Here is a 57,671-nt window from a genome sequence, read left to right as displayed (position 1 = left end):
ACAATCGATCGTTGACGTCCCAAGATCGACCAGGTCTGGCCCAAAGTCCCTGGCCGCGCCGTGGCCGCGGGAGATGATCGAACCAGCGGACTACACCCTTAGGGGTCTAGCCGATAGGTCCGGTCGTCGTCGCTGCGAGGTTGATCAGACCGAGGCTTCGCCTCGGTTTAGCCATGCCGTGCTCATGGATCGGCTCGCCTAATTCCGGCGGAGTTCAGCCTCAGTGCGCGGTGGCGTCGGCCTTCTTGGCCATGGGGAGGCGCTCGACGACCACAGTGAGGAGCACACCCACTGCGATGCCGATCAGGGCCGACGCCAACGTGTTGGCCAGCCACGAGATCACCCCGCCGATCGCACCCTCGTGGGGCAGGGCATGGGCCAGGTCGTGCACGAGGTCGTAGGGCGTGTGCCATCCCAGTTCGGCGGCACCGGCGAGGAGGATGTGACCACCCACCCACAACATGGCCGCGATACCCACCGTCGACAGGGTGGCCAGGAGTTTGGGCATCCCTGCGACCATGGCTCGACCGATGCGCTGGGCTGACTCGGAGTCCTTGCGGGCCAGGGTAAGTCCGACGTCATCCATCTTCACGATGAGGGCTACCAGTCCGTAGACGGCGATGGTGATCAGCACCGCCACTACGGCCAGGATGATGGCGCGCGACACCACCGGTTCGTCGATCACGTCCTTGAGGGCGATGACCATGATCTCGGCCGACAAGATGAAGTCGGTCCGGATGGCGCTGTTGATGGTGGCTTCCTCGGCCTCTGGCCCCTGCACCACCACCGGGACATCATGGTCGTGGTCGTCCTTCTTCAGGGCATGGATGGCTTTGTGGGCACCCTCGTAACAGAGGTAGGCGCCACCGCACATCAAGATGACCTCGACCAGCTTGGGCGCCACCGAACTCAGAGCGATGGCGGCCGGCAGGATGAACACCAACTTGTTGCGCAGCGATCCCATGGCGATCCGACGCACGATGGGGATCTCCCGATCGGCAGCCAGGCCCTGCACGTATCCGGGGGTGACCGCGGTGTCGTCGACCACCACTCCGGCGGCCTTCACGCTGGCCTTGCCCGCGGCGGCGCCGACATCGTCGATGGACGCGGCCGCCAGCTTGGCCAGTGCCGCCACGTCATCCAACAACCCGACCAGACCGCCGGCCATATCTCTCCTCCAACCCTCAGCGAGCGTCCGAGAGTAGTGCCCTGCCGATGAGGACAGGCGGCTCGGGTCCTTACCGCGGGTAGGCCACGATCTCGGTGGCCTTGACGGCGACCCAGATCTCGTCGCCTTCACGGAGGTCGAGTTCGGCGCGGGCCGCGGTGGTTATCTCAGCCGTCAGGGGCACCGGATCGCCGAGGCCGACCCTCACCCGATCACCCACAAGGTCGAGGTGACGCACCGTGGTCGACCAGCGGTTGCGGGGGCTGCCTTCGGGCGGGCTCCGATGCAGCGCCACCGCGGCCGGTGCCAACGTCACCGCCACCTCACCGTGGTGAGTTTCGGCCAGGGTGAGCGTGGCTCCCTGGTCTGTGGTCAGCGTTGTTCCGGATGCGGTGCCGTGCAGGAGGTTGGTGCCGATCAGGTCGGCCACATATCGCGAACGGGGTCGGGCCATAACCTCGGCCAGGGTGCCGACCTGGGTTATCTGCCCGTTCTCCATGACCGCCACCCGATCGGCCAGGGCCATCGCATCGACGGCGTCGTGGGTGATGAGCACGGTGGGCCCAGCAAAGCCGACCAGGTGGCGCCTCAGCTCGCGGCGCACCTCGACCCTGGTGGCGGCGTCGAGCGCCGCCAACGGCTCGTCGAGTAGGAGCGCGGCGGGATCAAGGGCCAGGGCCCGGGCCAGGGCCACCCGCTGGGCCTGCCCCCCCGACAACGAACGGGGCTTCTGTCGGGCCTGTTCGCCGACCCCCACCGACTCCAACAGTGCAAGTGCGGAGCGTCGGGCCATCGCCTTGGATTGGCCCAGACAGAGCGGTCCGAACGCCACGTTTTCCAGGGCGGTGAGATGGGGGAAGAGCAGGTGATCTTGGTGCACCACCCCGAGTTGACGATCCTCGGGCGGAACGAAGAGCCCCGGTGGCTCATCGAACACCTTTCCGGCCAGCACGATCGACCCGCGGTCGAGCCCGATGGTTCCAGCCACCGCCCGCAGGAGCGTCGTCTTGCCGGCCCCGTTGGGCCCGAGGAGCGCGGTTACGGCACCCGCTTCGGCCACCAAGTCGACCTCGAGCTCCACACCCCCAACCTGTTGCCCGGCGAGTTCACCCCGGCCGAGTTCACCCCTCCCGCTTTCACCCCGGAGGCGTTCGACGCGACCACGGCCCCACCTACCGTGACCGACCCGGTCATGACCCAGCCGTAGCTGTCCGTGAACTTCGAGGCTCATATCCGGGTGAACCACCGGTCTCGAAGCGCCACCAGCACCACCAACGACACGCCGAGCAGCACCAGGCTGAGGGCCACCGCGGCCTGGGGGTTGGACTCCAGTTCCAGATACACGGCCAGCGGCAACGTTCGGGTCCGTCCGGCGATATTGCCGGCAAAGGTGATGGTGGCACCGAACTCACCCAGGGCCCGGGCCCAGGCCAGCACCGCACCCGCCATCATCGACGGACCGATCATCGGCACCGTCACCCGCGCGAACACGGTGGCCCGGTTGGCTCCGAGGGTGGCGGCGGCCTCTTCGAAGCGCTGGTCCATGCCCCGTAGCGCCCCTTCCACCGTGATCACGAAGAACGGCATGGCCACGAACGTCTCGGCCATGACCACCCCGGCCGGCGAGAAGGTGAGCTGTATGCCGGCGATGTCGTGTAGCCACCCGCCGATCGGGCTGCGAAGGCTGAACGCCGACAGCAACGCCACGCCACCGACGACGGGCGGCAAGACCATCGGGAGCAGGACCAAGGCTCGCAGCACCGACCGGCCCGGCATGTCGGTTCGGGCCAGGACCCACGCCAGCGGGGTCCCGAGCAGGATCGACACCACGGTGGCTATCAGCGAACACACCAGCGAGAGCCGGAGGGCTTCGACCGAACGAGCCGAGCTCAGGTCTCGGGGAAGGTTCGCCCAGTCAGCCCGGTTCAGCACCCCCACGAAGGGCAGGGCGAAGAACAGTCCCGCCACCACGGCCAGCCCCAGCACTCCGACCGGGGCGCGACGCCGGTTCGCAGTGCTGGGGCCGGTCCGCATCACTGCGGAGGCAAGAAGCCGTAGGTCTCGAGGATCTTCTGGCCGGCCTCGCTGAGCACAGCTTCGACGAAGGCGTTGGCCAGCTCAGCCTGCTCGGATCCGCTCACTGCGGCGATCGGGTATGAAGCGATCACATTGTGCTCGGCGGGGATCTTGATGGTGGTCACCGTATCGCCAGCGGCGAGGGCGTCGGTGGCGTAGACGATGGCGGCCACGGCATCGCCTTCGGTGAGGGCGGTGAGGGTGGCGGTCACGTTCTGGCCGCGGGTGACCGAAGTCTCGGGGATGGTCACACCCGCCGCGGTCAGGGCCTCGGCGGCGTAGCGGCCACAGGGCACGTCCTCACCGCACAGCGAGATGACCCCGTCCTGGGCAGCAGTGGCCAGGTCGGCGAGCGACTCGATCCCTGCGGGGTTCCCGGGCTTGGTGACTATCACCAGTTCATTGCGAGCGAAGATCGTGGACTCACCGTCCACCTTGTCGGCCTCGGCGAGCTTGGTCATGTTCTTCTCGTCGGCCGACGCGAATACGTCAGCGGGTGCGCCTTCGATGATCTGGGTGGCGAGCGTGGACGAGGAGTCGAAGTTGAACTCGATCTCGAGGTCGGGGTTGGTCTCGTTCACATCGGCGGCGATGGCGGTGAAGGCGTCTCGCAACGAGGCAGCCGCCGACACGGTGATCTTGCCTTCGAGGCTGGGCGTTGTGGTGGTGGATTCAGCCGCGGTCGTGGTGGTGGCTTCGACGGCGGTGGTGGTCGTCGCGCTGTCGTCGGAATCGCTTCCGCAGCCCGTCAGCACCGCCACGACCAGCACCAGGAGTGCCAGCCACCTGCTCCAGGTCTTGCTCATGTCTGTCTGTGCTCCTTTGTGGGGGACTCCGGGCCCTGCGCCCGGCGAACTGGTCCGATGGCGTCAGGTTCGGGGGACCTCGACGACCACAGTGGTGGACTTGACGGCGGCGACGGCCATATCTCCCGGCTCGAGAGCCAGGTCGTCGGCGGCTTCGCTGGTCATCAACGACACGATCCGGTGCGGACCGGCTTGGATCTCGACCACGGCGGTCAAACCGTCTCGTTCCACTCTGGTGACTATCCCGGTGAATCGGTTCCGAGCCGACTGGGGAGACAGCGAGTCGGGTTCATAGGCAGGTGGACGTTCGCTGAGCATCCGGGCCAGGTCCGGACCCGACACCAGGCGGTGGCCGCCCTCGCTGCGCGTGGTCCCCAGCACCCCCTCGTCGCACCACCGCCGCACGGTGTCGACGCTCACCCCCAACAACTCCGCCACCCGACCCGGTTTTGCAGCTGGCCGCCATACCCGATCGTGACACCAACCAACGCACTCCAGATTTCGGTCACTCTCCTTGGTCCAGATATCTGTCTGCCAGACTTTCCTTGCAACCCCCGGCCCCCCCCCCCGGCGGGCGCCCCGGCCGGCCCTGGAGAAGGCTTACCGGTGTTGTCAAGCGACATTCGCAAACCCTCAAAGCCTGGTGGATCCCATCGTCGCATCAAATCGCAGGTGGTGACGACGACGGGTACACCACCCTGGCGATGATCGCCGAGAACCGTGTCGGGGGAGTCTGGTGGGCCGAGGTGACGTCGACCGGTGTTGGTCGTAACCCGTTCAGAGGCAATACCGGTGTTGAACAGGATTCTCGTGGCTCCGGTAACCCGGACGATCCGGGAATACCGGCCGACTGCTGAGACCGAAGGGCCGCCGTTCGACAACCTCCACCCATGGTTCCCAGCTCGGAGGTCTCTGATCATCTGCCGCAGCGCCCTCAAGGCCGTCACCCCGCCCCAACCCAGGTTTCAACGCCAGACGGTGGCGGTCACCCAACGCTCTGGATGCCGGCTCGGCAGACGGCCGACCCGGTAGCTGGCTCCAAGCCCCGCCTCGGTCAACAGAGCTTCCAGCTCGCCAGCGGTGTAGGCACGCCGCACCGACACCGCCGTGTCGTGGAGAGCGAAACCCTGCCCTCCCATCGGGGCCACCGCCACCGCCAGCGGCGGCAGTCCCAGCAGGGATACCAGGCTACGTCGAAGGTCGTGGATCACCATCCCGCCGGCCGAGACCCGGTGGAGCTCGCGTATCGACGCGGTGATGATCTCCGCCGGCAGATGGTGGAGACACATCGACATGACCGCCACATGAACCTCCCCGTCGCCCATCTCCGACAGGTTCGATACATCGGCCTGACGGACCGTGGCCCGAACCCCGTCCATCTCGAAGCGCTCCCGCATCGAGTCGACAAGATCGACGTTGATGTCCGTGGCGGTCAGGTCGACCTCTAGGCCCCGCCGAACTGCCCGGCCGGCCAGGTTGGCGGTCAGCCATCCGTTCCCGGCGGCCACCTCGAGCACCCGGACGGGGCGGCGAGCACCGGCCCGACTCACGGCCAGATCCAAGATGGCATCGGCAACCGCGGTGTGACCGAAGCTCACCCTCTCCATGCGCTCGATGGTGTCCACGATCATCTGCTGTGCACCCGCCAAGGGCACCGAAGTACCCCGGATCCGGTACCGCTCGAAGGCAGCGACGTTGCCATCGAGGATCTCAGACAGCTCACGATCACGGGTCCACATCATCGGCGGTTCACTCCGGCTTCTTCACTGTCGCTAGAACCAGAGCCAACCACGCCCGGTGGCACAACTCAACCGCTCCGCTGTGCCTTGGCGCTTCGAGCGAAGCTCTCCGTCGTGATGGTGATGGCGGCTCAAATCATGGTTTGTGATCCGAGCCAAGTCGGCAAGGGACGCTCGGTTGGAGTCGCCCAGACTTCTGCGAACGCGGGATGTGGCAGATCACGACGCTCGAAGGGAACAGCTCGACACGAGGAAATCACTTCTCGCTAGACGAGGGGATCTATGGACCGAACCCCGCGTCCGAGACTTGGTCGGTCCACGAGTGGCCATTCCACCATCGGACATCGTGGCGTCCGGTTGGGTCCGGCAGCCACGCTTCGGGTACCGCATCCGCTGACGTCGGCGGCAGCGGCCGCTTCGTCCCGAGCGAGACCGCAGCTTCGTCCAAGCACTCGTCGAGAATCGCCTGAACACTGGCGTCTGAGAGCACGTCGATGCCGACGACCGCCTGCTTCCGCAGGAAGCGCTTGGCGACGTCCCGCATCACATCCGACCGGGCGACGCCGACACCATCGCCGCGCTCGACTCGGCAGACGGCCGACCCGGTAGCTGGCACCAAGCCCCGCCTCGGTCAACAGAGCTTCCAGCTCGCCAGCGGTGTAGGCACGCCGCACCGATACCGCCGTGTCGTGGAGAGCGAAACCCTGCCCTCCCATCAGTGCCACCGCCACCGCCAGCGGCAGCAGTACCGCGAGGCCGGGCCTTGGCGCTTCGAGCGAATCTCTCCGTCCTGATGGTGATGGCGGCTCGAATGATGGGTTCGTGATCCGAGCCGAGTCGGCAGGGGATCTCAGGTGATCCTGACGTTGTGTGGGCCGGTGGCAGGTCGGCCGGTGGGTGGGCGGGGTCAGGTGCCGCAGAAGGTTTGGTAGTGGCCGAACGACTCGGGGGCGGGTTCGGCGTAGCGGGCCAGGCCCGGTCGGGCATCGAAGGGTTGGGACACCACCTCGACCAACCGGTCGAACAGCGTGAGATCACCTTCGGTAGCCGCGGCCAGGGCTTCTTCGACCAGGTGGTTGCGGGGGATATAGATCGGGTTGACCCGATCCATGGCCGCACCCACCGCTACCCGATCAGGCCCAAGCCGTGACGACCACCGCCCCAACCAGGCATCGACTGCCGTTGGTTGGGCGAACAACCCGGTAAAGGGAGCGACGTCACCTCGAGCCGCCGCACCCAAGGCCCGAAACGCCATGGTGTGGTCGACCCGGTGTTCGCGCATCAGCGCCAACAAGTCGGCGGCCAGGTCTGGGTCCCCGTCTTGTTCACGATCGGGGTCCAGGCCGAGTTTGGCCCGCATGGCCGGCTCGTGAGTCCGGGCCAGATGCTCGGGGAATCGGCTCAACACCTCGGTAGCCGCGGTGACAGCGGAGTCCTGGTCGTCATCGATGACAACCAGCAACGCCTCGGCCAGTCGGGCCAGGTTCCAAGCCATGATCGCCGGCTGGTTCCCAAACGCATACCGGCCCTGGTGATCGATGGAGCTGAACACCGTGGCCGGGTCGTACGCGTCCATGAACGCGCACGGGCCATAGTCGATCGTCTCACCCGAGATGGTGGTGTTGTCGGTGTTCATCACGCCATGGATGAACCCGACCAACATCCAACGCGCCACCAACGAGGCCTGAGCCTCTACCACCGACTCCAGCAGGGCAAGCGCTGGGCGGTCGGACCCGACAGCCTGAGGGTGATGGCGGGTGATGGCATGGTCGACCAGCCTGGCCAGCAACGCCTGGTCACCCGTGGCTGCCGCGTACTGGAACGTGCCCACCCGCAGATGGCTGGCCGCCACCCGGGCCAGCACCGCCCCCGGCAAGACGACCTCTCGCATCACCGGTTCCCCGGTGGCCACCACCGCCAACGCCCGGGTGGTGGGGATTCCCAACCCGAACATGGCCTCCCCCATCACGTACTCCCGCAGCATCGGTCCCACCGCGGCCTTGCCGTCGCCCCCACGAGCAAACGGGGTTCGACCCGAACCCTTGAGGTGGAGGTCTCGGCGTTGCCCGTGGCGATCGATGAGTTCGCCCACCAGCAACGCCCGACCGTCTCCCAAGCGCGGCGAATACCCGCCGAACTGGTGACCGGCATAGGCCTGGGCCACCGGTACCACCCCCGGCGGTACGGAATTGCCGGCCAACACCGCCAGACCTTCGGGACTGGCCAACACCTCGGGGTCGATCCCCAACTCCTTTGCCAGATCCGTGTTGAGAGCCAGCATCGTCGGCTCGGGCACCGACGCCGCCGACCACTCGACGTAAAGCCCCTCGAGCTGATCCACAAAGGTCTGGTCGGTCGCCAACGGCCAGGTGATCGTCATCTCCACCGCGTCAGGCTACGGCCGTCCGACGCTGACAAGGCCGACGCGGGGGCAGCGAAACATTGGCGACGATGTGGTTGCCGAAGGCTTGAGCAGCGGTCCCAGCCAGGGCGGCGAGATCTCCGAAGGTGGTCCATCGCCCGTCGGGGATGGCGGCGAGAGCGGCGTGCATACGCGTCCAGTCGAAGCCGATGGCTTCCTCGACGACTCCGAGAACAGGTGCGGGCCAGAAGGTGATAGCTCTCGCTCGGCGAGCTCGGCCGCTCGCCCGTGAGGCCGCTCCACCACCACGTAACAGTGGCCTGCGGATCGGCCTCCAGAGATACCCGTCACTCACAAGCACTGCCTCCCAGGGTTGTCTGCCAGTAAGCGTTGGTGTACGTTGGCTGCACAAGCTGGCGCACACCGGCTGCACAAGGAGTCGTATCATGCCTCAGCAGTCCGTCAGTGAGCGGAACCAGCGGGATTCTCGTTTGAACATCCGCACGTCGACTCAACAGCAGCAGCTCATTCGCAGCGCGGCAGCGGCACTGGACAAGAGTGTGACTGATTTCGTGCTGGAAAGCGCCACGACTAACGCCGAGCGCGTGCTAGCCGACCGTCGCTGGTTCATCCTCTCGCCAGATGCCTGGGATGAGTTCGAGGCGCTTCTCGACGCGCCAGTGGCCGAGACCCCCAAGCTTGCTGCGCTGCTCACCGAACCAACGGTGTTCGATTCGCAAGCCTGACACTCGTACCGTGCCGGAGTCACCGCTGGTTGCCCCGGCGCCGCTCGACAAATCTCATGAGACCGCCAGCTTCAGGAGCGGCGCCGACGAGCTGGACGATTGGCTGCGTCGGTATGCCTGGGTCAACCACCAGTCCGGGAACGCTCGGGTGTTCGTGGCAACGAGGGACACTCGCGTTGTTGGCTACTACGCGCTCGCAACGGCGGGGGTCGAGAAGGCCGAGGCCCCGGACAGCCTCACCAAAGGCGGCGTCCCAGCGCAGATGCCATGTCTTCTCCTAGCTCGTCTCGCTGTCGACGAGTCCGAAAAGAACCGAGGACTCGGCCGCGGACTCCTCGTCGACGCGATTCGTCGAGCTGTCAGGGTTTCCGACGACGTTGGTGTTCGGGCCCTGCTTATTCATGCGCGGGACGACGATGCTCGGTCCTTCTACGAACACCACGGCGAGTTCGTGGCGTCCCCCACCGATCCGCTCCACCTGTTCATGCATCTCAAGCACGCACGTCGGCTTCTCGCATCCGACTAGAGCCAGCCGAGCACGAACCGCAGGTAGTCGTAGAGGTTGACGTCCTCCATCAGCACCTGTTGATCGCCATCAAATCCCCACAACTAGGCGATACCGGCCGCCTGCCCTCCGTCTCCGAGCAGGGCCAGTCCCGCTCGTGCATGCTCATGGGCTCCCTGCACGTCGCCCAGCACTCTGCAAGTGGCAGCAAGGTTCGCCCGAACGAGAGGAGGAGAGAAATCTGCTGAAAGGAGACGGGTGGGGGCGACGTCTCCTAGGAGCAACTGTGCCCTTGAATGCGGCGGGTCCCGCGGCCAGGCAATAGCGGTCCTGACCGCTAGGCGGTGTAGGCGGCCAAGTGTTTTCCGGTGAGTGTTGTTGCGGCCGCTACCAGGTCGGCGGGGGTTCCTTCGAACACGATTTGGCCGCCGTCGTGGCCGGCGCCGGGGCCGAGGTCGATGATCCAGTCGGCGTGGGCCATCACCGCCTGGTGGTGTTCGATCACGATCACCGACCGGCCACCGTCCACCAACTTGTCCAACATCTCGAGCAGGTGCTCGACGTTGGCCAGATGCAGACCGGTGGTGGGTTCGTCGAGCACGATCACCTCTCCGGGGCCACCGAGGTGAGTCGCCAGCTTGAGACGCTGACGTTCACCGCCCGACAAGGTGGTGAGGGCCTGACCGAGGCGCAGATAGCCGAGCCCGACATCGTTCAGGCGTTCCGCGATCTTGTGGGCTGCCGGGATCCGGGCCTCGCCCTCGGCGAAGAAGCCCACCGCGTCGCTCACCGCCAGGTCCAGCACCTCGGCGATGTTGAGCCCGCCCAGGCGGTAGTCGAGTACCTCGGCCTGGAACCGGCGACCTTCGCAGTCCTCACACGGCGTCGACACCCCGGCCAGCATGGCCAGATCGGTGTAGATGACCCCGGCCCCGTTGCAGGTGGCGCACGCCCCCTCCGAGTTGGCGCTGAACAAGGCCGGCTTGACGCCGTTGGCCTTGGCGAAGGCCTTGCGCACCGGTTCCAATAGGCCGGTGTAGGTGGCGGGGTTGGAGCGCCGAGACCCCTTGATCGGTGACTGGTCCACAGCCACCACGCCGTCGCGGTTCGACACCGAACCGTGGATCAACGACGACTTGCCCGACCCGGCCACCCCGGTCACCACCACCAGCACCCCGAGAGGAATGTCCACATCCACTCCGGTCAGGTTGTTGGTGGTCGCTCCCCGCACCTCCAAGACCCCGGTTCGGTCCCGGGTGGTGGCCTTGACCGCCGCCTTGTCCCCGAGGTGGCGGCCGGTGACCGTGTCGCTGGCCGCCAGCCCGGCAACCGGCCCCTGGTAGGTGACCTGGCCACCCTCGCTACCAGCCCCGGGTCCCAGATCGACGACGTGGTCGGCGATCTCGATCACCTCGGGCTTGTGCTCGACCACCAAGACGGTGTTGCCCTTGTCGCGCAGTTGCAACAACAGGTCGTTCATCCGGGCGATGTCATGGGGATGCATGCCGATGGTGGGTTCGTCGAACACGTAGGTGACATCGGTGAGCGACGATCCCAGGTGGCGGATCATCTTGGTTCGCTGGGACTCACCGCCCGACAACGAACCCGACGACCGGTCCAGGCTCAGGTATCCCAGTCCGATCTGCACGAAGGAATCCAAGGTGTGCTGCAGGCCGCTCAGCAGCGGAGCCACCGACGGGTCTTCGATGCCACGGAGCCATTCGGCCAGGTCGCTGATCTGCATTGCACAGGCATCGGCGATGTTCACACCGTCGATGCGCGACGACCGGGCCCGTTCGTTGAGCCGGGTACCGTCACAATCAGGACAGGCGGTGAAGGTGATAACCCGTTCCACGAAAGCCCGGACGTGAGGCTGCATGGCCTCGACGTCTTTGGACAGGAACGACTTCTGGATCTGGGGGATCAGACCCTGGTAGGTGAGGTTGATCCCTTCGACCTTGATCTTGGTGGCATCGCGGTGGAGCAGGTCGTCGAGCTCGCGCTTGGTGAACTTGGCGATGGGCTTGTCGGGGTCGAAGTAGCCGCAGCCTCGAAAAATCCTGCCGTACCAGCCGTCCATGCTGTAGCCGGGGATGCGCAGGGCACCGTCGTTGAGCGACAACGAGGCGTCGTACAACTCGTTCAGGTCGAAGTCGGTGACGTTGCCGGTGCCCTCGCAACGGGTGCACATGCCCCCGGCCCGCTCGAAGGTCCGCTTCTCGACCTTCTTGCCTCCCGCCTTCTCCACGGTGATCGCACCGGCGCCCCGCACCGAGGCCACGTTGAACGAGAAGGCATTGGGCGGCCCGATGTGAGGTTGGCCGAGCCGGCTGAACAGGATGCGCAACAGGGCATTGGTGTCGGTGACGGTCCCAACCGTCGAGCGGACGTTGGCCCCCATTCGTTCCTGGTCGACCAGGATGGCGGTGGTCAGACCGTCGAGGCGATCCACGTCGGGCCGGGCCATCGACGGCATGAACCCCTGGACGAACGAGCTGTAGGTCTCGTTGATGAGGCGCTGGGATTCCGCCGCGATCGTGCCGAAGACGAGCGACGTCTTGCCCGATCCCGAAACCCCGGTGAACACAGTGAGCCGCCGTTTGGGGATGTCGACGGTCACGTCTTGGAGGTTGTTCACCCTGGCGCCCTCGACCCGGATCAGGTCGTGGCGGTCAGCGGGATGAACACCGGCTCCACCGCTGGGCCGGGGCGTTGCTGGGGAGTCCTTCTTGGTGGCCAACTGTCGGGACCTTTCGGCAGGGTGGGTCCGGCACGCTAGCGCCGCTGGCCCCACGCTCCACGCGGTACCAGCGCTCAAGCCAGCACCGTTTGCGCGGTTGCGAGCAACTGCGCAAACCGGCGGCCGCCGCAACGAAGTGAGGACCGGGCTCGACGGAACCAGAAATCGACCGCCGAAGGCGGGCCACACGAACCGGACAACGAGCAGCGTTCATGACTCCCAGGCCCTGCAAGGAGGCCGGCCATGCCGGCCCCGGCTGTGGTGAACTGCGGGGATGACCGAACGCATCGAGATCTCCCGAGACATCGCCGCATCGCCCGAGACCGTGTACGCGGCCATCTCCGACGTGACCCGCATGGGCGAGTGGTCCGAGGAGTGCCACACCTGTGAATGGCACGAAGGCTTCTCAGGCCCCGAACTGGGGGCCACCTTCGATGGCCACAACCGCAACGGTGATCACGAGTGGACCAGCCAGGGCAAGGTGATCGAGGCCGATCCGGGCCGGGCGTTCGCCTTCGAGTGCTCCATGTTCGACTTCCACTTCTCCACGTGGGGCTACCGGATCGAGCCCACCGAGTCCGGCAGCCGGGTCACCGAGTGGACTGAGGACCTGCGTCCCGAGTCGGTGCTGGAGATGAGCAGCCAGATGTCGGGGGTCACCGACCGCCCCGCCCGCAACCGCACCACCATGAGCGGCACCCTCGAGCGACTGGCCGCCGCCGTCGAGGACTAGACGGAGGAAGTGCTTCTAAACCATCGCCGACGCGGTCCCAGCGCGGTGCTACCACCGTCCTACCAGCGGTAGCATCTGGGTATGAAGCTGAGCGTGAGCCTGTCGGAGGAGGACGTTGAGTTCCTCGACTCCTATGCCCGGTCCAACCAGATCGCGTCGAGGTCCGCCGCAATCCACAAGGCGGTACGACTACTGAGGGCGTCAGAGCTCGGGTCGGCATACGAGGACGCCTGGCAGGAGTGGGCCGAGTCGGGCTCAGCTGAGGAGTGGGACGCCACGTCCGGGGACGGGTTGACCCATGCGCCGAGGTGAGATCTGCCTAGTCGACCTCGACCCAGTCCGGGGCTCGGAGGCGAACAAGCAGAGGCCAGCCGTCATCGTGAGCAACGACGGCGCCAACCAGACCGCGGAACGGCTGGGCCGTGGCGTGGTGACCGTCGTCCCGGTGACCTCCAACGTCACCCGCCTGTTCCCGTTTCAGGTTCTACTGGCAGCCACCGAGACCGGGCTTCGGGTCGACTCGAAGGCCCAAGCCGAACAGGTTCGCTCCGTGGCAGTGGAGCGCATCGGAGCACGGGTGGGCCTGGTTCCACCGCCGGCGATGACCCTGCTCGACGACGCCTTACGCCTACACCTCGCCCTATAGCTGGGGCCCGAAGCTGAACGGGGGCCGGGGGCCCGAAGCTGACGTTGAGCCGAGGGTCTGAAGCTGGCCGGAGCTTCGCCGGCCGAACCTCAGGAAGGCCGGGCGGTGGTCCCGTCGATGTAGCGGCGTATCGAGGCCCGGTATTCCGCTTCGGTGAAGGTCCAATGCTGGTGGTCGGGATCGGCCCAGCCGGTGGCCAAAGCCGGAGTTGCCCGCCCGATGGCCGCGGTCATGGCCCGGGTCATGGCCAGGGGGCCAGGTGGGGCCGACAGCAACTGATCGATGCACGTCGCCACCGCCCCGTCCAGATCGGACCGGGGTACCAGGCGGGTCACGTACCCGGTGTGCAACAGCTCATCGGCCTCGACACTCCGGCTCGACATCACCCAGTCCCGAGCCGCCGGGAGGCCAACTTCGCGAACCAGCAGCGGGACGCCGGCCCAGGTGAGAGGCATGCCGATTGCCAGCTCGGGGATGCGCAGCACGGTGTCATCGGCAGCGATGCGGATGTCGAAGGCTGCGGCCAGCAACGCTCCCCCGCCGATGACGTGACCGTGCAACGCCGCCACCGTGGCCTGGGGGATCCGACCCAAATGGTCCAACAGACGCTGCCAGCTTCCGGTCCGGTGCCGCCGCTGAACCCACTCGCCCTCTGCAACCGGAGGATACGCAGTGGCCTTGAGGTCAGCTCCGGCGCAAAACGACCGTCCTGCGCCTTCCAACACCAGAACCGAAACCTCGGGCCGTTCCTCCAGATCATCGAGTGCGGCCCGCAGAACGAGGCGTACTTCGTCGTTGAGGGCGTTGAGCTTCTCAGGTCGGTTCAACACCAACCGAGCAACCCGCCCGTCGACCTCATATCGGACGGGACCGGTGCCTGGATTATCCATGGCCGAATGGTGCCACTCGGACCGGCGTCATCGGCGCGCACAACCGGTCAAAGGTCAATGACTTCGCTGGTGACCTCTGCCACCACTGTTGGTGACAGAGGTCCTCTGCCCAGTTTCGAGAACGAGGCGTACCGTCCGCGAGACAACCACTCAAGGGGGCTTCGATGGCCGATTTCCTGTCCCAGTACTCGATCCAGCGATGGCTGGAGATGTGTCCGCAGGGATACCTAGAGGACACGGTCTACGGCCACGGCCCCGAGGAGACCGAGCCCGACGAGCTGCTCGAGAACGAGGAGATGCGGGTGGCATCCATCGCTCTGACGGTGCAGCTCATCGCCGGTGAACGCGCCGCCCTGGCCGCCTCGTCAGGTCTCGTCAATGCCGCGCCCGACGACGCATCCAAGATGTTCCTGGCCACCCAGACCCTCGATGAGGCTCGCCATGTCGAGATCTTCACCCGTCGCCTCATGGACCTGGGAGTCAAGAAGGAGGACGTGAACTCCACCGTCGCCGACCTCACCAACCCCAACCTCGTCAAGTTCGCCGAGGTATTGCTGGAGAAGGTGTCCAACGGGGACTTCATCGCCGGGGTGGTCGGTCAGAACATCGTGCTAGAGGGGATGGCGTTCTCGGTGTTCGAGCTGCTCCAGGCCATCTCGACGGAGCTGAACCCCAAGTTCGCCCACACCCTGGCTGGGACCATCGCCGATGAGCGTCGCCATGTCGGGTTCGGCGAGAACCGAATCGGTTCGTTGATCCGCCAACATCCGGAACGCAAAGAAGACGTGGAGCGCATGCAGCAGGAGATGGCGTACCACATGCTCGCCACGTTTGCCGATGTGTTCAGTGGTGCCGGATCGACCATGGAGAAGGAACGGGAGCGCATGGCGGCCCGGGGTCGGAGCCTGGGCTCCAACACCGATTGGCACGGCACCGACATGGCCACCGCCTCCCCCGCAGCCATGGAGGCCACCCTGGCCGGGACGGTGCTGGACGAGTTCAAGATCAGGTTGGGACGGATCGGGCTGGAGTACCGCTCCCCCAAGGTTCCCGCCTGATGGGCGATCCCCAGGCGGGGTTCGAGCCGCACCTCCTGGAGGAGGAGGAATTCCTCCGGGAGGTGCACTCGTTCTCGTTCTGGTTCGAAGCCGTCGAGGGCTATCTGGAGGACCGGCCCTACGGATTCGACCCCGCGGTGGCCGACATCCCCATGGACCCCACCGACCGGGACAGCCTCATCACAACGCTGTGCAACTACTGCGTAGGCGAGGCGGCGGCGCTTGAGGCCTCCAGCGGGTTGATCCGCTTGGCCCCCAACCTCCACAGCCGCATCTTCCTGGCCACGCAGGTCGCCGACGAGGCCCGTCACCTCGAGGTGTTCCTGCACCGGATCGGCGAGCTGGGAGTGGTCGATCCCGAGGCCGAAGTGAAGGTCCGGGCCAACCCCAACCTGGGCGCGTTCAAGGACAAGCTGCTGAGCTTGGTCGACCGGGGTGATTGGGAAGCTGCGGTGTTCGCCCAGAATGTTCTGCTGGAGTCCATGGAGGACACCGTCTTCCGCTTCCACGAGCAGGTGGCCGATCCCGTCACCCAGCAGGTGCTCGAAGGCGTGGTGGCCGACGAACGCCGCCACCTCGGTTTCGGTGAGAACGACCTGGGCCGCCGACTGGCTTCTGACCCAGAAGGGCGGGTCCGCCTCGCCATCATCCGAAACGAACTGGACCCGCTGGTGCTCGCCGCTTTCGACGGCGTCTACCAGGACCTTGGCCTGAGCCGACAGGACCAACCCGATCTGGGCCGCGACTACCTGTCGGCGGTTGAGCGCCTCGGGCTGACCACATGAGTGCCGCCTTCGATTCCGTCGACGCAACGCCCGACACCGTCTCACCCGACGCTGTCTCACCCGACACCGTCCAGCCCGACACCGGCGACGAAGCCCCCCGCCGCACCTACGTGCTGGAGGACACCGGGTTCAAAGAGGTCCCCAAACGGTGGCGGAAGTTCTACCGGATCTGGCAGGGCGAGGGGGATGTCCTGGCGCCGAACGAGGTGATCTGCCCGGTGTGCAAGGTGGTGATCCGCTCCCACCGCGAGCTTCGACCCGGTGACCGTGTCTATTGCATGCCCTGCATGTCCCGCTTGGTGGTGGTGCGCCTCGACGATGGCAGCCTGATCGCCGAGGTCTCCTACTGACGTTGGGTCAGGCCCCCGGGGTGAGGTCCCGAGCCTCGGGCCAATAGTGGCTGTCGGGAAGATGGCGGGGACCGAAGATGGCCTGTCCCACCCGGACACAGGTCGATCCTTCCTCGATGGCTAGCTCGAAATCACCCGACATTCCCATGGACAACTCACCCGGGCCGATCAGGGCCGGGTCGTGGTCTCGGGCCTGATCCCTCAGGGTTCGCAGCAGGGCGAAGCAGCGCCGGGTCCGTTCCGGGTCGGGGTCGAGGGCGGCCAGCGTCATCAGGCCTCGTACCTCCAGGGTCTCGAAACGGGTCAACTCCGACAGGAAGCCGACTAGATCGTCGGGAGGCAGTCCGAACTTGGACGGTTCACCCGAGGTGTTGACCTGCACGTAAACGGCCAGGCTGCGCCCGGCAACATCCAGACGACGGTCCAGGGCCTCTGCCAGGCGAACGCTGTCCAGGGCGTGAAAGTCATCGGCGCACGCAGCCGCGTCGCGGGCCTTGTTGGTCTGTAGGTGCCCGATCAAGGACCACGAGACGTCGAGGTCGGCCAGGTTGGCGTGTTTGCGGGCCAGCTCCTGGACCTTGTTCTCGCCCAGCTCACGGCAGCCGGCCTCAACCGCCAGACGGATCCGGTCCTCGGGAACGGTCTTGCTGACCGCCAACAGCCGGATCGCTGAGGCATCACGGCCGGCCCGATCGGCGGCCGCGGCGATCCGAGCCCTGACCCCGGCAAGATTTGCGGCCAGGACCGCGACGTCGTTGCCCGGTTGAGGGTAAGCGCCAGTGCGGGGTTGGGGATTCACGGCGTGAGGATCAGAAGAAGGCACCGTGTCGCACTCTAGGGACCGGAGGGGATTGGTCCGTCGTCGTCGCGGCGAGGGTTATCAGACCGGAAAAGAGTCGACCGACTCTGGATACCGCGCACCAACTTCTGATGTCCGAGCGATACTGAGGTGGCGATCCCGGACTACCGAGGCAGAACCCATGTCGACCATGCGCCCCGACATTCCCGAGCACTGGACGCTCACCGACACCGGACTACACCGAAGCTTCGAGTTCGCGGACTTCTCCGGAGCCTTCGCCTTCATGACGCGGGTCGCGTTGGTGGCTGAAAGCCAAGATCACCATCCCGACTGGTCGAACTCCTGGAATCGGGTGTCCATCACCCTCATCTCCCACGATGCCGGAGCGGTGACGGCCAGGGATCTCGACCTCGCCCGATCGATCAACCGGGTTGCGGACGGCGCCCGCTAGCCACTCCTTCCCGCTGACGTGGCCAACGTCGCGGCTGATCAGACGAGTACTTGACGGAGATCGTCGTCCTCCTCAATACTTAGGTATATGCCTAAGCGTTTGAACCGGGTGGACGAGGTCTTCAAAGCCCTCGCCGACCCGACACGGCGCCAGGTGATCGAACGGCTCGTGTCGGGCACGGCGACCACGTCGGACCTGGCCGAACCTTTCGATATGGCGTTGCCCTCGTTCACCCAACACCTCGGGGTGCTGGAACGGGCGGGCCTGGTGACGTCGACCAAGCAGGGACGCACTCGCATCTACCGGTTATCGCCGGCCGGACTCGATGCGGCACAGGGTTGGCTCGCCGACCAGCGCCGCATCTGGGAGGCCCGCCTCGACCGACTCGACCAGTTCCTCATCGCACAACAGGAGAACAACCGATGACCTACACCCCCCACACCGTCAACCCCGACCTGGACCTCGAGTTGGTCCGGGAGGTTCCCGTGTCGGCCGAAGCCGTCTACGCCGCCTGGACCAACCCCGAATCCCTCAAGCAGTGGTTCGCCCCCCCGCCCCTACTCGGTTCCCCTGGTCGAGATCGATCTGCGGCCCGGGGGCGGGTTCCGCACCGTCATGAACGACCCCGAGGGCAACCAGATGATGGACGAGACTGGGTGCTACCTGGAGGTAGTGCCCAACGAACGTCTGGTCTGGACCACGGCCTTGACCGCCGGATACCGACCCCAGCACGGGCCGATGCACTTCACCGCCTTCTTGGAGTTGACCCCCAACGACGCCGGCGGCTGCACCTATCGGGCCATCGCCGTCCACCTCGACCCTGCTGGCGCCAAGCAGCACGCCGAGATGGGCTTCCACGACGGCTGGGGCACCGTGATCGACCAGATGGTCGAACACATCCAGGCCGCAGGCTGACCCGAGGCTGCAGGTCAGCCACCAACCAACGAACGAACGAACGAACGAACGAACGAACGACCAGATCGAGGCGCCCGGGACCCGTCCTGAGGCGCCTCGATCGCGTTCGGCCACATCGGACGCGGGACCGACCGGGGACCATTAGTTTGACGCCGTCACGACCGAGGCTGCGATGCAGCGACCCAGGAGCAAGCGATGATTCACGGCGATTTAGCTCAGTACAACGAGGACCAGACCGGCGATCCGTTCCACCTCGAGAACAAGAAGCTTCTCAAGGTGAGCCTCCAGTACGGGCCGGTCATGGCCAAGGCCGGCTCCATGGTCGCCTACCAGGGCGAGGCCGCCTTCAAGAACCTGGGGTCGGGCGGCCTGTCCAAGATGATCAAGAAGGCCGTCACCGCCGAGGGTGTGGTGGCCATGGAGGTCACCGGCAACGGGCAGGTGTTCCTGGCCAACCAGGGCATGGACATCCAGGTGATGTACCTGGAGAACGACCAGGTGCTCTGCAACGGTGCCTCGGTGCTGGCCTACAGCGCCTCCATCGAGATGGACATCGAGAGGGTCGGTAGCGGCGGCGGTGGAATGCGGATGATGGCTGGCGCCATGGCTGGTGGCTTCTACCAGGTGAGCCTGCGCGGCACCGGCTACGTGGCCGTCACCTCCGACGGTCCACCCGTCATCCTCAACGTGGCCGAGGCTCGCACCGTCGCTGATGCTGACGCGGTGGTGCTGTGGACCAACGGCGTCTCCATGCAGCCTCGCATCGACGCCGGCGGCCTCAAGTCCATGTTGCGGGGCGGCACCGGCGAGATGCTCCAGCTCGAGTTCGGTGGCCAGGGCTGGGTGATGGTCCAACCGTCTGAGGGCGTGGTCCAAGGCGCGGCCGCCGCTCCCGCCAGCGGTGGCGGAGGCCTCGGCGGTCTGCTCGGCGGCTGACCCAAGCCCAGCTCGGGCCCCACCGCCAACGAAGTCGGAATTTCGACCACGCTGGGCTCAGAGCCAGGCGGCCTCGAGCTCCTCGCGGCGGGCTTCCCAGTCTTCTGCGGTGATGCCATAGCGGACGTGGTCTTCCCATACGCCGTTGATCTCCAGGTAGCGAAGGGCGGTGCCCTCCTCGCGGAGGCCGAGCTTTTCGACCACCCGTCGGCTCGATGCGTTGCGGGGGATGATCGAGATCTGGATGCGGTGCAGGTGCAGTTCCTCGAAGGCGAAGCGGATGACCACCAGCACCGACTCGGGCATGATCCCCTGCCCCGCCACCTTCTCGTCCACCCAGTACCCGACGTAGGCGTTCTGGAACGGGCCACGCTGGATCGAGGAGATGTTGATCTCACCGCAGAACGACCCGTCGACGAAGATCCCGAAACCGAAGCCCGTTCCCAACTGGCGTTCCCGCTGACGGGCGCTGCACCGCACGGCGAAGGCGTCGCGGTCGGTGGAAGGGTCGGGCTGGTTGGGCAACCTCTGAGGCTCCCAGCGGGTCAACCAGTCACCGCATCGCACCCGCACCTCGTTCCAGGCCTCGAAGTCCGACAGCACCAGACCGCGCAACATCACCCGCCGCCCGAACAGTGACTCCATCCGCTCCTTGGCCCGTCCGGGTTCACGGTTCCTCAGCACGGCTGACCACCTCGGGGCTTGGGCCGGAGATCGCTCGACGAGATGGTCACCGGGCATCCTTCACCGCCGCCAGCGCCCCGGGATCCTCCAGCGAGGACAAATCGCCCGGGTCCCGCCCGATCGCAGCCGCCCGGATGGCCCGGCGCAGCACCTTGGCCGAGCGGGTCTTGGGTAGGGCGGTACAGAACCGGACCTCGCTCGGTTTGAACGACTTGCCCAGAGCTTCGGTGACGACGGCGACCAGTTCGGCCCGCAGCCCATCGGACGGTTCGTACCCCTCGGCCAACACGACGTAGCACCACAGGGCCTCGCCCTTGAGTTCGTGAGGCACCCCGACCGCCGCGGCCTCGGCTACTGCTGGGTGCCCGACCAGTGCCGACTCGACTTCGGCGGGGCCGAGCCGTTTGCCGGCGATCTTTATCGTGTCGTCGCTGCGGCCCCGTAGATACCAACGGCCGTCCTCGTCGATCAGCGCCCAGTCCCCGTGTACCCAGATCCCCGGCCACCGCGACCAGTAGGCGTCGATGTATCGCTCGGGAGACTTCCACAGGCCCCGGGTCATGCCCGGCCACGGCCGGGTGCAGACCAGCTCTCCAACCTCGCCTCGGACGGGCCGGGCCTCGTCGTCGAACACGTCGACGGCCATGCCCAGGGCTGGGCCCCCCAGGGTCATGGGGGTTAGCGCCTCGACCGGGTGGGGCGACAGGAAGCAGGCCCCCACCTCGGTTCCGCCCGAGATGTTGATGACCGGACACCGACCTCCACCCACCACCCGATGGAACCAGAGGTAGGGATCTTCGTTCCAGGGCTCTCCGGTCGAGCCCAGAATCCGCAGGGCCGACAGGTCGTGGCGCAGCACCGGTTCGTCTCCGTGGGCCATCATCGACCGCACCAGGGTCGGGCTGATGCCCAGGATCGTGACCCGGTGGGCGGCCAGGTAGGCCCAGAGCCGGTCGACGTCGGGGAAATCGGGCGCCCCTTCGTACAGGCACAAGGTGGCTCCGTTGGCCAGGGTGCCGACCACCTCCCACGGACCCATGATCCAGCCGAAGTCGGCGAACCAGAACAAGCGGTCGCCCGGACCACAGTCGAACTGGAAGGCCACCTCCTCGGCGATCTTGACGGTGAACCCGCCATGGACATGGACGGACCCCTTCGGTTTGCCGGTGGTGCCCGACGTGTAGGCGATGAACAGTGGCGTCTCGGCCGGCAAGGCCACGGTGGCGACCTGTTCGGGCGCGCCCTCCGGCGTGGGTTCGGGCCAGGCCACTTCCTCGGCCCGGCCGGTAGTGGACAGGGGCGTACCCAGCCGCGGCACCACCACCATCGTGGTGACCGACGGAACCGACGCCGCCGCGGCCCGGGCCGTCTCCAACATGGGGACCGGCTTTCCCCGCCGGAGGAAGCCGTCGGCGGTCAACAGGGCCCGGGCATCCGCGTCTTCGAGGCGGACCGCGATGGCATCCGCGCCATAACCGGAGAACACGGGCAGGAAGATCGCCCCCACCTTGGCCACCGCCAACGCCGCTACCACCGTCTCAACCAGCATCGGCAGGAAGATGCCCACCGAGTCACCCCGGCCGATCCCCCGTTCGCGGAGGAGGGCGGCGAGTCCGTCGACGTGGCGGGCCAGATCGGCGTAGGTGAGCACCCGCACCTCGCCGTCCTCGCCTTCCCACCGGACGGCCTCGGCGTCGGGCGTGTCGGCCGCCCACCGGTCGAGGCAGATGGTGGTGAGGTTGGTCTCTCCGCCGCTGAACCACCGGGCCCACTCGATGCCGTCGGATTCGTCAAGCACCGAGGTGTAGGGCGTGGAGAACGGGAGCCCGAGGAGATGCACCACCGCATCCCAGAACCAGGCCACGTCCTCGATCGAGCGCCGACGCAGCTCCTCGAAGTCAGCGATCCCGTGTTGAGCCATGAACCGCCCCACGTTGGTGTTGGCGGCAATCCCCGGGTCCGGTTCCCAGATCGTCTCGGTCATCGACCCGCACCCTACGCGCCCAACCCCGATCGGTTCTCGGGCAAGATCTGGCGGCGTAGCCGCCGATCCTTGCCCCAGAACTGGCGGCGTTACGGCGGCGTTTCGGTTCTGGGCAAGATCTGGCGGCGTAGCCGCCGATCCTTGCCCGAGAACCGAATCGGACGCTGGGTCAGAGGAGGGAGCTGGCTAGGCCATCGAGGATGTCGGACTCGCTCACCAGGATCTCGTCACGGCCGAGGCGGCGCAGGATGGCGACCAGGGCGCAGCAGCCTCCGACGATCACGTCGACCCGGGCTTCCTCCAGGCCTGGGTTGTGGAGGCGGTCGGAGCGGCGCTCGGTGGCCAGGGTGCGGAACACGTCCTCGGCCGCGGCCTTGGTGAGACGGAAGTGGTGGATCTGGTCACGGTCATAGGCAGGGAGGCCGATCTCCACCGCAGCCACGGTGGACACCGTCCCGGCCAGGCCTACCACGGTGACCGCGGTATCCAGGTCGGGGATGGCGATCATCACGTCGTCGATCCACGTGTCGACGTAGCTGATGGCAGCACTCAGGTCTTCGGCCGCTGGCGGGTCGGTGGTGATGAACCGTTCGGTGAGGCGCACGCAGCCGAAGTCGGTGGAGCGGGCACCGAGGATCTCGCCCTCGGGGCCTGACGTTCCCAGCACGAACTCGGTGGATCCACCACCTAGATCGAACACCAGGAACGGACCCAGCGCGGGGTCGATGTCAGCGGTGGCTCCCAGGAACGACAGGCGGGCCTCTTCTTCTCCCGACAAGAGTTCAGGTCTGACGCCGATCACCTGCTCGGCGGCGTCGAAGAACTCGTCTCGGTTGGTGGCGTCACGGCATGCCGAGGTGGCGGCCATACGGATGCGGGACGGGTCGACGCCATGGGTGTCGATCACCTCCCGGTAGTCGCGCAGCACGGCGAGAGTCCGCTCGACAGCGTCGGGCGCCAACCCCTTGGAGCGGTCGACTCCCTGGCCCAACCGGGTGATGCGCATGTGGCGTTCACGCTGGTCGAGGAAACCGTCCGCTCCGGCGGCGGCCACCAGCAGACGAGTGGAGTTGGTTCCGATGTCGATGGAGGCCACAAGCGCGCTCATGACAACGATGCTCCCCCATCCACCGGCCAGAGGCGAAGTCCGAGCCCAGGATGCTCAGACCACAACGGGTGATACCCCGACCCGACCGACGCACCGACACACCGACACACCGGAGTGGTCGGGCCGTCGTCGCCGCCAGGGCGGCCAGACCGAGACCACCTTTCGGGAGGTCATGCCATACCGATGGGTCGGCTCGCCTCCTTTGTCCGCACCGTCAACGAGGCTGGGGCGAGGTGCGGGCCCTGATCTCACGGGGTTGGTCGTCGGCCAGGGTCGCCAGGGCTCGCTCGACCTCCTGGGCCAGGATCAGGCTGGCCATCTCTCGCGCTGCGGGCCGCAGCACGGCGAAGGCGTCGGCCAGATCCGCTGGGTCCGACGAAGCGGCGAAGCCCTCGCCCGCTCGCTTCACCACCAGCTTGACCGTGTCCTGGACCGCCTTGGCCAGACGACGGCGTAGGAGGTCCGCTAGGGCGGCGGAGATGTCGATGTCGATTCCTGCCGCCCGGAGCTCCAACGCCTGTTGGGTCAGGGCCGGGCTGAGCACGGTCCAGGTTCCGTCGCGTTCGTCGCGCACGAATCCGGCATCGACAAGTTCGCCCAGGGTCCCGGCCGGATGCCCGGCCACCAGATCGCGTAGTTGGTCGCGGTTCATCGACTTGGCCCGGTCTTCGGACCACGGAGTCCGGAGCGTCTCATCGATACCCAACCATGCGGCCACGGTGGCAGCCGGGTCATCTGTGGTCACCAGGTCCCGGATCGTGCCGAGGGAGAGCCCGCGATCACGGAGGTCCACGATCAGGCAGATGCGTTCGAGGTGATCGGAGCGGTAAACGGCGTCTCGACCCCGCTTCTCGGGCCGGGGCAGCAGCTTCTCGGACTGGTAGTAGCGGATCGTGCGCTCGCTCACCTCGGACTCGGTTGCCAGCTCGCTCAGCGTGAACGCGAACTCGCCGTCCCCGTCGGTGGCCGGATCTTCGGAGCCCGTCGCCCGATCGGAGTCGTCCATTGTTCGAGGGTCACCGCTCCCGGGCCGATCCGGGCTGGACTGATCCCTTGAAGCCTTCGATCCTGACATGGCCCAAAGTCAACCACGGCACAGCAAGCCACAACAGCCACTGTGACAGCACTCACTGTCACAGTGAGTGCTGACACCCCTGGTCGGCTGGTCGGTGGAGGTATAGAGGTGCCGCAGCCGGCGGTGAGATCCGCACCCGATGAACGACCGATCGGGATAGTGACAGTGTTCACTGTTACTAAACCTTGACAGTGGGGACTGCAACGGTAACGGTGGGGAGATGTCCAGCGTGCTCGTATCCTCCTCGGCCCCAAGCCCGTTCGCTGACCTCGGAGGATTCATCCGGCCTACCTGGCGGGGTTGGATCCACCGGGTGGCGGTCATCGTGTTCGCGCCGCTGTCGGCCGCCCTGGTGGCCCTGGCCGCCACCGGCGCCGACCGGCTGGCCGTTGCCGTCTACGCCGTCGGGGTCACCACCATGCTGGGCGTGTCCGCCGTCTACCACTCGGGCCGGTTCGGCCCCGTCGGGCTACGCCGCCTCAAGCGGGTCGACCACTCGACAATCCTCCTGGCGATCGCCGGCAGCTACACCGCCATCGCCACCCTCGCCCTCGACGGGACCCCGGCCGCACGGCTGCTCACCTTCGTGTGGGTGGGGGCAGCCGCCGGAGTGACGGTCCGTCTCGCCTGGATCCACGCCCCCTACCCGGTGGTCGCGCTGGTGTACGTGGTGGTGGGTTGGGGTGCCCTCATCGAATGGGGATCACTGACCGGGGCTCTGTCGGGCGCTCAGTTCGCCCTGGTCCTCGGCGGTGGCCTCCTCTACACCCTCGGGGCCGCGGTGTACGCGTTGCACCGCCCCAATCCCTGGCCCGCCACCTTCGGCTACCACGAGGTCTTCCACGCCCTGGTCGTCGGCGGCGTCGCCCTCCACCTGGTCGCCGTGGCCACCCTGATCGCCGCCACCTGACCGACCCAACGGCGGGACAGAACGGACGAAGGCCGGTCCTCGGTGCGGCCACCATCGGTGTTCGGCTGTCTGACGAGTTGAAGCACCCGGTTTGGGCGGGGGTTCGGGGAAGGCTCTGCCTTTCGGCGGACCGGGGTCAGGCGTCGAGCAACACCACCGGATCACCGGTGGTGACCCGACCGGGTTCGGCCACCGACGCATAGAGGCCAAGGTGGTTCGGGAACTCGTCGTTCAGCTCGCTCATCGCACGGAACAGGCCAGGCTGACGGTCGAGGCCAGGTTGAGCGCGCAACGGCATAGCGCAACGCACCGTTGGTTGGAACCCATCCACGACGACCTGATCACCGATGGCGAGGCGTCGACCCAACCATTGCTGCTCCACCAGCACAGGACCGTCGACATCGAGCACCAGGTTGGGCCGGAACCTTCGCACGTCCCAATCGAGTGCAGGGTGTTCGGCCGCAGCCCCGTTCAGGGTCGCAGTGGTGATCAAGTGGACGGCGGCCAGGTCGAGGAACGAACCCGCCGGGGTGGGGATCTCGTAGTACTCGGCGTCGTCGTCGGGCGGGTCGAAGGTCATCTCATAGGACTGCGTCCCGTCGGGTTCGGGGGAGGCGAGGTGGACACGTCGTCCCAGCCAGTCGGACAGAACATCGTCCACGTCGGGGGCATCCCAGCCGACCACCGTTCCGTCCGGTAGTTCGACCGAGCCGTCGCGTCCGATCGCATCGAGCAGGGCACTGATGCGCTTGGCCGACAGGAGCCGACCGGAGTCCACGTCGATCAGACCGCGGGCTCGGTCTCCGGCGACACCGGTCGTGCCGATCTCGATCCAAGGGACGAAGTGCCCCTGAAGCGACTTCACCGGAAATGTCCAGCACTGGGCGACCGAACCGATCAACGTCATGACCAGATCGTGCCACCAACTTCGGCTCGCGACGTTCCTCGCCGCCCCGCGGGGGCTGGGTCAGAGGGTCGGGTGGGGGTCGCCGTCACCGGCGGCCAGACGTTGGGCCACCCATTCGCCCACCGGGTCGGGACCGCCGGCCAGGTACCAGGCGTAGTGGGCATGCAGGCACTTGACGCCGAGCCGAGTTCCACCGACACCCGCTGAGGGTCGCGGTCCGGTCCAATCGGCAGGGAGGTCGGCGTCGCGCTCGGCCCGATAGGCATCGTGGGCGGCGGCAATGCGGTCCATGCCGATCAGATCTTCGACCCGGTGAACCCCACCCCGGCTTTCCAGGCGGCTGACCATGGTCCGCTCGGGTTCACCCACCAGCCAGTAGCGCGTGGGCATCGGCGTGCCGTCGGCCAGCAACGGCGCGTTGCGGATCACCACTGGCCATCCGGTGACGCTGTTACGCACGACGACCCGATAGTCACCCTGAGGCTCACGGCCCAACAGGTGAGCTACCGCTAGTCGATCTGATGCCGTCGGCTCGTCGTCTACCTGTCGGCTCGGCACCAGAGGTGCCTGCCGCTCAGCGAAGCGAATGTCTCGACGGTTTCCGGTCACCTAAGCAGCTTGCGTCGGAGATTCAGCGGACGCCCAAGGCCTCTTCGACCCCGGTGAACGGCCACGAGTCGGGCAGACCGATCGGGTCCACCGCCGTGGGAAGGATGTTGTAGGCCTCTTCCCCAGGGCGGACGTAACCGTTGCGACGTGCTTGGGCCTCGATCTCAGATTCGGTTCCCAAGCGTTCGATGTCTGCCTGTACCTCGGCTCGTTCGGCTTGAACTTCAGCCAGCTCTGCTTCCAGCCTGGCCGTGTCGGATCGCTGCTGGAAGAACGTGGGGGTGGGCAAGACTGCCACGAAGGTCACGCCGACCAGCAAGACCGTCAGGGCCAGGCCGGCCATGAGCCGAGCCCGACCACCCGACTTGGTCCGGTCTTTCGGCTCAGCGGCCACTCGGGCCAACGCTCGGTCGTCGCTGGCCGACCGTTGGCGCGAGGTTGCACCGGCGCCGGCACCTGGGCCCGAGCCCGAAGCGCGAGGAGGACGACGGGGCCCGGCCACGATCAGCCCCGACCCCCGCGGGCCAGAGCGGCGAGACCGGGGAACACAGCGGCATCCCCGAGCTGCTCCTCGATGCGCAGCAACTGGTTGTACTTGGCTACCCGGTCGCTGCGAGCGGGGGCGCCAGTCTTGATCTGTCCACAGTTGAGGGCCACAGCCAGGTCCGCGATGGTGGCGTCTTCGGTCTCACCTGAACGGTGTGACATCACCGCGGTGTAGCCGTTGCGGTTGGCCAAGCTCACCGCCTCGGTGGTCTCGGTGAGCGATCCGATCTGGTTCACCTTGACCAGGATCGAGTTGGCCACACCCACCTCGATGCCTCGGGCCAGGCGAGCAGAGTTGGTCACGAAAAGGTCGTCCCCCACCAGCTGCACCGTGTCTCCGATGCGATCGGTCAGGGCCTTCCAGCCAGCCCAGTCCTCTTCGGCCATGCCGTCTTCGATGGACACGATCGGGAAACGGGCGCACAGGTCGGCCCAGTAGTCGGCCAGTTCCTCGGCAGTCAGCGAACGGCCCTCGCCTTCCAGCACGTACATGCCGTCCTTGAACACCTCGCTGGTGGCGGGGTCCAGTGCGATGGCGATGTCTTCGCCAGGGGTGAACCCGGCCTTCTCGATGGCTTGGATCAACAGCTCGACCGGCTCGGTGTTGTTGGCCAAGTTGGGGGCAAACCCACCTTCGTCTCCCACCGCGGTGGAAAGTCCTTTGTCGTGCAACAGCTTCTTGAGCACGTGGTAGGTCTCGGTTCCCCAGCGCAGGGCCTCCGAGAAGCTGGCAGCGCCGACCGGCATGACCATGAACTCCTGGAAGTCCACGTTGTTGTCGGCGTGGGCACCACCGTTGAGCACGTTCATCATGGGAACGGGCAGTACGTGGGCATTGGTGCCACCGACGTAGCGGTAGAGCGGAACCTGTAGCTCGTCGGCGGCGGCCTTGGCCACTGCCATGGACACACCCAAGATGGCATTGGCACCGAGACGGGCCTTGTTGTCGGTTCCATCCAGGTCGATCAACACCCGGTCGACACCGCGTTGGTCCAAGGCATCGAGCCCGGCCAGCTCCTCGGCGATCTCACCGTTCACGTTACTGACGGCGATGCTCACCCCCTTGCCCACGAAGCGGTCCCCACCATCGCGCAGCTCAACGGCTTCGAACTGACCGGTGGATGCACCAGAGGGCACCGCGGCGCGGCCCCGGGCCCCCGATTCGAGCACGACATCGACCTCTACGGTCGGGTTGCCGCGGGAGTCGAGGACCTCACGTCCGACGATCTGGTCGATGGTGCTCATGGTGTCTGGGTCTGCTCCTGGTTCGGTTCTTCTGAAAAGTTAGTGGTCTCGGCTTCCGCGGCCCGGCCACGATCGGCCAAGCGTTTGGCGGCGGTGCGCAGCGCGGCTTCAGGATCCACGTTCCCGGCACGGGCCAGCGCCACTGCGGCCATGAGCAGGTCGCCCACCGTGGTGTCGTTCGGGTCGTTCTCGGCATCGCACGCGGCCGCGGTCAGGTCCATTCCGGCACGGTGCAGGTCGCCGGTGACCGGTACCCCCACGGTGGCGGCCTTGCGGTGGATCTTGGATGCGAGATGAAGGGCAGGGAGAGACGCCGGGATGCCGTCGAACACCGAGCCCCGACCCTTCTCCTCCTTCTTGATCTGTTCCCAGGTCGCCACCATGTCGTCGCTGTTGCCGGCGTCCCGGTCACCGAAGACGTGGGGATGGCGGTGAACCAGCTTCTCGCGGATACCGCGAGCCACGTCGGCCAACCCGAAGGCACCGGACTCGGTGGCCAACGTGGTGTGGAACACGATCTGGAACAGCAGGTCACCCAGCTCCTCTTCGAGGTGGGCGTAAGCCTCGGGATCTACCTCGGGGCCACCATCACCCACTCCTTCGAGGGCTTCGAGCACCTCGTGGGTCTCCTCCAGCAGATGGCGGGTGAGGGTGCGGTGCGTCTGCTCGGCATCCCACGGGCACTCGGCCCGCAACCTGGCCACCAACGCCACGAAGGCCGTCACCTCTCCGGCCACCGGCTCGGCCAGCTCAGGGACGTAGATCGAGGTGAGGTGGTCGGGCTCGAAGGTCCGGTCCAGGTCGGCCCACTCCACGGTGGTCACCGACTCGTCAGGTAGGCCTAGGCGCTGGAGCACCACCACCGGCGCTGAGGGTGGGTCGTCGACAGCCAGCTTCACGTCTGACAAGACCCGACGGTTGTGGCAGTGGGCGACCAGGAGCGGGCCCCGCTCCCCGGCAGCCGCGGTGTCGAAGCGGTGACCATCGACCAGCCGAACCCCTTGCTCGTAGGGGTCGATGCCCAGCCGGACCCAGGCCAGGTCCACGAACGACATGGCCGGGATCACCTCAAGGTCGACTCGACCGGCACCAGCCTCCAGGTCGAGCAGGTCCACGGTGCGTTCCAACACCCGGGGTGACCCGGGTACGGCGTAGAGGATGGTGCCGTGTGTCTCGGCCGCTACCAGCAGGTCGGTCACGATGCGCCGGTAGACCTCGTCGAAGGTGTCTGCTTCCTCGTAGTGATGGTCGAAGGAGACGGCATCGACAACCAGGTCGGCCGACGGGTGCACCGTCGTGCGCAGGAATCGGTGCTCGATGGCGTCGATGGCGGCCAGCGCGCCTGCGGTGATCAGGTCATGATGACCGGGGCCGAGCCCGACCACCACGATGCGGGGCATGGCCACAGCCCCCGGTCAGTTCGAGGCCGATGTCCCGCCGCCAGCCGCGGTCGGGTCGATGGCTTCAACCGCGGCCGTGGTGGACGTGGTGGTGCTGGCCGGGGTGGGAGCCTCCGGCGGGTCCACGGTTCCGGTATCGGGGTTCCAGGTTCCGTAACGGGGATCAACGGTCACCTTGGCATCGGTCACCAGTTTCGCCAGACGCGTGGTGACCTCCTGGTCGTCGATAGCGGTGACCTGACGTTCCAGTTCGGGTCGCATCTGTTCGATGGTGGGGCCGGTGGTGGAACCGACCTCGACCACCACGAAGACCTCGTTCTGCTGAGACGGCCCGAAGGTGTCCCCCACTTCGACGTCGGTGAAATCACCGCCGAACGCCTGAGAAGCCTGCTCGGGTGAGGCGCAACCGGCGTACCCGTTGGCCTCTGCGGTCTGGGGGTCGGCGGAGACCTCGGCCGCAACCGCACCAAAGTCCTCACCGGCCTCAACCCGGGCCAGGGCTGCTCGAGCATCGGCCTCGGTCTCGCTCACGATGATGTTCAGGCACAGCGGCCGCTGTGGAGCCAACTCGTCGAATAGGGCCTTGATCCGACCCTCCAGTTTGTCCTGGTTGTCCTTGGCCACCTGCTCGGAGATGAGAGCCCGCAAGGCGGTGGTGGTGGCCGCTGACTCGACGGTGAAGTCGAGAAGCGCCTTGTCCACGCTCTCGATTGGGATCTCCTGCCCCTGGAGTTGCCCTTCGATCTCGGATCGGGCTGCCGCCAGGTCCTCGTCGGTGACCGGGCGCTTGCTGGCCTTCAAGTGCTGGCGGGCGATGGTGAAGTTGATCCAGGACTCCAACGACCGGGCAGCCTCGGCCATGGCGAAGCTGTTGCCGCTCGGCCCCATGAACTCGGCCAGGCGTTCAGCGGCAGCGGGATCATCGAGTGACTCGTAGTAGCGCTTCTGAGCGTCGAGCAGTTCGGTCACCGTGGCCTGGCTGATCTCTTCTCCGTTGACCACCGCGGCAGGCCCGCGCCCCACCACCTTGTTTCCGCTACAGCCCCCGACCATCGTGGCCGCAACCAGGGCGGCTACCAGGGGAACGACAAGGCGACGAAACGGGGAACGGACGCTTTCCACCGAAACAGGATGCCAAGCGCGACGCCGTACCGGGGAATCGCCCTTTGCGACCTGGAGTTAAGAGTCCCTAACGTGACCCTCATTGCGTACCGGTCCCTTCGGACTGACCGTCCGAGGCCCAGCGAAGAGAGCGACCCAGTGACACGAATCTCGAGGTTTCTGACCCTCCTTCTGCTCCCGCTGCTGATCCTGACGGCCTGTGGCGGCTCCGACGACAGCGCTGAAGCCGACAAGGGCAGCGAAACCGGCGTAACGGCCAGCGGCCAGTCGGGCGAGGGCGGGTCCTTTGTGCTCTACACCGGTCGGGACGAGGAGCTGATCGGCCCGATCATCGACGCCTTCACGGAGAAGACGGGCATCGAGGTAGACGTCCGCTACGGCAACTCGGCCGAGATGGCAGCCCAGCTCCTCGAAGAAGGCGACGGAACACCTGCTCATGTCTTCTTGTCGCAAGAGGTCGGGGCCGTTGGCGCCCTGTCCAAAGCCGGCCTGCTCGGTGACCTACCCGCCGAGACGGTGGCCCGAGCCGACGCCCGCTTCCGACCCGCCGACGGCAACCAGTGGGTGGGGGTGACAGCCCGATCCCGTGTCATCGCCTACAACCCCGACCTGCTCGAGACCGCCGGTGTCGATGTGCCGACCGGAGTAGCCGACCTCACCGATCCCGCCTATGCCGGCATGGTCGCCATGGTCCCCAGCAACGCCAGCTTCCAGGCTTTCATCACCGCCTTCCGAGTCAGCGAAGGCGAGGATGCCGCCCGGGGATGGCTGGAGGCCATGTTGGCCAACGACGCCGACACCACCTTCGAGTCCAACGGTGACGTGTTGGAGGCGGTCAACAACGGCGACGTGGCCATCGGCCTCATCAACCACTACTACTGGGCCCGCCACGAGAACCGAGATCAACTCGAAGCCAAGTTGGTGTTCCCCTCCGGCGAAGATCCCGGCGGCCTGGTCAACGCCACCGCGGTCGCAGTTACCCCCGCGGGAGCCGAGAACGAGGCGGCACTCACCTTCGTGAACTACCTCCTCTCCGACGAAGGACAGGAGACGTTCGTCCACGAGACCTGGGAATACCCAGTGGTGTCCAGCGTGGCCGACCCCGAGGGAATCCCACCGCTGGAAGACCTGGACGGCCCGTCGATCGACCTCGCCGACCTCGACTCCCTGGAGGAGACCCAGGCGCTGCTCACCGAGCTGGGTCTGTTGGGTTGAGGCCAGGCCCGTAACCTGCCGGTGGTGGCCCGCTCCCGCCTTCCCAACCTCTCCCGAGGCACGGGTCTGGTCAACGCCATGCGGGTGGCGGCCGTCGCCGCCACCGCTCTGGCCGCTCTACCGCTCGTCTACCTGGTCATCCGGGCCACCGACCGCGGCTGGGAAGGAGCACGGGCCACGCTCGTGAGGCCACGCACGGTCGAGCTGACCATCCGGTCCCTGGAACTGGCCGCCATCGTCACCGTCCTGACCCTGGCCATCGGGCTCAGCCTGGCCTGGCTCGTCACCCGCACCGACCTGCCGTTGCGCCGGGCAGTGCAGGTGGCCGCCGGGCTTCCGCTGGCCCTTCCATCGTTCGTGTCGGCTTGGAGCTGGATCGGTTTCCGACCCGGCCTGGCCGGACGTAGCGGAGCGGTGCTGGTCCTCACATCCATCTCCTACCCCTACGTCTACCTGCCGGCCATGGCGGCACTACGGCGCTGCGACCCAGCATTGGAAGACACCGCCCGCAGCCTCGGCCACGGTCGTTGGTCGGTGTTCCGTCGGGTCACCTTCCCTCAAGTTCGGCCAGCCGCGGTGGGTGGGGGCCTGTTGGTGGGCCTCTACGTGTTGAGCGACTTCGGTGCCGTGGCGACCATGCGGTATCAGGTGCTCACCCACGCCATCTACACCTCGTACCGGGCGTCCTTCGACCGCACACCCGCGGCGGTGCTCGGCTGCGTGCTGGCCGCCCTGACCCTGCTGATCGTGATGGCCGAGCACCGCACCCGCCGCCATCACCTGGTGGCCCGGGTCGGTGGCGGGGCCACCCGCAGCCAACCGGTCGTCCACCTCGGACCTTGGCGGTGGCCGTTGCTCGCAGTTCCGGCGACCGTGGTGGGAGTCAGTCTCGGCGTACCGGCGTGGGGAATGTTCCGCTGGTTCAGCCGAGGCTCGTCGCGCGCCGACCCAGCCGAGCTATGGACCGCAGTGGGCAACACCCTTCAAGTGAGTGCCCTGGCCGCGGTGGCGGTGGTCGCGCTGGTCACCCCGGTGGCGGTGCTCAGCGTCCGTCACCCTGGCCCCCTGGCTCGTACCGCCGAACGAGCCGCCTACGCCGGCCACGCCCTACCTGGCGTGGTCATTGGCCTGTCACTCGTGTTCTTCGGCATCCGGGTCGTCCCGTCGCTGTACCAACGTCTCCCGTTGCTGGTGGTGGCCTACGTGGTCCTGTTCATGTCGTTGGGTCTCGGAGCAATCCAGGCCGCAGTGGCTCAAGTTCCGCCATCACTCGAGGACGTTGCCCGCACACTCGGTCGCGGCCCGATGCGGGCATGGACCACAGTCACCCTGCGGCTGAGCGCTCCGGGGCTGGGCGCCGCCGCCACCTTGGTCTTCCTGACCGCCATGAAGGAACTGCCTGCGGCCTTGTTCTTGAGACCGACCGGATTCGACACGCTCTCGACTCGCCTGTGGAGTCACGTGAGCTCCCTGTCCTATGCCGCGGCCGCGCCCTATGCCGTGACGATCGTGGCGCTGGCCGCGGTGCCGACAGCACTCCTTTCCACCTTGGGTGATCGGCGGTCTCGGACATGACCCACCTTCGGGTGACAGGCATGAAACGGACCTTCCACGGGCGGCCACCGGTGGAGGCACTGGCTGGCGTGACGGTGGCCGTGGATGCCGGACGGCTCCTGGCCGTGCTGGGACCATCGGGCTGCGGAAAGACGACGCTGCTGCGCTGCATCGCCGGCATGGAGACCGCAGATGCTGGCTCGGTCCACCTCGGGAGTCGAGAACTGACCGGACCCGCAACGCACGTGGCTCCCGAACATCGGGCCATCGGCCTGGTACCCCAGGAGGGGGCCCTGTTCCCCCACCTCGACGTCGAGCGCAACATCGCCTTCGGGCTACATCGACTGGCCCGAACCCAACGCCGAGCCCGGGTCGAAGAGATGCTCGCACTGGTCGACCTGGTCGGGCTCGGTCGACGGCGACCCCACCAGCTCTCAGGCGGCCAACAGCAGAGGGTGGCCCTGGCCCGCGCCCTCGCCCCGACCCCCGAACTGGTCCTGCTCGACGAGCCGTTCAGCGCGCTCGACACTGCCCTACGAGCATCCATCCGCACCGAGGTGGCCCACACCCTCCGTACGGCGGGAACCACCAGCGTGCTCGTGACCCACGACCAGGTGGAGGCCATGACCATGGCCGACACGTTGGCGGTGATGCGGGCCGGGACGATCATCCAATGCGGGCCACCCCCAGAGCTGTACCGCCGGCCCGTGGATGCTTGGACCGCGACGTTCCTGGGCGATGCCGTGTTGCTCGCCGGACGCCGCCAAGGCAGCCACCAGGTGGAGTCGGTTCTCGGGCTGCTCACCCTGGCCGATGACTTCGACCACGCCTCCGACTCGGATCCCATCGTGTTCCTCCGCCCTGAACAGATCCGTCCTGTAGCCCACGGCGGGCAAAGCCCTGCGGTGGAAGCGACCGTGATCGATGCCACCTTCCTCGGACCCGACGCCACCGTCACGTTGGAAATCGACGGCGCCTTGGTGACGGCGCGTTGGCCGTCGGTTCTGTTCCCACGGACCGGGGACCGGACTGAGGTGGAGGTGGTCGGCCCGGTGCTGGGCTACTCGCCCGGACCGCCCGATGTTGGTGATGCCGGCGCGGGCTCGTCCAAGACGTGGGCCCCGACCGTAGAAGACATGGTCGACGATGCCACCGCAGACACGAACTCTTCGGGCGACATGTCCTCTACCTGAGCGATCAGCTCGAACCCGTAGGCGTCGGCGGCATTGGTGCCCGATGCCGACGCACCCTCCAGTTTCGAACCTCGGATGAGGTAGCGACCCTGGAAGTTGACGACCAGATAAGCGCCCACGTCGGGGTCACCCCCGGGAGTGAGGAACCAGAACCCTCGGTCGCCGACGGCGGCGGGGCCCAGACCGTCCACGGCCACCGGTGCTCCATCCTCGGTCCACCCTTCCTCTTCGATCAGCACCCGGTTCTCCAGTGGTGTCGGCCCGGCCAACACACGGCTCACCTGGAGGGTCACGAGTCGCGAGAGGATTCGACCGCTGCCCCCGCTGGTCTCGGGATCGCCGAACCAGCGCCCTTCGGTCGAGTCGACCACCTCGGCCTCGACGATCAACCCCGACGCCGACACCAGTTGGGGAAGCGTGCCGTAACGCGGGGCCGACGAGGTGATCACCACGGGGGCCGCGTTGGGATCGGGCGGGGTCGCCTCGCTGGTGTCTCCGCTGCCGGTTTGGTCCGGCCCTTGCGGTCGCACCGCCACCACCACCACTACCACCAAGGCGATCAGGGCAACGACCGCGGGAAGCACCGCCACCCACTTGAACCCGCCGGCATCGCCCGACGGTCCCGTTCGATCCGACGCTGGCGCATCGGGATCGCCAGGGTCGATTGCTGACCCATTGGAATGACCCGGTTCGACATCCGCCGCCGACCTCGGCCCTCCGACCGACCCGGTGTCCCCGCTCGGACCCGGGGTTGATGTCTCGTCGGAAGGCACAGACGGGTCGGCCGAGCCGGTCACGAGTCGCCGTCGCTGTCGGAGAGGGTGATGGTCACACCCAGCTGGCTGGCCACCTCGGTGGCCAGCACCACCTTGAGCGCGGCCACCGCCTCAGCAGCAGCGTCGAGCTCTGCGGCCGCGTCGGCAGAATCGAAGGTCTCGGCTACAGAATCGGGAAGGGCATCGACCGCGGTCTGGGCTGCCTCGGCCGCAGCCAACAGACGCCGGGCCGTGTCGGGGGATCGTTCGGCCACGATGGCCACCAGCCCCTCTCCCTCTTCGCCGATCACCGCCACCGCGCCAGCCAAGCGGGCCTTTCGCTTACCCATGCCGAAAGCACCGGGACCATCGGTGCGCGTCTTGGGCAAGTCGGTGTAGGAGTCGGCCGCGGCCATGTCTCGAAGGCCCTTCTCGTCTACCGCCTTGACAGCATGGGTCACGGCGTTGAGCAGTTGGGGAAGCGCATCTTCTGGAGCCGAACCCGTGGCGGCCAGCAGCTCCGAGCGAGCCGAACCGTTGGTCCAGGCGTCGCTGACAGCTCGGGCCGACGCTTCGGCCAGCGTCGCCACCGACGACAGGTACTCGCACCGACGGGCACCGGCGGCCGTTGCGAGCTGTTCGGACCCGTCGCCGAACAACGCGTGTTCGGCCGAGTACAGGCCTCGTACGTTGGCTCCCCGGTCGGCCATGGTGGCCGCGTCCACTGGGTCGTCCCCGGCCAACAACTTGTCTATGGACGCAACCCGCGGTGCAAAGGCCAGGTCGCTCATCAGCCGCTGGTCCATGGCCGGGCCGATGTCGTGGGCCACCGTGCTCTCATAGGCACGAACCGACGCCCGCCATCCGTCGCGGGCCTCCTCGAGGCGTTCTGTACCCGGTTCGGCACACAACTGTCCGATCTCGAAGGTCCATGCCGTGAGCGACCCGACCAGGGCGTCATAGCCCGGCGCCACCACGTCGTCGACCACCCCGGCCAAAGCGGTTGCGGCCGCCGAACCTGTCGTGACCTTGGAAGTACTCGACGGTCGACCCTCGTCGCCGGAATCGTCGTTGGAGCAGGCCGGGACAGCCAGGGTCAGACCCGTCGTCACCAGCGCGGCGAGGGCAAGTCTGACGATGCGGGTGTGGTTCAAAGAGACTCCAGGAAGGCCAGCAGGGCCTTGCGATCAGCGGCGGACAGCTCGGCGAAGCGATCACGGGCCGCTTCGGCTTCTCCACCGTGCCACATCACGGCCTCGGTGAGGTTCCGGGCTCGACCGTCGTGGAGGTAGCGGCTGTGGTCGTTCACCGTCTCGAACAGCCCGATCCCCCACAACGGAGGGGTGCGCCATTCGGTGCCGCTGGCATCGCGATCTTGGCGGTGGTCAGCGAGGGCCGGGCCCATGTCGTGGAGCAGCAGGTCGGTGTAGGGGCGGATGGCCTGTTCGGAAAGCGCATCCACTGTGTCGGGGCCGGTGCGCTGCGCCGGCGTGTGACACGAAGCGCAGCCGACTCCGACGAACAACTCCTCACCCCTGTCGGTGTCCGGCTCGCGCACCCGACGACGAGCCGGAACGGCCAAGGTCCGGGTGTAGAAGGTGACGGTGGCCATCTTTTCGTCGTCCACCTCGGGCTCGCCACCGTTGGGTTGGGCGCTGCACTCGGTCTGGGCCGCGGTGCAGGGTTGGTCGGGGTTGAGCGTGGAGGTGATTCCCATGTCTCCGTTGAAGGCCCCCGATCCTTGCGCTTCCACCGTGGGGACCGCGGCCTTCCAGCCGAAGCGGCCGAGCACCCGCTCCCCATCGGCATCGGTGACCCAGTGAGCCCGACCCGAGATGCCGTCACCGTCGCTGTCGTCGGGGTCTTCGGCCGCGGCGATGTCCTCCGTGGGAATCCCTTCGAGCAACCCCGTGCCGAACACGCCTGGGGCCACCCGCGGTGACAACAGCACGTCTTCGATCACCTGGCCCGAAGGGTCGACCAGTTCGTAGGTGGGGACGGCCAACGAGAACGCCGTTCCGTCGTCGAAGGTCCCGGGCTTCTCGGCGGTGGTCACCCGGACTTGGCCTTCGGGGTCGACGCCCCGCACGGCTCGGTCCTGGAATTGGTCACCCAGCTCGGGATGCGGCACCACCTCGTCGCCGTCCATCACGCTCAGGCGAACCAACAACCCTCGTACCGGGTCGTCGAGTGCCGTGGGAGGCTGGCCCCGGCCGTCCCGGAAGTGGCACGAAGAGCAGGACGCGGCGTTGAAGATGGGGCCCAGCCCGTCTCTCCCCGTGGTGGAGGCCGGAGCGGTCACCCAGTTCTGGTTGAACAAGCTGTTGCCCACCGCGAACGTGCGGCGTTGCTCGCTGGTGAGACCGGGCACGGGTTGCTCGAAGGCTCCGGCCCCGTCGTTGAAGACCGTCGCCGCCCCGCCAGACCGCTCGAGCTGCTCGCTGGTGAGCACCCGGGTGGTCGGGACGGGGACGGCGACATCGTCTGAACCCTGGCTGCACCCACCGGCCGCGCCCAGCACGGCCACCAGTGCCGCGCCAGCGACAACCCGGCGAAACGGGTGGGTATGCCGGCTGGACCTCGGTGCGCCCAACGGGTTCTCCTTCCAGGACGAAGTAGGAGGGCCAGATCTCGATGCTGATCTCCAGGCCCAGCGACGAGGCCAAGCTGGCTATTGCGGTGCCCTGAGCCTGGAGGTCTTCCACCAGGTCGAGCAATTCGACCCGACCGGGGGCGGAGTCGTCACCGACGATCACCTGGTCGAAAGGCCCGGGCAGGGCTTCGGCGGCAGCCACGTTGTTGTCGAGCTGCTTGCGCAGGTCGGCGTCTGCTTCGGGGGCCAGTCGAGCGACGATCTCCGACAGCGATGTGCCATCCACCCCCTCGTAATCGGCGGTGTAGGCGAGACGCACGCCTCGGGCATTGCCCAAGATGTCGTTGAGTGTGTTGTCGGAGAAGCACGAGTGCTCGTCCTCCTGCTCCTTGGTCTCATAGGGAACGGCCATGCGCTCGCCAGCCAGTTCACCCGCCGACAGCGCCCCCATGCCGCGCAGGATGTTCTGCACTGCGGTGGTGGGATCGGCCAGGAACTCGGTGCGGTAGGCACCCGACTCGGGGTTCCACTGATCTCGCACGCCGGTGAGGTCGGCGACGAGCAGGTCGGCCAGCAGGTTCAGGTAGGTGGCCCGACGGGCGGCGTTCGGGGCAGTGGTGTAGTCGGTGAACGGGCGGGCTCCGGGACCGTCTGTGGCGGTGTCTTGACCCCACAGCAGGAACTCGATGGCGTGCCAGCCGGTGGAGATGTTGGTCTCACCGTCCTTCTCGTTGGCGGCCACCAACACCTCGGTGGTGAGGGTGGGAACACCGGCCACATCGTTCACGATGCCGCTGTCTGGGGTGTCGGCGGTGTAGTCGATGTAGGACTCGTCGAGGGGCCAGGCGTTGATCTGCCCTTCGGGCCCGTCGTCGGGGTTGTCGATGGGCCCGTCGTAGAAGCGGAACACTTCGGTGGGCCCGTACACCTCACGAGCGGTCACCCAGGTCTGACGGGCGGCGTTGAGGGTGGCTTCGCTCGGGGTGGTGGTGAAGGCCCGGATGGATGTCTGCAACTCGGTGGCCGCCTCAACGGTGTCGGAGTAGGCCGCGAACACGACATCGGCATAGGTGGTGGCCGCGGCGGTGGCATCGGCCGCGGTGAGCTCCAGCGATGCCGCAACCGTGGTGGTGGACTCGGCACTGGGCTTGGTTGTCGTGGTGGCCTTGGATGCGTCGTCGTCTCCGCTCGAGCATGCTCCTGCCGTGACCGACAGGGCCAGCCCCGCCGCCATCAGCCGTCCGAAACGCTTGGCCCTCATCCCCGACCGTCCTGTCTTAGTGCTTTCCATAGAAAGTAAAGCTAGCCTTATTCCATGACGGGAGACCACCCGGGCTCGGTTGAACCAGCAGTGACCTCCGCCCACGACCTCCTGGGCGCCGATCTGCCCCGTGCTAGGTCCCGGCCGGTTCGGCACGGGTGCTTATACCGTGCAGCTACGCCGGTGTCGGGTGCCTCCCTGGTTGTGGTGAGGGTTGCGCTCGGCGTGGTGGCGGTGATCAGTTCGCTGCGAACCATCACCTACGGCTGGGCCGACACCCTCTACAGCAAGCCTCACCATCGCTTCACCTACCTGGGCCTGGACTGGGTTCCCCAACCAGGACCGCTGGGAATCCGCATCCTCCTCGGTGGAGTAGCCGTCGCTGGAGTCGGTCTGGTCATCGGTCGAGCACACCGCTGGTTCGCCGCTCTCCTGTTGGTGTGCTTCGGGTGGGTCGAGGCCATAGATGCCACCACCTACCTCAACCACTACTGGTTCGTGACGCTGATGGCCGCGCTGGCCGTGGTCTCACCGATGGACGGTCGCCCTCGGGTGGCAGCCGGATGGGTTTGGCTGATCCGCTTCCAGGTCGGCGTGGTCTACTCCTTCGCCGGTCTGGCCAAGCTCCAACCCGACTGGCTGATCCACGCCCTGCCCCTCAAACTGTGGCTGCCGGCCCGAGCCGACCTGCCCATCGTCGGACCTCTGCTGGCCATGCCCCAGACCGCTCACGTCGCCGCCGTGGCCGGAGCCGCCTACGATTGCCTGGTGGTTGGCGGGCTTCTGTGGCGCCGCACCCGACCGTTCGCCTGGGCCGCGGTGGTTGCTTTCCATGTGTCCACCTGGATCTTGTTCCCCATCGGCGTATTCCCGTGGCTGATGATCGCGGTGTCGACCATCTTCTGGGAGCCGGACTGGCCGATCCGGGCCCGAACCTGGATGACGACCCGCGGCTGGTGGCCTAGACCGACGCGCAGACGAGGGGACCGAAGCAGCGAGTGCGGTGAAGCACTAAGTACGACCCCCACGACCACCTCCGACACCCCCGCGCCTCAACCATCCCTGCTCGCGATGGGCCTGGCTGCGTTGTGGGTGATCATGCAACTGGCCCTTCCCCTGCGCCACCTGGCCTACCCCGGCGACCACCGTTGGACCGGTGAGGGATTCCGGTTCGGGTGGAACGTGCTCCTGGTGGAGCGGAGCGGGTCGGTCACCTTCCTCGCCCACGAGCCCGCCACCGGACGGACCTGGACCGTCGACGCCGAAGAGCTCTACACCCCCAACCAGATCCGGGTGATGAGCGGCGAACCCGACCTGATCCAACAGGCCGCCCGTACCATCCGCGACCGTGAAGCCGATCGCGGTCATCGGGTCGAGGTGACCGTCGATGCCTGGTTGTCGTTCAACGGCGAGCCACCCCAGCGCTGGATCGATCCCACCACCGACCTAGCCTCAGCCCCCCGGGATCCATGGCCCAAGCCATGGATCCTCTCTCGGGGCTGACCGCTGATCTTCCCTCGGGGCTGACCTCACCGGCGCCACTCGACCCTCTGGCCTACCCTCCCGAGGACAGGACCGCGGATGTGCGTCGCAGTCGGGCTCGGGCCGAGGGGACGGTCCGCACCAGGAAGGGGAAGCATGGACCTGTCTGAAGCCGAAGGAGGGCTAACCACCTCCACCCGAGATCCTCAGGATCTGGCCCGCCGGCTCGAAGGGTGGCTGGCTGGTGTGCTGCCGGCCGACTCCCGACCGGCAGTGTCCGAGGTGACCAGCCCGGCAAGCAACGGGATGTCGTCGGAGACCCTCCTGATCACGCTACGAACCCACGAACACGGCAACGAACAGACAACCTCCTGTGTCGCCCGCATCGAACCGGAACTGGACAAGGTGCCGGTGTTCCCCCGCTACGACCTGGCCCAGCAGTTCGAGACGATGCGGCTGGTCGCCGAACACAGCACCGCACCAGTACCACCCACCTTGTGGTTCGAGGAGGATCCACAGGTACTGGGAGCCGCGTTCTTGGTGATGGGCCGGATGAACGGTGCCGCACCTCCCGACATCCTCCCCTACACCTTCGGTGAGTGCTGGGTCACCGAAGGATCCGCCGCGGACCTCACCAAGCTCGAGCACTCGGCGGTGTCTGCCCTGGCCGCAATCCACGCCATCAGACCCGAAGACCACGACCTGTCATTCCTGGAGCCAGTTCCGGTAACACGACCCATCGCCGGGGCCACGGCTCTGGAACGTCACCTCGACTGGTGGGACCAGTACCGGGCCTGGGGAACGGCCAGCGCGGCATCGCCGCTGCTCGACGCCTGCTTCGAGTGGCTCCGTTCCACCCGTCCCGACACCAACGATGCCGCTCTGTCGTGGGGTGATTCACGCATCGGCAACATGTTGTTCGAGGACTTCGAGGTCACTGCGGTACTCGACTGGGAGATGGCCGGTGTCGCCCCGCCCGAGGTCGACCTCGGATGGCTGACCTACATGCACCGGTTCTTCCAAGACCTAGCCGAAGACATGGGAATGGCAGGTCTCCCGGCGATGCTCACCACCACCGCCGTACTCGACGAATACCGGGCCATTGCCGGACACGAACCTGGTGACCTGCGCTGGTATCAGGCCTATGCCGCCATGCGCCACGGCGTCATCATGCGCCGCGTCACTGAACGGGCGGTGTTGTTTGGTCAGGCGGTCAGACCCGAGGACCCAGACGACATGATCCTGCACCGAGCAACTCTGAAGGCCATGCTCGACGGCAGCTACTGGAACCGCCTGCCCTGAACTATCGACGCCGCGCGACTGCAGCGCCGGTCTCAAGCGCTAGTGGCTTCATGGGGCGATGCCCCGGACCCCAACGTCGATCGGACCAGGTTCACCGTCAACCACATGGCTACAGCGGCGATGACAACAAGCACGACGTAGGGAAAGGTGTCCGACACCGGGTTCCACCGGCTCACCGCCGACAGATTACGGGCGAAAGACGCCGTGGGCTCGGCCCACCAGTTGTCGAGCGCAGCACGGGAACCTTCGGCCTGCGCGATCAGCGCTACAAGAATCAACAGGAGGGGGGTCCACCGACGGGCCAATCGGGCCAGCCCAGCGCTCACCACCACCGCGAACGGCACGAAGGCAACGAAGGCGTATCTGCCTTGCAGGAACGTCACGAATCCCGACATCTGGTACAGGTCCCACGAGCGGTAGAGGATGAAACCAAGGAGCAGCGGCAACGGCGCCAAGAACACCGCCAGCCTCGATGTCGCCAGCCCGTCATCGGAGCCGAGCCGTCGTGGCACCAGTGCAGCTACGAGACCCAACGCGCTCAGAATGGTCAGCGCCGTCACCAATGCCGGCCGCATGGGCGCGGAGAACATCGTGCCAAACGAGCCGAAGAACCGGGACGGGAGGTACCGTATCGCCAGGTCGACGATCTCCCACGGGTGAGGGGAAAACCCGTCGGGCCTCCCGATGGTGGCGTACTGATCGCTGTCCGTGGATGGAACCGGGTTGCCGTGGACGAGCCAGTTCCTGATCCACCATGGTGACCCCGCCGCCAGGGCGACACCCAAAGACATCGACGCACCACGTATCGCCTGTCGCCACGAACAGTTGCTCCAGCCCCGATACAGGTACACCAGTCCTACCCACGGAATCAGGAACACCGCACTGGAGGTGGTCCAGAGCGCGCCTGCCACCAACGCTCCCGCCCTGACCGCCGTTGAGGTCCGTTCATCTCCCCGCATGACTCCGGCTAGAACCACCGCGAGAACGGCACCGATCCCGACCAGAAGTGGGGTGTAGCTGACCGCGGCACTGACGTGGAGCAGCTGAGGGACGCCAAGCGTCATTGCCGATGCGCCACGAGCGGCAACACCGGATGCCCCGAGCCGTCGGGCCGCCTCGAACGCCCAGATCGGCACGGGCGCGACGATGGCCACACCAACGAGGCGGAGCATCAGCACCTCTCGATCGAGGGCGAACTCCCCTCCAGCCAACGCCCGGGCTGCCCTGAGACCGACGGCCGCTACCACGTAGTACAAGGGTGGGTGTTGCGGCATCTGGTTCGGGACCGGACTCACCTTGCCCGTGTCCGAATCAGGCCAGAGCAGTGGATCGTTTCCCCCGCTGTCGGTGAGCGTGGCGCGTGCCCCACGTTCCGGGGCGAACTCCGGCAGGAGCGGAAATACCCCCTTCATCAGTCCGGCACCCTGGGATATGACCCGGCCGTCGTAGTCCGGGTACCTGCCCGAACTTGCGACCGCTGCGACCAGGTCGAAATGGGCTGGTTCGTCGGGTGGACGTCCGATCGGCGTGATGATGCTCCACCACACCCCCAGGACCACGAACAACGCGGTAATAGCCAGTACCGACCTGGGAATCACCCGAAGATGAGACCGCGCCCATCGGCCGAGACCACGGAGCCAGGCCGCGGGGTCGCTCCTGTGCAGAGTCTCGATCACCTCGGGAGGCTACGTCCGTCGACCCTACGAGCCAACCACGCCACCGCTGCTAAGGACCCGAGCGGACTGAAAGCCGGGACCTTCGACCGTGGGCACAGGCCGGCCAGGAGTCATACGCTCCCGGCCATGCGCTTCGATCTCCCCGTCGACAAGATCCCTACCGCCTGGTTCAACGCCTTGGCCCACCTTCCCGAGCCGATGCAGCCGCCGCTGCACCCCGGCACCCGGGAACCGGTCGGACCCGACGACCTGGCCCCTCTGTTCCCGATGGCACTCATCGAGCAGGAGATGACACCGGCCCCCTGGGTTGACATCCCCGGCGACGTGATCGACATCCTCAAGCTGTGGCGCCCGACGCCGCTGGTTCGGGCCGAGCGCCTGGAACAAGAACTGGGCACCCCGGCTCGGATCTACTACAAGGACGAGTCGGTCAGCCCCGCCGGCTCCCACAAGCCCAACACCGCGGTGCCTCAGGCCTACTACAACAAGGCTGAAGGCATCACCCGCATCACCACCGAGACCGGCGCCGGCCAGTGGGGTACGTCGCTGGCCTTCGCCACCGCCCAGTACGGCATCGAGTGCAAGGTGTACATGGTCCGCACCTCCTTCGATTCCAAGCCGTATCGACGGATGCTCATGGAAACCTGGGGAGCCGAGTGCGTGCCTTCGCCGGTTGCCGACCCATCGAACCCCGGTTCGCTGGGCATGGCCATCAGCGACGCTGTGGCTGATGCCGGCGGCCGGGCCGACACCCACTACGCCCTCGGTTCGGTGCTGAACCACGTCCTGTTGCATCAGACCGTGATCGGCCTCGAAGCCAAAGAACAGCTCGCACTGGCCGGAGAGTCGCTCCCAGACGTGGTGTTGGCGTCGTGCGGCGGTGGTTCCAACCTGGGCGGTATCACCTTCCCGTTCATGAACGACGACGGTGTCCGCCTGGTGGCGGTGGAACCCACTTCGTGCCCCACCCTCACCCAGGGTCGCTTCGACTACGACTTCGGCGACACCGCGGGGCTCACCCCACTCCTACCCATGTACACCTTGGGTGCCGAGTTCATGCCTCCGACCATCCACGCCGGCGGCCTCCGCTACCACGGCGACAGCCCGATCGTGTCGGCGCTGGTCAAGGCCGGGCGCATGGAGGCGGTGGCCTGCCCCCAGTCCAAGGTGTTCGAAGCCGCCACCCTGTTCGCTCGCACCGAAGGCAAGCTCCCCGCCCCCGAGACGGCCCACGCCATTCGAGCCGCCATCGATGAGGCCCTCGCCGCCAAGGAGTCCGGCCAGGAGAAGGTGATCCTGTTCAACTACTCAGGTCACGGCTTCTTGGACCTCGCCGCATACGACGCCTACAACCACGGCAACCTCATCGACGAGTAACACCCGCGCTGGTGCCCCCGGGTGAGGTCACTCACCGGGGGGAACCAGTTGACGGAGGAGATCGACGATGGTGCCGGCCAAGTCGGGGGTCTTGGGTATTGGGAACACCACCTGGGCCGCGTCCTCCTTGTAGACCGCCCCCTTGAACAGCCGTCCCAAGCGGATGGTCTGACTGGTGCGCAACCTCAAGGGAGACACCCGCGCCGTCCAAGCCGGTCCCCCGAACGCCGGACCCTTGGTGACGTTGATCTCGCGCACGCCGAGGCGGTGAGCCTCGGCCCGTAGCCGGGCTACGTCGAGCAAGCGGACCGCCTCCTCGGGGACCGGGCCGTAGCGGTCTTCCCACTCGGTGCGGATGTCATCGACCTCAGCATCGGTGGTGACCTCGGCCAGCCGCCTGTAGGCCTCGAGGCGCAACTCTTCCTTGGGGACGTATTCGGCTGACAAGTTGGCGTCCACCGGCAGGTCGAGCTTGACCTCGGCTGGCTCCCGAACCGGTTCGCCCTTCAGCTCTGCTACAGCCTCGGTGACCATCTGTACGTAGAGGTCGTAGCCCACCGCCGCGATGTGACCGCTCTGGCCGGTGCCGAGCAGGGTTCCGGCACCCCGGATCTCTAGATCACGCATGGCGATGCGGAAACCTGATCCCAGTTCGGTGGCTTCACCGATGGTCTTGAGCCGCTCGTAGGCGTCCTCGCTCAGCTCCCGATCCCGGGGGTGGAACAGATAGGCATAGGCCCGCTGACCCGACCGACCCACCCGGCCCCTCAGCTGGTGGAGCTGGCCCAGCCCCAGCCGGTCGGCCCGGTCCACCACCAAGGTGTTCACCGTTGGCATGTCTATGCCCGACTCGATGATGGTGGTGCACACCAAGACGTCGAACTCACCCTCCCAGAAGTCGAGCACGACCTTCTCCAGAGTGCCTTCGTCCATCTGCCCGTGGGCGACCGCCACCCGAGCCTCGGGTACCAGCTCACGGATGCCGCGAGCGCAGTCCTCGATGTCACGCACCCGGTTGTGCACGAAGAACACCTGACCTTCACGCAACAACTCCCGGCGGATCGCCTCGGCCACCGCCCGCTCGTCGTAGTCCCCCACATAGGTCAAGATGGGCTGACGCTCGGCAGGCGGGGTGTTGAGCAGGGTCAGATCCCGGATCCCGGTGAGACTCAGCTCCAACGTCCGAGGAATGGGAGTGGCCGACAGCGTCAACACGTCAACCGTGTTGGAGATCTGCTTGATCTGCTCCTTGTGACCCACGCCGAAGCGTTGTTCCTCGTCCACCACCAGCAGTCCCAGTTCCTTGAACTGCACGTCCTGGGACAAGAGGCGGTGGGTGCCGATGACCACGTCGACATCACCCAGGCGTACCCCTTCGGCCACCTGGCGAGCCTGAGCTGGGGTCAGGAACCGGCTCATTACCTCGACCCGCACCGGGAACGATGCGAAGCGGTCGCTGAAGGTCTGGAAGTGCTGGGTGGCCAGCAACGTGGTGGGCACCAGCACCGCCACCTGCTTGCCGTCCTGCACGGCCTTGAACGCGGCCCGCACCGCCACCTCGGTCTTGCCGAACCCGACGTCGCCGCACACCAGGCGGTCCATGGGGCGGGCCTCTTCCATGTCGGCCTTGACCTCCTCGATGGCCTTGAGCTGATCGGGGGTCTCGCGGTAGGGGAAGGCATCCTCGAGTTCGCGCTGCCACGGGGTGTCGACGGGGAAGGCGTGACCCGGGGTGTGGAGGCGGGTCTGGTAGAGCACGACCAGCTCCTGGGCCACGGCCTGGACCTCGGCCTTCACCCTGGCCTTGGTCTTGGTCCAGTCGCCGCCACCGAGCCGGCTCAGAGATGGGCTGTCTCCACCGGTGTAGTGCCGAACCGCGTCGATCTGATCGCTGGGGACGTAGAGCTTGTCGTCACCTCGGTACTCCAACAGCAGGTAGTCACGCTCCACTCCGCCGATGGCCCGCTTCACCATGCCCTGGTATCGACCCACGCCGTGCTGGTGGTGCACCACGTAGTCACCGGGCTTGAGCCCGTCGAAGAAGCCCGCGGTGTCGCGCTTGCGGGGCCGCGGCGCCCGGTGAGCACGGCGCCTTCCGGTCACGTCGGGCTCGGCCAAGATCGCCAACTTCACCCCGGTGAGGATGCAGCCCCGCTCCAGGGCGCCGACCTCCACCGGGAGTTCCAGGCCGTGCTCCCTCAAGAGCGCGGCCAGACGGTGCCCCGACGCTTCGGTGTCGGCCGCCACCACGATCCGATAGCCGTCGTCGAGAAGTTGCCGAAGCTGGAAGGTGAGCGCTTCACCCCCACCCACCACGGGGTTCCAGCCGGTCGCCGCCACCGTGGCCACATCGGGTCCGTCGGGGACCGTCGTCATCGTCCACACCGGCAACGAGCTGGACTTGAACAGCTCCTCGAATCCGACGTGCAACGCCGGGAACTCCCGACCTTCGCCGACCTCCCAAGTCCGGGCGAGGGTGGAGGCCAGATCCGCCTCTTCGGCCAACAGATCCGCAGCCCGATCCCGAAGGCGACGAGGCTCCGACAAGATCACCTGGGCATCGCCGGGAAGGATGTCGACCACGGTGCGCTCGTTGGTGGTCAGCCACGGCAACCAGGACTCCATGCCATCGAAGATCTGCCCTTCGGCCAGGCGCTCCCACTGCTCGCGCCCCCACGGTTCGGCAGCCACCAAGGCGTCGGCCCGGGTCCGCACCTCTTCGGTGGGGAGCAACTCGCGGCAGGGGAAGGCCTCGACCAAGGCCAAATCCGCCACCGACCGCTGGTCACTGACCGAGAAGGTGGTGAGGCGATCGATCTCGTCACCCCACAGATCGATGCGCACCGGCGCGTCGGCGGTGGGAGGAAAGAGGTCGACGATCGACCCTCGCACCGCGAACTCCCCTCGATGCTCCACCTGAGATTCACGTCGATAGCCGCTGGACCCCAACCAGGTCACGAGCTCGACTTGGTCCCGCACCTCCCCTCGCCGGATCACCAGCGGGGCCACGTCTTCCACGTGAGGACCGAGCCTCTGCACCAGGGCGCGGACCGGAGCCACCACTACCAGCGGCATCCGATCGGCCGGCGCATGGCGCAACCGCCAGATGGTGCGCAGCCGGCGACCCATGGTCTCGATGCCCGGGCTCACCCGCTCGAACGGCAGCGTCTCCCATGCTGGGAAGAGCTCTACCGCTTCCTCGCCCAGGAAGGTGGTCAGGTCGTGGGCCAGCCGCTCGGCCTCGGCGGTGGTGGGAACGGCAACCAGGATCGGCCGACGAGACCCCACCTGGGTGAGAGCCGCCAACGTGACCGGCCGGGCCGCCTCGGGCACGGCCATGACCGCGGCCGACCGCCCCAACACCTGGAGCATCGCCGGCTCGTCACGCAGCAGGGCAGGAAGTTCAGAAATAGACAAGACGGGTCCTGGTGGAACAGTGCGGCGCAGGCGCGGGAACACCCCGGCGACATCGGAGCCGGGGGTGGGACGGCAACGCTACCGCTCCGCGTCCAGGAAACCCCGGTCCAGACCCTGGTCTCGGACACTGCCCCTCGACCACTGCGGACGGCTCATGCCCGCTGGTTGTAGCGGGTCATGGCCGCCTCTGGACCTTCGGCCAAGATGAGCTCTACTGCGTCGGCGGCTTCGGCTATGGCCACATCGAGCTCAGCCCGCTCGGCCTTCCCCGGACGTTTGAGCACATGGTCGACCCCCTGCTGGCGTCCAGGAGGCTTTCCGATCCCGATCCGGACCCGCACAAAGTCGTCGGTGTGGAGGTGGGCCTTGATCGACTTGAGGCCGTTGTTCCCGGCCAGCCCGCCACCCACCTTCACCTTGAGCTTGCCGGCGGGAAGATCCATCTCGTCGTGCACAACCACGAGGCGGTGGGGGTCATCTACCCCATGGCGATGGAGCAGGGCAGCTACCGCCACGCCCGAATCGTTGTAGAAGGTCTGGGGGAAAGCCAACGCCACCCGGTGAGGTCCCATACGGACCTCACCGGACAGCGACCGTTCCTTGCCTGCCTTCAGCCGCCCGCCGTGACGGTCGGCCAGCAGAGCGACCACATCGGCGCCAACGTTGTGACGAGTACCGGCGTACTCCAAGCCCGGGTTTCCGAGCCCGACCACCACCAGATCGGCAGGGGTGCCTCGCCGTTCGGAGGCACCGCCTCTGCGGAAGGCCAACGAGACCGCCGAGGCGGGACCGACCGGACGACGGGGCCTCAGCCCTCGCCGCCCTCGCCTTCGGTGTCGCCCTCGCCTTCGGTGTCGCCCTCACCTTCGGCGGCACCAGCACCGTGGGAGGTGACCACGACCGGCTCCTCACCGTCGGCATCGGTGCTGACACCGGCGGGCAGCGCCACGTCGGCCACGGTGATCTGGTCGCCGAGGGCCAAACCCGAGATGTCGATGCTGATCTCGTTGGGGATGTCGGCAGGCTTGGCGGTCACCGAGAGGGTGAACAGCACCTGGTCCACCAGGCCATCGGCCATCTCCACCTCGCGAGCCTCACCCTCGAGGACCACGGGAACCTCGACGGTGATCGCGGCATCCCGGCTCACCCGCAGGAAGTCGACGTGGAGGACATTGCCGCGGATCGGGTGACGCTGAAGTTCCTTGACCATGCACAGGGCCACGTCACCATCGATGTCGAGGTCGATCAGCACGTTGAGGCCGGCATCGGTGATCAGGGTCTCGCGGAAGGGACGCCACTCCACGGTCACGGCCACCGGATCGGCGCCCAGCCCGTAGACAACGCCGGGGACCTTGCCATCTACCCGAAGACGCTTGGACGGGCCAGTGCCCAGTTCGCGGCCAGTGGAAGCCTTGAGGGTGATCTCAGCCATCGGTACTCCTACTTCAGAGATCGCGCCGGAGCGCATGTCGATTGTGAACGGCCGACCAGCCTACGAGCCGAGACCGTCATGGTCCCAGCCCGGCACACCAAACCCAACCCTGGCCTGGCCGGAGCGGGCTGGCTACTTCTGGTTCTCGCCGCCGAATATCTCGCTCACCGACTCGTCCTCGAACACCGCTTCGATGGCGTCGGCCACCAGCGGGGCGATGGACAGGACCTCGAACTTGTCGATGTGGCGGTCCGATGGCAAGGGAAGCGTGTTGGTGATGACCACCTTCTCCAGCACCGAGTTCTTGAGCCGTTCGATGGCCGGGTCGGACAGGACTCCGTGGGTGGCCATGGCCCACACCTCGGTCGCCCCCTCGTCTTTGAGGAGCTGGGCGGCGGCCACGATCGTGCCCGCGGTGTCGATCATGTCGTCCAACAAGATGCACAACTTGCCGGCGACGTTGCCGATGACATTCGAGGCTTCGACCACGTTGGCCACGCCCTTGGGCCGGATCTTGTTGACGAAGGCCAGGTCGGCACCGAGGTGGTTGGCCAGACGCTTGGCCGCCTTCACCCCACCCGCGTCGGGAGAAACGATCACCACGTTGGCCGGATCTCCAGCCGTCTTGCAGTAGTCGATGAGGATCGGCAATGCGGTCAGGTGATCCACGGGCTGGTCGAAGAACCCCTGAATCTGGCCGGTGTGGAGATCGACCGAGACCACACGGTCTGCTCCCGCCACGGTGAGCATGTCTGCAACCAGCTTGGCGGTGATCGGCTCACGGCCTTCGGCCTTGCGGTCCTGACGGGAGTAGCCGTAGTAGGGGCACACAGCCGTGATCCGCTTGGCCGAAGCCCGCTTGGCCGCGTCGATCATGATGAGCTGCTGCATGAGAGCGTCGTTCACCGGCATCCCGCCATGGGTCTGCACGATGAACACGTCGGCCCCGCGGATCGACTCGCCGTATCGGCAGTGCATCTCGCCATTGGCGAACTGGCGAAGGTTGGTCTCACCCAACTCCACGCCGAGTTGCTGTGCGATCTCCAAGGCCAGCGCCGGATGGGCATCGCCCGTGTAGAGAAGCAGCTTCTTCTTGGTGACCAGCTCCATGAGGGCCTTTCGGGGTCGCGGTGGCGGCCCCTGAACGGCGGCTCAGGCGTCTTCGGGACCACCCGCAGCATAGAACGACCCGGTGATCGTGCCATCGGGCACCGACGCCCCCGGGGCCAGGTGAGCGAAGGGACCGACCTTGGCATCGGCACCGATCTCAGCGTCTCGACCGTTGGACTGCTCGACCACTGCCCCCGCACCCACCACACAGTCGACCAAGCGGGTGTTCGGACCGATCTCGGCTCCCGCCCCCACGCTGGTAGACCCCTGGAGGATGGTTCCGGGGAACAGGGTGACGTCGGCACCCAAGCGAACGGTGGAATCCAAGTAGGTGCTGGCCGGGTCCACCATGGTGACTCCCTCGGCTAGCCACCGTTCGTTGGTTCGACGCCGCAGCTCAGCCTCGGCCGCTGCCAGCTGAAGGCGATCGTTGATGCCTTCAGCCTCCTGGGAGTCTCCGACCGTGACCGCCCCAACCTTGTAGCCGGCAGAACGGAGGACCGACACGACATCGGTCAGGTAGTACTCGCCCTGGGCGTTGTCCGGGCTCAGACGACGCAGGGCCGGGGCCAGCAGCGAACGGCGGAAGCAGTACACCGAGGTGTTGATCTCGTCGATCTCCACCTCCTCTGGGGATGCATCGACTCGCTCGACAATGCGCTCTACCTGCCCGTCCTTGCCTCGAACCACCCGGCCGTAGCTGCCAGGCTCGGGAACACGGGCCGTGAGCACCGTGCAGCCCGCCTCGGTACGCCGATGTTCCTCTACCAGTGCAGCGATGGTGGCCGGCCGTAGCAGCGGCATGTCTCCGGGCAGCACCAACACGTGCTCGTCATCGGCGTCGGGCCCGTCCTCATCGGGCAGACCGGTGAGACCGACGCTGGCGGCATCGCCGGTGCCGTTCTGTTGGTGTTGTTCCACGAAGGCGAGCTGAAGATCGGGCTCTTCTGCCTGGAGCTTCTTGGTGACCCGCTCCGCGCCGTGGCCCACGACCACCACGACTCGCTCCACCTCACTAGTGGCCAGCGCGTCCAACACATACAGGAGCATGGCCCGACCGGCCAACAGGTGCAGCGGCTTGGGCCGCGACGATCTCATGCGCGTGCCCTGACCTGCGGCCAGCACGATCGCCGAAAGGCTGCGATACGTCATGGGCAACGGTCTAGCGCGTGCGGCCAGGCAACGATGCGGCGCCCATTGAACTTCACCCGAGAAGCCCACGGTCGTCGAGCATCTTGGTGAGGTCGTCGACCAGGGTCATCCCGAAACGGCGGGTCAGGTGAGCGCCATCCCATCGGACCACGGTCCCATCCACGATCGGGTCACAGATGGGCAGGGCCGGGCAGACCACCCGGTCCAGGTCGACCGACCACATCCGTTCCTCGGTCGCATCGAGGGCCCGCAAGTCTTCCTTCAGCCAGTAGATCTGCTCGGGGGTCTTGAACCGGCACTCCTCCTGGTAGGTGGCGGTACCCAGGCAGCTCAGAGGGTTGAACCCGCCACCAGTTCGGGGCAACGGTTCGATCGCGACCAAAGCCGCACCGGACGCGAGCACCCGTTCCACACCCGACGCCAGCGCATCACGCTTCTCCTGATGAGCCTCGGACCCGGTGAAGACGGTGTCGTTCTCGGTCCCCGCCGAGCGAACGTCGATCGCCACCACCACGTCGGGGTGCAGACCGCCCAAGATCTCCTCGTAGAAGACACGATCCCCGAGGCGACAGGCTTCGACCTTGTCCGGACTGCTGGGCGTGTGCATCAGGTCTGGTTCCCAGGGGCACCCGTTGAGCGCGGCAACGGTGAGGGTGAGGTTCTGTTGGCGGGCCATCTCGACCATGGCGCCTTGGAGCATGACGGCGTTGCTGTCTCCCACCAGCACCACGTGGGGGCCGGTGCCCTCGACCACGGTGCACACCTCCGCCTTCTCCGCGGAACAGCCAACCGGGATCGAGTAGCGCTCGTCGTAGATGGCGAGCTGATCGAAATCAGCCGGCACCCGAGCCAGAACCAGATCCCCAACCCCAGACGCCACCTCTGTGCCCTCACCCGAACCACCCGACCCCGGCCACCAACCCGGCACCCGATCCACCAACACCAACCCACCCAACAAGCTGACCGACAACCCCGCCGCCACCACCACCCGCGGTACCCGATCCAACGTCACCGACTCCCGCAACGGCAACTCCAACAACAACGCACTCCCCGCCGCCAACCCCGTCGACACCACCACCGACAACACCGCCACCTGCCACGCACCGAAATCACCCAACCGGCCCACGATCACAATCACCGGCCAATGCCACAAATACGTCCCATAAGAAATCCGACCCAACTCCACCACCGGCCGCCACGAAAACACCGACCGCACCACCCCCGACCCCGCTCCAACCCCACCACCAAAACCACCGTCAACACCGCTGCCACAACCCCACGACCCACCGGACGAACCGACACCACATCTGTGGCCAACACCACCAACCCCACCAACGCCACCAACGCCACCGGACCCGCCAACCAATCCACACGCCGCCACCGCACCACCACCGCCGGCGTCAACGCCAACAACGCCCCCGCCAACAACTGATAGATCCGAGTATCAGTCCCGTAATAGGCCCGATCCGGCGCCACCACACTCAAATGCCACGCCCACCCAAACGACACCAACCCCAACACCAACACCAAACCCCGCAACACATTGCGCCCCCAAACCCCGAAACGCCCCGCCACCCACGTCAACCCCGCTAACACCAACGGCCACACCACATAGAACTGCTCTTCCACCGCCAACGACCAGAAATGCAACACCGGACTCTCAGCCTGACCACCAGCGAAGTAGTCCGTCGCCTCCCGAACGAAATACCAGTTCGCGCTGTACAAGAACGCCGCCCGAAACCCACCCGCCGCCTGCGCCACGGCGGGAGTTCAACCGGTCATCGCGACAGCGTGATGGTAGTGGTGGGCGGCGGTGGTCCAGCCGAGTGAGCGTCGGGGGATGGTGTTGATGCGGTGGGCGATTCGGTCGAGGTCGGCTTGGGTGTAGATCGAGAGGTCGGTGCCTTTGGGGAGCCAGCGTCGGATAAGGCCGTTGGTGTTCTCGTTGGTTGGGCGTTGCCATGGTTTGTGGGGGTCGCAGAAGTAGATGTCGATTCCGGTGGCTTGGGCGATGGCGGGGTGGTTGGCCATCTCGCTGCTGCGATCCCAGGTGAGGTCAGTCTCAGCTCGGGTGGGATCGTTTCGAGGTGGCGGTGAGGGCGTGTTGGGTGCTCAAGGCGGTGTAGGCACAGTTGGGTGTGTCGTGGCGGGGGGGCCATGGGTACCGGGTTTTGCGGTCGTCGAGGGTGATGATGGCGGACTGGTTGCGGGCGCCGATGATCTGATCGCCTTCGAGGTGACCGACCTCTGCCCGTGCCTCGGCGGCGGGTGGGCGGTTGTGAATGATGTTGAACTGGCCGAGAACGCTGGATCGTTGCTGGCTATGGCGCTGACCGGTGTGTCGGCGTCGTGGACGACGGCGGTGCAACATCTTGTGACCTTGGTGGGCAGGCCGTGACGTTTCGGGGCGTAGACGCCCTGGTAGATCGTTTCGTGGGAGATGTTGGCGGTAGCCGTGGAGGCCTTGGGCCAACTCGATCGAGATCGTCATCGGCGAATCTCCGGCCACGAGACGTTTGGTCACCTGCCACGCCAGTTCGGGTTCAGCGACCAGCATCGGTGCTTTTGGTCGCAATCGTGCCCTTGTCAGCTCGGACCTGCGCTTTGGTCGCGGTGTACGGCTCGGCCACCGTTGCAGGCGATCTCGCGTCCGATCGTGCTGCGATGACGTCCCAGCCCGCGGGCGATACAGGCGTCGGAGTCACCGTTCGATCCCAGCGCGGATTTGCTCACGATCAGACGCGGTGAGTGGGTTAGCTGGCATGCTGGGTCTCTCCATCGGTTCAGGGTGCTGTGTAGACAGCGGCCATCATGGCCGCCATCACGCTCTGACCGGTGGAGACCCATCACCTCACGGTGTTGCCGTCACCCCTTGAACCCGCCCACCTCCGCCGGACCCGCCACCCAACCAAACACCACCAACGTCGACACCAACACCACAAACGACGCCGGCAACAACCGCCGAAACCGCCGCGCGTAGAACCGCCCAAACCGCACCCCACCCAACCCATCCAAGTCCCGCAACAACACCTGCGTCACCAAATACCCCGACAACACAAAGAACACATCCACACCAATAAACCCACCCGCCGCCCGCCCTACCCCGGCATGGAACAACACCACCAGATACACCGCCAACGACCGCACCCCATCCAAAAACGGCCGATAACCCGCCATCCGCGCCGAAACGGCGCCCGCGGCCGGGGTGGCCTGCTCGTCAGGACCCACCCGTGCGCTCATCTCGACCGCCATCACCCCACCGGCCCGGGCTTCGGCCGAGTCTGAACTTGCCAACTCATCCACCGAGCAGACCCCTGTCGGCGAGCATGCGGGTCAGGTCGTCGACCAGGGTCATGCCGAAGCGGCGGGTCAGGTGGGCGCCGTCCCAGCGGACCACGGTCCCATCCACGATCGGGTCACAGATCGGCAGCGCCGGGCACACCGCCCGGTCCAGGTCCACCGACCACATCTGTTCGGAGGCTTGGTCCAACGCTCTCAGATCTCCATCCACCCAGTAATCCTGCCCGGGGGCTTCGAAGCGGCACTCCTCTTGGTAGGTGGCGGTACCCAGACAGTTGAGCGGGTTCGGTCCACCGGAGCGGGGAAGGGTCTCGATCACCACCAATGCCGCGCCCGACTCAAGGATCTGCTGGCGCCGCTGGCGATCGCCTCCCGCTGGTGCACCTGGTCTGGCGCACCGGTGAACGCCGAATGCTCGATCGACTCGACATTCTGGACGTTGAAGGCAATGACCACGTCCGGCTTCACCTTCCCGAGGATCTCTCCGTAGAACAGCGCATCCACCTTGGCGCAGAGCTCAGTGGTCTCGACCCTACCTGGTTGCAGGAGACCTGGTTCCCAGGGGCAGCCGTTGAATGCGGCAAGGGTGAGGGTGAGGTTCTGTTGGCGGGCCATTTCGACCATGGCGCCTTGGAGCATGACGGCGTTGCTGTCTCCCACCAGCACTACGTGGGGGCCGGTGCCTTCGACCACGGTGCACACCGCTGGCGTCTTGTGACTGCACTCGGTGGGGACGTAGTAGCGCTCGTCGTAGATGGCGAGCTGATCGAAATCAGCAGGGACCCGAGCCAGAACCAGATCCCCAACCCCAGACGCCACCTCTGTGCCCTCACCCGAACCACCCGACCCCCGGCCACCAACCCGGCACCCGATCCACCAACACCAACCCACCCAACAAGCTGACCGACAACCCCGCCGCCACCACCACCCGCGGTACCCGATCCAACGTCACCGACTCCCGCAACGGCAACTCCAACAACAACGCACTCCCCGCCGCCAACCCCGTCGACACCACCACCGACAACACCGCTACCTGCCACGCACCGAAATCACCCAACCGGCCCACGATCACAATCACCGGCCAATGCCACAAATACGTCCCATAAGAAATCCGACCCAACTCCACCACCGGCCGCCACGAAAACACCGACCGCACCACCCCCGGACCCCGCTCCAACCCCACCACCAAAACCACCGTCAACACCGCTGCCACAACCCCACGACCCACCGGACGAACCGACACCACATCTGTGGCCAACACCACCAACCCCACCAACGCCACCAACGCCACCGGACCCGCCAACCAATCCACACGCCGCCACCGCACCACCACCGCCGGCGTCAACGCCAACAACGCCCCCGCCAACAACTGATAGATCCGAGTATCAGTCCGTAATAGGCCCGATCCGGCGCCACCACACTCAAATGCCACGCCCACCCAAACGACACCAACCCCAACACCAACACCAAACCCCGCAACATTTGCGCCCCAAACCCCGAAACGCCCCGCCACCCACGTCAACCCCGCTAACACCAACGGCCCACACCACATAGAAC

General features: G+C 66.6%; 56 protein-coding genes and 1 pseudogene. 19 read left to right on the top strand and 38 right to left on the bottom strand.

Features of this window, described 5'->3' with window-relative positions:
- Positions 1-220: 220 nt before the first annotated feature.
- From IPG97_00285 to IPG97_00245, 9 genes are all read right to left on the bottom strand, one after another.
- Entirely contained in the window at positions 221-1,168 is a 948-nt protein-coding gene (locus IPG97_00285; GenBank protein MBK6855034.1) for a DUF808 domain-containing protein, read from the bottom strand.
- Between the two features lie 70 nt (positions 1,169-1,238).
- Positions 1,239-2,399, bottom strand: coding sequence for an ATP-binding cassette domain-containing protein (locus IPG97_00280; protein MBK6855033.1), 1,161 nt, complete (start codon positions 2,397-2,399; stop codon positions 1,239-1,241).
- Entirely contained in the window at positions 2,396-3,202 is an 807-nt protein-coding gene (modB, locus tag IPG97_00275; protein MBK6855032.1) for a molybdate ABC transporter permease subunit, read from the bottom strand. Before modB ends, IPG97_00280 begins: the two co-directional genes overlap by 4 nt.
- On the bottom strand, positions 3,202-4,050 hold the full coding sequence (modA, locus tag IPG97_00270; protein MBK6855031.1) for a molybdate ABC transporter substrate-binding protein: 849 nt from the start codon (positions 4,048-4,050) through the stop codon (positions 3,202-3,204). Before modA ends, modB begins: the two co-directional genes overlap by 1 nt.
- Positions 4,051-4,113: 63 nt before the next feature.
- Positions 4,114-4,488 (bottom strand): TOBE domain-containing protein, encoded by a 375-nt coding sequence (locus IPG97_00265; protein ID MBK6855030.1) that lies wholly within the window; start codon positions 4,486-4,488, stop codon positions 4,114-4,116.
- A 527-nt stretch (positions 4,489-5,015) separates the two neighbouring features.
- Complete coding sequence (locus tag IPG97_00260) at positions 5,016-5,792, bottom strand: class I SAM-dependent methyltransferase (protein ID MBK6855029.1); 777 nt, start codon at positions 5,790-5,792, stop codon at positions 5,016-5,018.
- 277 nt (positions 5,793-6,069) lie between these two features.
- Complete coding sequence (locus tag IPG97_00255; GenBank protein ID MBK6855028.1) at positions 6,070-6,333, bottom strand: DUF2510 domain-containing protein; 264 nt, start codon at positions 6,331-6,333, stop codon at positions 6,070-6,072.
- A gap of 363 nt (positions 6,334-6,696) precedes the next feature.
- Positions 6,697-8,169 (bottom strand): YdiU family protein, encoded by a 1,473-nt coding sequence (locus IPG97_00250; protein ID MBK6855027.1) that lies wholly within the window; start codon positions 8,167-8,169, stop codon positions 6,697-6,699.
- Positions 8,170-8,179: 10 nt separating this feature from the next.
- Positions 8,180-8,341 carry an MGMT family protein gene (locus IPG97_00245; GenBank protein MBK6855026.1) on the bottom strand — a complete coding sequence of 54 codons (162 nt, stop codon included), beginning with the start codon at positions 8,339-8,341 and terminating at the stop codon, positions 8,180-8,182.
- A 256-nt stretch (positions 8,342-8,597) separates the two neighbouring features.
- Between IPG97_00245 and IPG97_00240 the strand changes: the two genes are divergently transcribed.
- Both IPG97_00240 and IPG97_00235 read left to right on the top strand, forming a co-directional pair.
- Positions 8,598-8,897, top strand: coding sequence for a DUF1778 domain-containing protein (locus IPG97_00240; GenBank protein ID MBK6855025.1), 300 nt, complete (start codon positions 8,598-8,600; stop codon positions 8,895-8,897).
- Positions 8,803-9,423, top strand: a complete 621-nt coding sequence (locus IPG97_00235; protein ID MBK6855024.1) for a GNAT family N-acetyltransferase — start codon at positions 8,803-8,805, stop codon at positions 9,421-9,423. The genes IPG97_00240 and IPG97_00235 overlap by 95 nt, the downstream gene beginning before the upstream one ends.
- A 316-nt stretch (positions 9,424-9,739) precedes the next feature.
- Here IPG97_00235 and IPG97_00230 read toward each other — a convergent pair whose 3' ends face one another.
- Positions 9,740-12,142: an excinuclease ABC subunit UvrA gene (locus IPG97_00230; GenBank protein MBK6855023.1), complete on the bottom strand. Its 2,403-nt coding sequence runs from the start codon at positions 12,140-12,142 to the stop codon at positions 9,740-9,742.
- Between the two features lie 274 nt (positions 12,143-12,416).
- On the opposite strand from IPG97_00230, the gene IPG97_00225 reads away from it, so the two are divergent.
- The 3 genes from IPG97_00225 to IPG97_00215 all read left to right on the top strand — a co-directional run bounded on the left by IPG97_00225 (position 12,417) and on the right by IPG97_00215 (position 13,521).
- A complete protein-coding gene (locus IPG97_00225) occupies positions 12,417-12,875 on the top strand; it encodes an SRPBCC family protein (GenBank protein MBK6855022.1) in 459 nt (152 codons plus the stop codon).
- 81 nt (positions 12,876-12,956) lie between these two features.
- The gene (locus tag IPG97_00220; GenBank protein MBK6855021.1) at positions 12,957-13,187 is read left to right on the top strand and encodes an antitoxin; all 231 of its coding nucleotides are present in this window, start codon (positions 12,957-12,959) and stop codon (positions 13,185-13,187) included.
- Positions 13,174-13,521: a type II toxin-antitoxin system PemK/MazF family toxin gene (locus IPG97_00215; GenBank protein ID MBK6855020.1), complete on the top strand. Its 348-nt coding sequence runs from the start codon at positions 13,174-13,176 to the stop codon at positions 13,519-13,521. The genes IPG97_00220 and IPG97_00215 overlap by 14 nt, the downstream gene beginning before the upstream one ends.
- An 89-nt stretch (positions 13,522-13,610) precedes the next feature.
- Here the strand turns inward: IPG97_00215 and IPG97_00210 are convergent, their stop codons facing one another.
- Positions 13,611-14,411 (bottom strand): enoyl-CoA hydratase/isomerase family protein, encoded by an 801-nt coding sequence (locus IPG97_00210; protein MBK6855019.1) that lies wholly within the window; start codon positions 14,409-14,411, stop codon positions 13,611-13,613.
- Between the two features lie 164 nt (positions 14,412-14,575).
- On the opposite strand from IPG97_00210, the gene IPG97_00205 reads away from it, so the two are divergent.
- The 3 genes from IPG97_00205 to IPG97_00195 are packed head-to-tail and all read left to right on the top strand — an operon-like array spanning position 14,576 to position 16,604.
- Entirely contained in the window at positions 14,576-15,469 is an 894-nt protein-coding gene (locus IPG97_00205; GenBank protein ID MBK6855018.1) for a long-chain fatty aldehyde decarbonylase, read from the top strand.
- The gene (locus tag IPG97_00200; protein ID MBK6855017.1) at positions 15,469-16,254 is read left to right on the top strand and encodes a long-chain fatty aldehyde decarbonylase; all 786 of its coding nucleotides are present in this window, start codon (positions 15,469-15,471) and stop codon (positions 16,252-16,254) included. Before IPG97_00205 ends, IPG97_00200 begins: the two co-directional genes overlap by 1 nt.
- The gene (locus IPG97_00195) at positions 16,251-16,604 is read left to right on the top strand and encodes a hypothetical protein (protein MBK6855016.1); all 354 of its coding nucleotides are present in this window, start codon (positions 16,251-16,253) and stop codon (positions 16,602-16,604) included. Before IPG97_00200 ends, IPG97_00195 begins: the two co-directional genes overlap by 4 nt.
- Before the next feature lie 7 nt (positions 16,605-16,611).
- On the opposite strand, the gene IPG97_00190 is transcribed toward IPG97_00195, so the two are convergent.
- Positions 16,612-17,403 carry a YggS family pyridoxal phosphate-dependent enzyme gene (locus IPG97_00190; protein MBK6855015.1) on the bottom strand — a complete coding sequence of 264 codons (792 nt, stop codon included), beginning with the start codon at positions 17,401-17,403 and terminating at the stop codon, positions 16,612-16,614.
- A 181-nt stretch (positions 17,404-17,584) separates the two neighbouring features.
- Between IPG97_00190 and IPG97_00185 the strand changes: the two genes are divergently transcribed.
- The 4 genes and pseudogenes from IPG97_00185 (at position 17,585) to IPG97_00170 (ending at position 19,705) form a co-directional block, all read left to right on the top strand.
- Entirely contained in the window at positions 17,585-17,854 is a 270-nt protein-coding gene (locus tag IPG97_00185; protein ID MBK6855014.1) for a 4a-hydroxytetrahydrobiopterin dehydratase, read from the top strand.
- An 87-nt stretch (positions 17,855-17,941) separates the two neighbouring features.
- Entirely contained in the window at positions 17,942-18,280 is a 339-nt protein-coding gene (locus tag IPG97_00180; GenBank protein MBK6855013.1) for a helix-turn-helix transcriptional regulator, read from the top strand.
- Positions 18,277-18,769 (top strand): annotated as a pseudogene (locus IPG97_00175) (SRPBCC family protein). Before IPG97_00180 ends, IPG97_00175 begins: the two are co-directional and overlap by 4 nt.
- 195 nt (positions 18,770-18,964) lie before the next feature.
- A complete protein-coding gene (locus tag IPG97_00170; protein ID MBK6855012.1) occupies positions 18,965-19,705 on the top strand; it encodes an AIM24 family protein in 741 nt (246 codons plus the stop codon).
- 57 nt (positions 19,706-19,762) lie between these two features.
- On the opposite strand, the gene IPG97_00165 is transcribed toward IPG97_00170, so the two are convergent.
- From IPG97_00165 to IPG97_00150, 4 genes are all read right to left on the bottom strand, one after another.
- Positions 19,763-20,389 (bottom strand): GNAT family N-acetyltransferase, encoded by a 627-nt coding sequence (locus IPG97_00165; protein MBK6855011.1) that lies wholly within the window; start codon positions 20,387-20,389, stop codon positions 19,763-19,765.
- Between the two features lie 46 nt (positions 20,390-20,435).
- Positions 20,436-22,373, bottom strand: coding sequence for an AMP-binding protein (locus tag IPG97_00160; protein ID MBK6855010.1), 1,938 nt, complete (start codon positions 22,371-22,373; stop codon positions 20,436-20,438).
- Positions 22,374-22,542: 169 nt separating this feature from the next.
- Complete coding sequence (locus IPG97_00155) at positions 22,543-23,481, bottom strand: Ppx/GppA family phosphatase (protein ID MBK6855009.1); 939 nt, start codon at positions 23,479-23,481, stop codon at positions 22,543-22,545.
- Positions 23,482-23,695: 214 nt separating this feature from the next.
- Positions 23,696-24,487, bottom strand: coding sequence for a MerR family transcriptional regulator (locus tag IPG97_00150; GenBank protein MBK6855008.1), 792 nt, complete (start codon positions 24,485-24,487; stop codon positions 23,696-23,698).
- 382 nt (positions 24,488-24,869) lie between these two features.
- On the opposite strand from IPG97_00150, the gene IPG97_00145 reads away from it, so the two are divergent.
- Complete coding sequence (locus IPG97_00145) at positions 24,870-25,466, top strand: hemolysin III family protein (protein MBK6855007.1); 597 nt, start codon at positions 24,870-24,872, stop codon at positions 25,464-25,466.
- A gap of 136 nt (positions 25,467-25,602) precedes the next feature.
- Here the strand turns inward: IPG97_00145 and IPG97_00140 are convergent, their stop codons facing one another.
- From IPG97_00140 to IPG97_00115, 6 genes are all read right to left on the bottom strand, one after another.
- A complete protein-coding gene (locus tag IPG97_00140) occupies positions 25,603-26,373 on the bottom strand; it encodes an MOSC domain-containing protein (protein ID MBK6855006.1) in 771 nt (256 codons plus the stop codon).
- Between the two features lie 60 nt (positions 26,374-26,433).
- On the bottom strand, positions 26,434-26,982 hold the full coding sequence (locus IPG97_00135; GenBank protein MBK6855005.1) for a DUF501 domain-containing protein: 549 nt from the start codon (positions 26,980-26,982) through the stop codon (positions 26,434-26,436).
- A 22-nt stretch (positions 26,983-27,004) separates the two neighbouring features.
- On the bottom strand, positions 27,005-27,376 hold the full coding sequence (locus IPG97_00130) for a septum formation initiator family protein (protein ID MBK6855004.1): 372 nt from the start codon (positions 27,374-27,376) through the stop codon (positions 27,005-27,007).
- A gap of 110 nt (positions 27,377-27,486) precedes the next feature.
- Positions 27,487-28,773: a phosphopyruvate hydratase gene (gene eno, locus IPG97_00125; GenBank protein ID MBK6855003.1), complete on the bottom strand. Its 1,287-nt coding sequence runs from the start codon at positions 28,771-28,773 to the stop codon at positions 27,487-27,489.
- Positions 28,770-30,173 carry a MazG family protein gene (locus IPG97_00120; GenBank protein MBK6855002.1) on the bottom strand — a complete coding sequence of 468 codons (1,404 nt, stop codon included), beginning with the start codon at positions 30,171-30,173 and terminating at the stop codon, positions 28,770-28,772. The genes eno and IPG97_00120 overlap by 4 nt, the downstream gene beginning before the upstream one ends.
- A 15-nt stretch (positions 30,174-30,188) precedes the next feature.
- Complete coding sequence (locus tag IPG97_00115; GenBank protein ID MBK6855001.1) at positions 30,189-31,295, bottom strand: peptidylprolyl isomerase; 1,107 nt, start codon at positions 31,293-31,295, stop codon at positions 30,189-30,191.
- Positions 31,296-31,304: 9 nt separating this feature from the next.
- Here IPG97_00115 and IPG97_00110 point away from each other — a divergent pair, with 9 nt between their 5' ends.
- From IPG97_00110 to IPG97_00100, 3 genes are all read left to right on the top strand, one after another.
- The gene (locus IPG97_00110; protein ID MBK6855000.1) at positions 31,305-32,510 is read left to right on the top strand and encodes an extracellular solute-binding protein; all 1,206 of its coding nucleotides are present in this window, start codon (positions 31,305-31,307) and stop codon (positions 32,508-32,510) included.
- Between the two features lie 78 nt (positions 32,511-32,588).
- Positions 32,589-34,085 (top strand): iron ABC transporter permease, encoded by a 1,497-nt coding sequence (locus IPG97_00105; GenBank protein MBK6854999.1) that lies wholly within the window; start codon positions 32,589-32,591, stop codon positions 34,083-34,085.
- A complete protein-coding gene (locus IPG97_00100) occupies positions 34,082-35,257 on the top strand; it encodes an ABC transporter ATP-binding protein (GenBank protein ID MBK6854998.1) in 1,176 nt (391 codons plus the stop codon). Before IPG97_00105 ends, IPG97_00100 begins: the two co-directional genes overlap by 4 nt.
- 793 nt (positions 35,258-36,050) lie before the next feature.
- On the opposite strand, the gene IPG97_00095 is transcribed toward IPG97_00100, so the two are convergent.
- Complete coding sequence (locus tag IPG97_00095) at positions 36,051-37,166, bottom strand: hypothetical protein (GenBank protein MBK6854997.1); 1,116 nt, start codon at positions 37,164-37,166, stop codon at positions 36,051-36,053.
- Positions 37,163-38,605 (bottom strand): c-type cytochrome, encoded by a 1,443-nt coding sequence (locus tag IPG97_00090; protein MBK6854996.1) that lies wholly within the window; start codon positions 38,603-38,605, stop codon positions 37,163-37,165. The genes IPG97_00095 and IPG97_00090 overlap by 4 nt, the downstream gene beginning before the upstream one ends.
- 1,444 nt (positions 38,606-40,049) lie before the next feature.
- Between IPG97_00090 and IPG97_00085 the strand changes: the two genes are divergently transcribed.
- A complete protein-coding gene (locus IPG97_00085) occupies positions 40,050-41,369 on the top strand; it encodes an HTTM domain-containing protein (protein ID MBK6854995.1) in 1,320 nt (439 codons plus the stop codon).
- Positions 41,370-41,504: 135 nt separating this feature from the next.
- On the top strand, positions 41,505-42,650 hold the full coding sequence (locus IPG97_00080) for a phosphotransferase family protein (protein ID MBK6854994.1): 1,146 nt from the start codon (positions 41,505-41,507) through the stop codon (positions 42,648-42,650).
- 32 nt (positions 42,651-42,682) lie between these two features.
- Here IPG97_00080 and IPG97_00075 read toward each other — a convergent pair whose 3' ends face one another.
- Complete coding sequence (locus tag IPG97_00075) at positions 42,683-44,326, bottom strand: hypothetical protein (protein MBK6854993.1); 1,644 nt, start codon at positions 44,324-44,326, stop codon at positions 42,683-42,685.
- Positions 44,327-44,452: 126 nt separating this feature from the next.
- Between IPG97_00075 and IPG97_00070 the strand changes: the two genes are divergently transcribed.
- The gene (locus IPG97_00070) at positions 44,453-45,703 is read left to right on the top strand and encodes a TrpB-like pyridoxal phosphate-dependent enzyme (protein MBK6854992.1); all 1,251 of its coding nucleotides are present in this window, start codon (positions 44,453-44,455) and stop codon (positions 45,701-45,703) included.
- A gap of 27 nt (positions 45,704-45,730) precedes the next feature.
- Here IPG97_00070 and mfd read toward each other — a convergent pair whose 3' ends face one another.
- The 13 genes from mfd to IPG97_00005 all read right to left on the bottom strand — a co-directional run bounded on the left by mfd (position 45,731) and on the right by IPG97_00005 (position 57,651).
- A complete protein-coding gene (gene mfd / locus IPG97_00065; protein MBK6854991.1) occupies positions 45,731-49,075 on the bottom strand; it encodes a transcription-repair coupling factor in 3,345 nt (1,114 codons plus the stop codon).
- Positions 49,076-49,272: 197 nt separating this feature from the next.
- Positions 49,273-49,836, bottom strand: coding sequence for an aminoacyl-tRNA hydrolase (locus tag IPG97_00060; protein ID MBK6854990.1), 564 nt, complete (start codon positions 49,834-49,836; stop codon positions 49,273-49,275).
- A gap of 92 nt (positions 49,837-49,928) precedes the next feature.
- Positions 49,929-50,552, bottom strand: a complete 624-nt coding sequence (locus IPG97_00055) for a 50S ribosomal protein L25 (protein MBK6854989.1) — start codon at positions 50,550-50,552, stop codon at positions 49,929-49,931.
- Between the two features lie 132 nt (positions 50,553-50,684).
- The gene (locus IPG97_00050) at positions 50,685-51,662 is read right to left on the bottom strand and encodes a ribose-phosphate diphosphokinase (GenBank protein MBK6854988.1); all 978 of its coding nucleotides are present in this window, start codon (positions 51,660-51,662) and stop codon (positions 50,685-50,687) included.
- Positions 51,663-51,704: 42 nt separating this feature from the next.
- Complete coding sequence (locus tag IPG97_00045; GenBank protein ID MBK6854987.1) at positions 51,705-52,814, bottom strand: NTP transferase domain-containing protein; 1,110 nt, start codon at positions 52,812-52,814, stop codon at positions 51,705-51,707.
- Between the two features lie 52 nt (positions 52,815-52,866).
- The gene (locus IPG97_00040; GenBank protein ID MBK6854986.1) at positions 52,867-53,952 is read right to left on the bottom strand and encodes a hypothetical protein; all 1,086 of its coding nucleotides are present in this window, start codon (positions 53,950-53,952) and stop codon (positions 52,867-52,869) included.
- The gene (locus IPG97_00035; GenBank protein ID MBK6854985.1) at positions 53,949-54,575 is read right to left on the bottom strand and encodes an acyltransferase; all 627 of its coding nucleotides are present in this window, start codon (positions 54,573-54,575) and stop codon (positions 53,949-53,951) included. The genes IPG97_00040 and IPG97_00035 overlap by 4 nt, the downstream gene beginning before the upstream one ends.
- A gap of 9 nt (positions 54,576-54,584) precedes the next feature.
- A complete protein-coding gene (locus IPG97_00030; GenBank protein ID MBK6854984.1) occupies positions 54,585-54,845 on the bottom strand; it encodes an IS30 family transposase in 261 nt (86 codons plus the stop codon).
- Positions 54,846-54,876: 31 nt separating this feature from the next.
- The gene (locus IPG97_00025) at positions 54,877-55,371 is read right to left on the bottom strand and encodes a hypothetical protein (GenBank protein ID MBK6854983.1); all 495 of its coding nucleotides are present in this window, start codon (positions 55,369-55,371) and stop codon (positions 54,877-54,879) included.
- A gap of 308 nt (positions 55,372-55,679) precedes the next feature.
- Positions 55,680-55,991, bottom strand: a complete 312-nt coding sequence (locus IPG97_00020) for an acyltransferase (protein MBK6854982.1) — start codon at positions 55,989-55,991, stop codon at positions 55,680-55,682.
- A gap of 118 nt (positions 55,992-56,109) precedes the next feature.
- Positions 56,110-56,433 carry a hypothetical protein gene (locus tag IPG97_00015; GenBank protein ID MBK6854981.1) on the bottom strand — a complete coding sequence of 108 codons (324 nt, stop codon included), beginning with the start codon at positions 56,431-56,433 and terminating at the stop codon, positions 56,110-56,112.
- Complete coding sequence (locus IPG97_00010; protein MBK6854980.1) at positions 56,430-56,933, bottom strand: hypothetical protein; 504 nt, start codon at positions 56,931-56,933, stop codon at positions 56,430-56,432. Before IPG97_00010 ends, IPG97_00015 begins: the two co-directional genes overlap by 4 nt.
- Positions 56,934-56,943: 10 nt before the next feature.
- Positions 56,944-57,651 (bottom strand): acyltransferase, encoded by a 708-nt coding sequence (locus IPG97_00005; protein ID MBK6854979.1) that lies wholly within the window; start codon positions 57,649-57,651, stop codon positions 56,944-56,946.
- Positions 57,652-57,671 lie beyond the last annotated feature (20 nt).

It is taken from the genome of Microthrixaceae bacterium, from assembly GCA_016702505.1.
GTDB lineage: Bacteria > Actinomycetota > Acidimicrobiia > Acidimicrobiales > Iamiaceae > Aquihabitans.
The sequence above is the reverse complement of the archived record's forward strand: the minus strand, read 5'-3'. Positions and strand labels throughout refer to the sequence as shown.

Bases quoted from the DNA above. Each gene is read 5' to 3' on its own strand.
- IPG97_00285 (MBK6855034.1), bottom strand. From the start codon at position 1,168: ATGGCCGGCGGTCTGGTCGGGTTGTTGGATGACGTGGCGGCACTGGCC.
- IPG97_00280 (MBK6855033.1), bottom strand. From the start codon at position 2,399: ATGAGCCTCGAAGTTCACGGACAGCTACGGCTGGGTCATGACCGGGTC.
- modB (MBK6855032.1), bottom strand. From the start codon at position 3,202: ATGCGGACCGGCCCCAGCACTGCGAACCGGCGTCGCGCCCCGGTCGGA.
- modA (MBK6855031.1), bottom strand. From the start codon at position 4,050: ATGAGCAAGACCTGGAGCAGGTGGCTGGCACTCCTGGTGCTGGTCGTG.
- IPG97_00260 (MBK6855029.1), bottom strand. From the start codon at position 5,792: ATGATGTGGACCCGTGATCGTGAGCTGTCTGAGATCCTCGATGGCAAC.
- IPG97_00255 (MBK6855028.1), bottom strand. From the start codon at position 6,333: ATGCGGGACGTCGCCAAGCGCTTCCTGCGGAAGCAGGCGGTCGTCGGC.
- IPG97_00250 (MBK6855027.1), bottom strand. From the start codon at position 8,169: ATGACGATCACCTGGCCGTTGGCGACCGACCAGACCTTTGTGGATCAG.
- IPG97_00245 (MBK6855026.1), bottom strand. From the start codon at position 8,341: ATGCACGCCGCTCTCGCCGCCATCCCCGACGGGCGATGGACCACCTTC.
- IPG97_00240 (MBK6855025.1), top strand. From the start codon at position 8,598: ATGCCTCAGCAGTCCGTCAGTGAGCGGAACCAGCGGGATTCTCGTTTG.
- IPG97_00235 (MBK6855024.1), top strand. From the start codon at position 8,803: ATGAGTTCGAGGCGCTTCTCGACGCGCCAGTGGCCGAGACCCCCAAGC.
- IPG97_00225 (MBK6855022.1), top strand. From the start codon at position 12,417: ATGACCGAACGCATCGAGATCTCCCGAGACATCGCCGCATCGCCCGAG.
- IPG97_00220 (MBK6855021.1), top strand. From the start codon at position 12,957: ATGAAGCTGAGCGTGAGCCTGTCGGAGGAGGACGTTGAGTTCCTCGAC.
- IPG97_00215 (MBK6855020.1), top strand. From the start codon at position 13,174: ATGCGCCGAGGTGAGATCTGCCTAGTCGACCTCGACCCAGTCCGGGGC.
- IPG97_00210 (MBK6855019.1), bottom strand. From the start codon at position 14,411: ATGGATAATCCAGGCACCGGTCCCGTCCGATATGAGGTCGACGGGCGG.
- IPG97_00205 (MBK6855018.1), top strand. From the start codon at position 14,576: ATGGCCGATTTCCTGTCCCAGTACTCGATCCAGCGATGGCTGGAGATG.
- IPG97_00200 (MBK6855017.1), top strand. From the start codon at position 15,469: ATGGGCGATCCCCAGGCGGGGTTCGAGCCGCACCTCCTGGAGGAGGAG.
- IPG97_00195 (MBK6855016.1), top strand. From the start codon at position 16,251: ATGAGTGCCGCCTTCGATTCCGTCGACGCAACGCCCGACACCGTCTCA.
- IPG97_00185 (MBK6855014.1), top strand. From the start codon at position 17,585: ATGTCGACCATGCGCCCCGACATTCCCGAGCACTGGACGCTCACCGAC.
- IPG97_00180 (MBK6855013.1), top strand. From the start codon at position 17,942: ATGCCTAAGCGTTTGAACCGGGTGGACGAGGTCTTCAAAGCCCTCGCC.
- IPG97_00170 (MBK6855012.1), top strand. From the start codon at position 18,965: ATGATTCACGGCGATTTAGCTCAGTACAACGAGGACCAGACCGGCGAT.
- IPG97_00160 (MBK6855010.1), bottom strand. From the start codon at position 22,373: ATGACCGAGACGATCTGGGAACCGGACCCGGGGATTGCCGCCAACACC.
- IPG97_00155 (MBK6855009.1), bottom strand. From the start codon at position 23,481: ATGAGCGCGCTTGTGGCCTCCATCGACATCGGAACCAACTCCACTCGT.
- IPG97_00150 (MBK6855008.1), bottom strand. From the start codon at position 24,487: ATGGACGACTCCGATCGGGCGACGGGCTCCGAAGATCCGGCCACCGAC.
- IPG97_00140 (MBK6855006.1), bottom strand. From the start codon at position 26,373: ATGACGTTGATCGGTTCGGTCGCCCAGTGCTGGACATTTCCGGTGAAG.
- eno (MBK6855003.1), bottom strand. From the start codon at position 28,773: ATGAGCACCATCGACCAGATCGTCGGACGTGAGGTCCTCGACTCCCGC.
- IPG97_00120 (MBK6855002.1), bottom strand. From the start codon at position 30,173: ATGCCCCGCATCGTGGTGGTCGGGCTCGGCCCCGGTCATCATGACCTG.
- IPG97_00110 (MBK6855000.1), top strand. From the start codon at position 31,305: ATGCCAAGCGCGACGCCGTACCGGGGAATCGCCCTTTGCGACCTGGAG.
- IPG97_00105 (MBK6854999.1), top strand. From the start codon at position 32,589: ATGCGGGTGGCGGCCGTCGCCGCCACCGCTCTGGCCGCTCTACCGCTC.
- IPG97_00100 (MBK6854998.1), top strand. From the start codon at position 34,082: ATGACCCACCTTCGGGTGACAGGCATGAAACGGACCTTCCACGGGCGG.
- IPG97_00080 (MBK6854994.1), top strand. From the start codon at position 41,505: ATGGACCTGTCTGAAGCCGAAGGAGGGCTAACCACCTCCACCCGAGAT.
- IPG97_00070 (MBK6854992.1), top strand. From the start codon at position 44,453: ATGCGCTTCGATCTCCCCGTCGACAAGATCCCTACCGCCTGGTTCAAC.
- mfd (MBK6854991.1), bottom strand. From the start codon at position 49,075: ATGCTCCAGGTGTTGGGGCGGTCGGCCGCGGTCATGGCCGTGCCCGAG.
- IPG97_00055 (MBK6854989.1), bottom strand. From the start codon at position 50,552: ATGGCTGAGATCACCCTCAAGGCTTCCACTGGCCGCGAACTGGGCACT.
- IPG97_00050 (MBK6854988.1), bottom strand. From the start codon at position 51,662: ATGGAGCTGGTCACCAAGAAGAAGCTGCTTCTCTACACGGGCGATGCC.
- IPG97_00045 (MBK6854987.1), bottom strand. From the start codon at position 52,814: ATGACGTATCGCAGCCTTTCGGCGATCGTGCTGGCCGCAGGTCAGGGC.
- IPG97_00030 (MBK6854984.1), bottom strand. From the start codon at position 54,845: ATGGCCAACCACCCCGCCATCGCCCAAGCCACCGGAATCGACATCTAC.
- IPG97_00025 (MBK6854983.1), bottom strand. From the start codon at position 55,371: ATGCTGGTCGCTGAACCCGAACTGGCGTGGCAGGTGACCAAACGTCTC.
- IPG97_00020 (MBK6854982.1), bottom strand. From the start codon at position 55,991: ATGGCGGGTTATCGGCCGTTTTTGGATGGGGTGCGGTCGTTGGCGGTG.